Source organism: Pseudomonas sp. 34 E 7 (assembly GCF_900005715.1).
GTDB classification, from domain to species: Bacteria; Pseudomonadota; Gammaproteobacteria; order Pseudomonadales; family Pseudomonadaceae; genus Aquipseudomonas; species Aquipseudomonas orientalis_A.
This window is the reverse complement of the sequence record NZ_CVTX01000169.1, coordinates 30,524-80,469: the sequence shown is the minus strand read 5'-3', so window position 1 is coordinate 80,469 and position 49,946 is coordinate 30,524. Positions and strand designations below refer to the sequence as shown.

General features: G+C 59.9%; 43 protein-coding genes and 1 tRNA gene. 15 read left to right on the top strand and 29 right to left on the bottom strand.

The features are described from left to right. Positions 1-485 precede the first annotated feature (485 nt). The 4 genes from BFP96_RS22835 to BFP96_RS22820 all read left to right on the top strand — a co-directional run bounded on the left by BFP96_RS22835 (position 486) and on the right by BFP96_RS22820 (position 7,706). Complete coding sequence (locus BFP96_RS22835) at positions 486-2,291, top strand: phenylacyl-CoA dehydrogenase (protein ID WP_065885477.1); 1,806 nt, start codon at positions 486-488, stop codon at positions 2,289-2,291. Between the two features lie 341 nt (positions 2,292-2,632). Further along, on the top strand, positions 2,633-3,922 hold the full coding sequence (locus BFP96_RS22830) for a GGDEF domain-containing protein (protein WP_065894135.1): 1,290 nt from the start codon (positions 2,633-2,635) through the stop codon (positions 3,920-3,922). A 90-nt stretch (positions 3,923-4,012) separates the two neighbouring features. Next, positions 4,013-5,782, top strand: coding sequence for an acyl-CoA dehydrogenase C-terminal domain-containing protein (locus BFP96_RS22825; RefSeq protein ID WP_065897233.1), 1,770 nt, complete (start codon positions 4,013-4,015; stop codon positions 5,780-5,782). Positions 5,783-5,927: 145 nt separating this feature from the next. Continuing rightward, positions 5,928-7,706, top strand: a complete 1,779-nt coding sequence (locus tag BFP96_RS22820; RefSeq protein ID WP_065897238.1) for an acyl-CoA dehydrogenase C-terminal domain-containing protein — start codon at positions 5,928-5,930, stop codon at positions 7,704-7,706. 226 nt (positions 7,707-7,932) lie between these two features. Here BFP96_RS22820 and BFP96_RS22815 read toward each other — a convergent pair whose 3' ends face one another. Then, positions 7,933-8,832 (bottom strand): LysR family transcriptional regulator, encoded by a 900-nt coding sequence (locus BFP96_RS22815; protein ID WP_065885481.1) that lies wholly within the window; start codon positions 8,830-8,832, stop codon positions 7,933-7,935. A gap of 209 nt (positions 8,833-9,041) precedes the next feature. Between BFP96_RS22815 and BFP96_RS22810 the strand changes: the two genes are divergently transcribed. The 4 genes from BFP96_RS22810 (at position 9,042) to BFP96_RS22795 (ending at position 11,449) form a co-directional block, all read left to right on the top strand. Beyond that, on the top strand, positions 9,042-10,304 hold the full coding sequence (locus tag BFP96_RS22810; protein ID WP_065937066.1) for an aspartate aminotransferase family protein: 1,263 nt from the start codon (positions 9,042-9,044) through the stop codon (positions 10,302-10,304). A 223-nt stretch (positions 10,305-10,527) separates the two neighbouring features. Continuing rightward, entirely contained in the window at positions 10,528-10,893 is a 366-nt protein-coding gene (locus BFP96_RS22805) for a type II toxin-antitoxin system RelE/ParE family toxin (RefSeq protein WP_065885483.1), read from the top strand. Next, a complete protein-coding gene (locus tag BFP96_RS22800) occupies positions 10,877-11,197 on the top strand; it encodes a helix-turn-helix domain-containing protein (RefSeq protein WP_065885484.1) in 321 nt (106 codons plus the stop codon). The genes BFP96_RS22805 and BFP96_RS22800 overlap by 17 nt, the downstream gene beginning before the upstream one ends. Before the next feature lie 93 nt (positions 11,198-11,290). After that, positions 11,291-11,449 (top strand): YqaE/Pmp3 family membrane protein, encoded by a 159-nt coding sequence (locus tag BFP96_RS22795; protein ID WP_003194776.1) that lies wholly within the window; start codon positions 11,291-11,293, stop codon positions 11,447-11,449. Positions 11,450-11,454: 5 nt separating this feature from the next. Here BFP96_RS22795 and pqqE read toward each other — a convergent pair whose 3' ends face one another. From pqqE to BFP96_RS22750, 9 genes are all read right to left on the bottom strand, one after another. After that, positions 11,455-12,636 carry a pyrroloquinoline quinone biosynthesis protein PqqE gene (pqqE, locus tag BFP96_RS22790; RefSeq protein WP_065894145.1) on the bottom strand — a complete coding sequence of 394 codons (1,182 nt, stop codon included), beginning with the start codon at positions 12,634-12,636 and terminating at the stop codon, positions 11,455-11,457. Further along, positions 12,578-12,853: a pyrroloquinoline quinone biosynthesis peptide chaperone PqqD gene (pqqD, locus tag BFP96_RS22785; RefSeq protein ID WP_065885486.1), complete on the bottom strand. Its 276-nt coding sequence runs from the start codon at positions 12,851-12,853 to the stop codon at positions 12,578-12,580. Before pqqD ends, pqqE begins: the two co-directional genes overlap by 59 nt. Beyond that, on the bottom strand, positions 12,850-13,602 hold the full coding sequence (pqqC, locus tag BFP96_RS22780; RefSeq protein ID WP_065894147.1) for a pyrroloquinoline-quinone synthase PqqC: 753 nt from the start codon (positions 13,600-13,602) through the stop codon (positions 12,850-12,852). Before pqqC ends, pqqD begins: the two co-directional genes overlap by 4 nt. Before the next feature lie 10 nt (positions 13,603-13,612). Beyond that, positions 13,613-14,524 (bottom strand): pyrroloquinoline quinone biosynthesis protein PqqB, encoded by a 912-nt coding sequence (gene pqqB, locus BFP96_RS22775; protein ID WP_065897240.1) that lies wholly within the window; start codon positions 14,522-14,524, stop codon positions 13,613-13,615. Between the two features lie 70 nt (positions 14,525-14,594). After that, the gene (gene pqqA, locus BFP96_RS22770; RefSeq protein WP_003194766.1) at positions 14,595-14,669 is read right to left on the bottom strand and encodes a pyrroloquinoline quinone precursor peptide PqqA; all 75 of its coding nucleotides are present in this window, start codon (positions 14,667-14,669) and stop codon (positions 14,595-14,597) included. A gap of 159 nt (positions 14,670-14,828) precedes the next feature. After that, entirely contained in the window at positions 14,829-17,204 is a 2,376-nt protein-coding gene (gene pqqF / locus BFP96_RS22765; protein WP_065937065.1) for a pyrroloquinoline quinone biosynthesis protein PqqF, read from the bottom strand. A 48-nt stretch (positions 17,205-17,252) separates the two neighbouring features. Continuing rightward, the gene (locus BFP96_RS22760) at positions 17,253-18,047 is read right to left on the bottom strand and encodes a carbon-nitrogen hydrolase family protein (RefSeq protein ID WP_065894153.1); all 795 of its coding nucleotides are present in this window, start codon (positions 18,045-18,047) and stop codon (positions 17,253-17,255) included. Positions 18,048-18,057: 10 nt separating this feature from the next. After that, positions 18,058-19,740 carry a flavin monoamine oxidase family protein gene (locus BFP96_RS22755; RefSeq protein ID WP_065937095.1) on the bottom strand — a complete coding sequence of 561 codons (1,683 nt, stop codon included), beginning with the start codon at positions 19,738-19,740 and terminating at the stop codon, positions 18,058-18,060. Between the two features lie 167 nt (positions 19,741-19,907). Continuing rightward, a complete protein-coding gene (locus BFP96_RS22750) occupies positions 19,908-20,354 on the bottom strand; it encodes an Lrp/AsnC family transcriptional regulator (protein ID WP_065937064.1) in 447 nt (148 codons plus the stop codon). 263 nt (positions 20,355-20,617) lie between these two features. Between BFP96_RS22750 and BFP96_RS22745 the strand changes: the two genes are divergently transcribed. Next, entirely contained in the window at positions 20,618-20,866 is a 249-nt protein-coding gene (locus BFP96_RS22745) for a CsbD family protein (RefSeq protein WP_065885492.1), read from the top strand. Between the two features lie 164 nt (positions 20,867-21,030). Here the strand turns inward: BFP96_RS22745 and BFP96_RS22740 are convergent, their stop codons facing one another. The 7 genes from BFP96_RS22740 to rpsU form a co-directional block, all read right to left on the bottom strand. After that, positions 21,031-21,318, bottom strand: a complete 288-nt coding sequence (locus tag BFP96_RS22740) for a type II toxin-antitoxin system RelE family toxin (protein WP_065894155.1) — start codon at positions 21,316-21,318, stop codon at positions 21,031-21,033. A 9-nt stretch (positions 21,319-21,327) separates the two neighbouring features. Beyond that, positions 21,328-21,618, bottom strand: a complete 291-nt coding sequence (locus BFP96_RS22735; RefSeq protein WP_065894157.1) for a Phd-YefM — start codon at positions 21,616-21,618, stop codon at positions 21,328-21,330. 344 nt (positions 21,619-21,962) lie between these two features. Continuing rightward, positions 21,963-22,039, bottom strand: a tRNA-Ile gene (locus BFP96_RS22730). A gap of 17 nt (positions 22,040-22,056) precedes the next feature. Beyond that, on the bottom strand, positions 22,057-25,428 hold the full coding sequence (locus tag BFP96_RS22725) for a bifunctional diguanylate cyclase/phosphodiesterase (RefSeq protein ID WP_065894159.1): 3,372 nt from the start codon (positions 25,426-25,428) through the stop codon (positions 22,057-22,059). A 135-nt stretch (positions 25,429-25,563) separates the two neighbouring features. Next, positions 25,564-27,414 carry an RNA polymerase sigma factor RpoD gene (rpoD, locus tag BFP96_RS22720; protein ID WP_065937063.1) on the bottom strand — a complete coding sequence of 617 codons (1,851 nt, stop codon included), beginning with the start codon at positions 27,412-27,414 and terminating at the stop codon, positions 25,564-25,566. Positions 27,415-27,481: 67 nt separating this feature from the next. After that, positions 27,482-29,452 carry a DNA primase gene (gene dnaG / locus BFP96_RS22715; protein WP_065885495.1) on the bottom strand — a complete coding sequence of 657 codons (1,971 nt, stop codon included), beginning with the start codon at positions 29,450-29,452 and terminating at the stop codon, positions 27,482-27,484. Between the two features lie 442 nt (positions 29,453-29,894). After that, positions 29,895-30,110: a 30S ribosomal protein S21 gene (rpsU, locus tag BFP96_RS29545; RefSeq protein ID WP_002551877.1), complete on the bottom strand. Its 216-nt coding sequence runs from the start codon at positions 30,108-30,110 to the stop codon at positions 29,895-29,897. 202 nt (positions 30,111-30,312) lie between these two features. On the opposite strand from rpsU, the gene tsaD reads away from it, so the two are divergent. Then, positions 30,313-31,338, top strand: a complete 1,026-nt coding sequence (gene tsaD / locus BFP96_RS22705) for a tRNA (adenosine(37)-N6)-threonylcarbamoyltransferase complex transferase subunit TsaD (RefSeq protein ID WP_065885497.1) — start codon at positions 30,313-30,315, stop codon at positions 31,336-31,338. 18 nt (positions 31,339-31,356) lie between these two features. Here the strand turns inward: tsaD and plsY are convergent, their stop codons facing one another. After that, positions 31,357-31,926: a glycerol-3-phosphate 1-O-acyltransferase PlsY gene (gene plsY, locus BFP96_RS22700; RefSeq protein ID WP_057723660.1), complete on the bottom strand. Its 570-nt coding sequence runs from the start codon at positions 31,924-31,926 to the stop codon at positions 31,357-31,359. A gap of 74 nt (positions 31,927-32,000) precedes the next feature. Between plsY and folB the strand changes: the two genes are divergently transcribed. Continuing rightward, complete coding sequence (gene folB, locus BFP96_RS22695) at positions 32,001-32,354, top strand: dihydroneopterin aldolase (RefSeq protein ID WP_065894165.1); 354 nt, start codon at positions 32,001-32,003, stop codon at positions 32,352-32,354. Beyond that, complete coding sequence (gene folK, locus BFP96_RS22690; RefSeq protein ID WP_065894167.1) at positions 32,345-32,863, top strand: 2-amino-4-hydroxy-6-hydroxymethyldihydropteridine diphosphokinase; 519 nt, start codon at positions 32,345-32,347, stop codon at positions 32,861-32,863. Before folB ends, folK begins: the two co-directional genes overlap by 10 nt. A 72-nt stretch (positions 32,864-32,935) precedes the next feature. Here folK and BFP96_RS22685 read toward each other — a convergent pair whose 3' ends face one another. The 11 genes from BFP96_RS22685 to BFP96_RS22635 form a co-directional block, all read right to left on the bottom strand. Further along, a complete protein-coding gene (locus tag BFP96_RS22685; RefSeq protein WP_065937062.1) occupies positions 32,936-34,168 on the bottom strand; it encodes a multifunctional CCA addition/repair protein in 1,233 nt (410 codons plus the stop codon). Positions 34,169-34,231: 63 nt separating this feature from the next. Continuing rightward, positions 34,232-35,797, bottom strand: a complete 1,566-nt coding sequence (locus tag BFP96_RS22680) for a SpoVR family protein (RefSeq protein WP_065885501.1) — start codon at positions 35,795-35,797, stop codon at positions 34,232-34,234. Beyond that, on the bottom strand, positions 35,794-37,065 hold the full coding sequence (locus tag BFP96_RS22675) for a YeaH/YhbH family protein (protein ID WP_065885502.1): 1,272 nt from the start codon (positions 37,063-37,065) through the stop codon (positions 35,794-35,796). Before BFP96_RS22675 ends, BFP96_RS22680 begins: the two co-directional genes overlap by 4 nt. A 113-nt stretch (positions 37,066-37,178) precedes the next feature. Continuing rightward, positions 37,179-39,101 (bottom strand): PrkA family serine protein kinase, encoded by a 1,923-nt coding sequence (locus BFP96_RS22670; protein ID WP_065885503.1) that lies wholly within the window; start codon positions 39,099-39,101, stop codon positions 37,179-37,181. Between the two features lie 285 nt (positions 39,102-39,386). Further along, positions 39,387-39,716: a thiosulfate sulfurtransferase GlpE gene (gene glpE, locus BFP96_RS22665; RefSeq protein ID WP_065894173.1), complete on the bottom strand. Its 330-nt coding sequence runs from the start codon at positions 39,714-39,716 to the stop codon at positions 39,387-39,389. Positions 39,717-39,725: 9 nt separating this feature from the next. Then, entirely contained in the window at positions 39,726-40,577 is an 852-nt protein-coding gene (locus BFP96_RS22660) for a symmetrical bis(5'-nucleosyl)-tetraphosphatase (RefSeq protein ID WP_065937061.1), read from the bottom strand. Next, positions 40,577-40,957: a Co2+/Mg2+ efflux protein ApaG gene (gene apaG / locus BFP96_RS22655; RefSeq protein WP_065885506.1), complete on the bottom strand. Its 381-nt coding sequence runs from the start codon at positions 40,955-40,957 to the stop codon at positions 40,577-40,579. Before apaG ends, BFP96_RS22660 begins: the two co-directional genes overlap by 1 nt. A 201-nt stretch (positions 40,958-41,158) precedes the next feature. Further along, on the bottom strand, positions 41,159-41,977 hold the full coding sequence (gene rsmA / locus BFP96_RS22650) for a 16S rRNA (adenine(1518)-N(6)/adenine(1519)-N(6))-dimethyltransferase RsmA (protein WP_065885507.1): 819 nt from the start codon (positions 41,975-41,977) through the stop codon (positions 41,159-41,161). Further along, entirely contained in the window at positions 41,974-42,963 is a 990-nt protein-coding gene (gene pdxA, locus BFP96_RS22645) for a 4-hydroxythreonine-4-phosphate dehydrogenase PdxA (RefSeq protein WP_065937060.1), read from the bottom strand. The genes rsmA and pdxA overlap by 4 nt, the downstream gene beginning before the upstream one ends. Beyond that, complete coding sequence (locus BFP96_RS22640) at positions 42,960-44,294, bottom strand: peptidylprolyl isomerase (RefSeq protein ID WP_082632017.1); 1,335 nt, start codon at positions 44,292-44,294, stop codon at positions 42,960-42,962. The genes pdxA and BFP96_RS22640 overlap by 4 nt, the downstream gene beginning before the upstream one ends. Then, complete coding sequence (locus BFP96_RS22635; protein WP_065937059.1) at positions 44,275-47,073, bottom strand: LPS-assembly protein LptD; 2,799 nt, start codon at positions 47,071-47,073, stop codon at positions 44,275-44,277. Before BFP96_RS22635 ends, BFP96_RS22640 begins: the two co-directional genes overlap by 20 nt. 130 nt (positions 47,074-47,203) lie before the next feature. Between BFP96_RS22635 and BFP96_RS22630 the strand changes: the two genes are divergently transcribed. The 3 genes from BFP96_RS22630 to BFP96_RS22620 are packed head-to-tail and all read left to right on the top strand — an operon-like array spanning position 47,204 to position 49,669. Beyond that, entirely contained in the window at positions 47,204-48,229 is a 1,026-nt protein-coding gene (locus BFP96_RS22630) for an aminoglycoside phosphotransferase family protein (RefSeq protein WP_065897256.1), read from the top strand. Beyond that, the gene (murU, locus tag BFP96_RS22625) at positions 48,226-48,900 is read left to right on the top strand and encodes an N-acetylmuramate alpha-1-phosphate uridylyltransferase MurU (protein ID WP_065937058.1); all 675 of its coding nucleotides are present in this window, start codon (positions 48,226-48,228) and stop codon (positions 48,898-48,900) included. The genes BFP96_RS22630 and murU overlap by 4 nt, the downstream gene beginning before the upstream one ends. A 1-nt stretch (position 48,901) precedes the next feature. Continuing rightward, positions 48,902-49,669: a TerB family tellurite resistance protein gene (locus BFP96_RS22620; protein WP_065894185.1), complete on the top strand. Its 768-nt coding sequence runs from the start codon at positions 48,902-48,904 to the stop codon at positions 49,667-49,669. Positions 49,670-49,946: the final 277 nt, after the last annotated feature.

Below are 49,946 nucleotides of genomic sequence, written 5' to 3'. Positions count from 1 at the left end.
AGAGCGTTTTGCTTACTTTTGCGCTTTTCAAAAGTGAGCCGCTGTAAAAGCGGAACCACTAGCAGCCGTTACCGCAGAAACGGATATGTACTCAATCTGATCCAACATCCTGGTCGGCCCAGAGGCCGCCATCGGGGGCAAGCCCCCTCCCACATTTGGACCTCGGAGCGTCAGGTAGATACGCTTTAGCTCCCTCGCCAAAGGTGCGGTGTCGCACCGAAATTGTGTAGATGCCTATGGCCATCGGGGGCAAGCCCCCTACCACATTGTTTTGTGCCCTCTCGCTTAACTCCTACACTTCTTAATCATGTGGCATCACGCCACAGGCTTGGCCGTGCGCGCCATTGACCCGCATCAAGACAAACGGCGTCGGGCCGACGCTTGACAACCCCAGGTCGTAAACGTATGTTTCAAACACCTGTTTGACCGCCATCATCCTTTCACGCGGTTGTTCATCCCAGATACATCAGCAGAGGTTTATCGCTATGCCTGACTACAAGGCCCCCTTGCGTGATATTCGCTTCGTTCGTGACGAACTGCTCGGTTATGAAGCGCACTATCAGAGCCTGCCGGCTTGCCAGGACGCTACCCCGGACATGGTTGACGCCATTCTCGAAGAAGGCGCCAAGTTCTGTGAGCAAGTGCTGGCGCCGCTGAACCGCGTGGGTGACATCGAAGGGTGTACCTGGAGCGAGTCAGGCGTTAAAACCCCTGCCGGTTTCAAAGAAGCCTACAAACAGTTCGTCGAAGGCGGCTGGCCAAGCCTGGCCCATGACGTGGAGCACGGTGGCCAAGGCCTGCCGGAGTCCCTGGGCCTTGCCGTGAGTGAAATGGTCGGCGAAGCCAACTGGTCGTGGGGCATGTACCCAGGCCTGTCCCACGGCGCGATGAACACTATTTCCGAGCACGGCACGCCGGAGCAGCAAGAGGCCTACCTGACCAAGCTGGTGTCGGGCGAGTGGACCGGCACCATGTGCCTGACCGAGCCGCACTGCGGCACCGACCTGGGCATGCTGCGCACCAAGGCCGAACCTCAGGCTGACGGTTCCTACAAAGTCTCCGGCACCAAGATCTTCATCTCGGCCGGTGAGCACGACATGGCCGACAACATCGTCCACATCGTACTGGCGCGCCTGCCGGATGCACCGGCCGGTACCAAGGGTATCTCGCTGTTTATCGTGCCCAAATTCCTGCCCAACGCCGATGGTTCGATCGGTGAGCGCAACGCGGTGACCTGTGGCTCCCTGGAGCACAAGATGGGCATCCACGGCAACGCCACCTGCGTGATGAACTTCGACGCGGCCACCGGTTACCTGATCGGCCCGGCGAACAAAGGCCTGAATTGCATGTTCACCTTCATGAACACCGCTCGCCTGGGGACCGCGCTGCAAGGCCTGGCCCACGCCGAGATCGGTTTCCAGGGTGGCCTGAAATATGCGCGTGACCGCCTGCAAATGCGTTCCCTGACCGGCCCGAAAGCGCCGGAAAAAGCCGCCGACCCGATCATCGTGCACCCTGACGTGCGCCGCATGCTGCTGACCATGAAAGCCTTCGCCGAAGGCAACCGTGCGATGGTGTACTTCACCGCCAAGCAAGTGGACATCGTCAAGTACGGCACCGATGACGAAGCCAAGAAACAGGCCGATGGCCTGCTGGCCTTCATGACCCCGATCGCCAAGGCGTTCATGACCGAAGTCGGTTTCGAGTCCGCCAACCACGGCGTACAGATCTACGGCGGTCACGGCTTCATCGCCGAGTGGGGCATGGAGCAGAACGTTCGCGACAGCCGCATTTCGATGCTGTACGAAGGCACCACCGGTATCCAGGCCCTCGACCTGCTCGGCCGTAAAGTGCTGATGACCCAGGGCGAAGCGCTCAAGGGTTTCACCAAGATCGTGCACAAGTTCTGCCAGGCCAACGAAGGCAACGAAGCCGTCAAGGAATTCGTTGCACCGCTGGCGGCGCTGAACAAAGAGTGGGGCGAGTTGACCATGAAGGTCGGCATGGCTGCGATGAAAGACCGTGAAGAAGTCGGTGCCGCCTCGGTGGACTACCTGATGTACTCCGGCTACGCATGCCTGGCTTATTTCTGGGCCGACATGGCGCGCCTGGCTGCCGAGAAACTGGCCGCCGGCACCAGCGAAGAGGCGTTCTACACCGCCAAGCTGCAGACCGCGCGCTTCTACTTCCAGCGCATCCTGCCGCGTACCCGCACCCATGTAGCGACCATGCTGTCGGGCGCCAAAAACCTGATGGACATGAAAGAAGAAGACTTCGGCCTGGCTTACTAAGCCTTACCGGGTTCAGAAAAACCGCTTCCTTCCGGGGAAGCGGTTTTTTTTGTGTGTGCAAAGGCCGCTGACCAAGCATTGAAATGCGGTGAATGTGGGAGGGGACTTGCTCCCGATTGCGGTATGTCAGCTACACGATTCGGCGGCTGTCACACTGCAATCGGGAGCAAGCCCCCTCCCACATGCGTTCTGTGCCGATCCGAAAAATGCGCGCTGACGCTAAGGCTTTAATGAAGCGTGCCGTTACAGTGATGGCAATGTGATACAGGTCGGACGGGTTGTGTTTAACTGGCTGTGTAGAAGCACCATGCCATTACTTTTTGCGGGTCGGAGTTCTACCCTTGTTACGCGTGTCCGCTGTGCGGTTCAGTCATTTCCTACCCTCGTTGCTGCTGTTGATGGCTGGGCTCTCGGCTGCTTATCTCAAGGACCTCAACGTTTTCTTCACCTCGCTGTTCAACGTGCTGCCGACCCTGGTGCTGTTGCTCGGCGGAGCGTACTGCGCGGTGTATCGGCGCCAGCGTGAGTTGTTCCTGATGGTCACGGTGTACGTCGTCTATTTCCTGCTGGACACCCAGACCGATTTCTACCGCGACAATGGTCGCGTGCGCGAAGACGCCGCCGTCGTGTTTCACCTGTGCTGCCTGCTGCTGCCGTTGCTGTTCAGCGTGTACGCGCTGTGGCAGGAAAAGACTCACCTGTTCCGTGACTTCGTCGCACGTTGCGCGGTGCTGTTGGCCGTCGGCAGCGTGGCGTTTGCGCTGGAGCAACGTTACCCACAGGGCGTGCTGGACTGGTTGGCCGAGATTCGCTGGCCGGCGCTGCATGGCGCGTGGATGAGCTTGATCCAGCTTTCATACCCGATGTTTCTGATTGGCTTTATCACCCTGGCCGCCCAGTACTGGTATCAGCCGCGCCCGCTGCACGCTGCGCAATTGGTGGGGTTGCTGGGGATGTTCTGGATGCTGCCGCAAACCTTCATCCTGCCGTTTACGCTCAACATCATGTGCAGCCAGGTGATGCTGATGATCGCTGCCGGTGTGGCGCATGAGGCGTATCAAATGGCCTTTCGCGATGAGCTGACCGGCTTGCCGGGCCGCCGCGCCCTGAACGAACGCATGCAGCGGCTGGGGCGCAACTATGTGTTGGCGATGAGCGATGTGGACCACTTCAAGCGTTTCAACGATACCCACGGCCATGACGTGGGCGACCAGGTGTTGCGCCTGGTGGCGAGCAAACTGTCCAAGGTCAGCGGCGGCGGGCGCGCCTACCGTTACGGCGGTGAAGAGTTCGCCGTGGTGTTTGCCGGCAAGAGCCTGGATGAATGCCTGCCGCACCTGGAGGCGATCCGCGAAAGCATAGCCACCTATGCGATCAAGTTGCGCAACCCGGACCGCCCCAATGACGACCATCAAGGTCGCCAGCGTCGGGCCGCCAGTGGTGCGTCCAGTGTGTCGGTGACGGTCAGCATCGGCGTGGCCGAACGTCAGGCCGAGCAGCGTAGTCCTGAAGAAGTGCTCAAGTGCGCCGATCAGGCGCTCTATGCCGCCAAGGGCGCCGGGCGCAATTGCGTGATCGCGGCCGGGCAGAACCGTCGCGGCGCCGTGCGCATGGAAAGCGCTGCCGGTTGAGTAATGGCGCTGTATTCAGCAGCGCTACAGTGATTGTTCGCGGCGTTGGCCGGCAGTAGGTTGAGTCCATCTGCCGCCGGAGACATCGCCATGCCTGAGTACAAAGCTCCCCTGCGCGACATGCGCTTTCTGATCGATAACGTGTTCGATTTCCATGGTCACTACGCGGCCCTGGGCGCGACGGACGCCAGCCCCGACATGGTCAGTGCGATTCTCGAAGAAGGCGCGAAGTTCTGCGAAAACGTCCTCGCGCCGCTCAATCGTAGCGGCGACGAGGAAGGCTGCCATTTTGACAATGGCGTCGTGACCACGCCCAAGGGTTTCAAGCAAGCCTTCGCCCAGTACGTCGAAGGCGGCTGGCACGGCGTGGCGGCGGACCCGGCCTACGGCGGCCAGGGGTTGCCGCAGTCCCTCGGGCTGGTGCTGAGCGAGATGATCGGCTCCAGCAATACGTCCTGGGGCATGTACCCGGGCCTGACCCACGGCGCAATGTCGGCGATTCACGCCCACGGCACCGACGAACAGAAAGCCACGTACCTGCACAAACTCACCGCCGGCGAGTGGACCGGCACCATGTGCCTGACCGAAGCCCACTGCGGCACCGACCTGGGTTTGATCAAGACTCGCGCCGTTCCCCAGGCCGATGGCAGTTATGCGCTCACCGGCAGCAAGATCTTCATCTCGGCCGGTGAGCACGACATGAGTGCCAATATCATCCATCTGGTGCTGGCCAAGCTGCCGGATGCACCGGCGGGGACCAAAGGCATCTCGTTGTTCATCGTGCCCAAGTTTCATGCCGATTCCGGCGAACGCAACGCCGTGCAGTGCGGCTCCATCGAACACAAGATGGGCATCAAGGCTTCGGCCACCTGTGTGCTGAACTTCGACGGCGCCAGGGGTTTCCTGATTGGCGAAGCCAACAAAGGCCTCAACTGCATGTTCACCATGATGAACCACGCGCGCCTGGGCACCGGGATGCAGGGGCTGTGCAATGGCGAGGCAAGCTTTCAGGGCGCGATCAAATATGCCGGGGAGCGCCTGCAAATGCGCTCGCTGACCGGCGCCAAGTCCCCGGACAAACCCGCCGACCCGATCATCGTGCATGCTGATGTACGTCGCATGTTGCTGACCATGAAAGCCTTCAACGAGGGCAACCGTGCGCTGACCTACTTCACCGCCCAGTTGCTCGACACCGCGCACTTGAGCCGCGACGCCGCCCAGCGCCAGGAGGCCGAGGACCTGTTGGCCTTCCTCACGCCGATCTGCAAAGCCTTCATGACCGAAACCGGGCTGGAGGTGACCAACCACGGTATGCAAGTGTTCGGCGGCCATGGCTATATTCGCGAGTGGGGCATGGAGCAACTGGCGCGTGATGCGCGGATTGCGCCGATCTACGAAGGCACCAACGGCATCCAGGCGCTCGATCTGCTGGGGCGCAAGGTGCTGGGCAGCCAGGGCAAGTTGCTGCGCGGCTTTACCAGAATCGTGCATAAGTTCTGTGCCGCCAATGCCGAACATCCGCAACTCAAGGCCCATGTCGAACAGCTCAATCAGTTGAACCAGCAATGGGGCGAGCTGACGCTGAAGGTCGGTACGGCGGCGATGAGCAATCCCGACGAAGTGGGAGCGGCGGCCATGGACTACCTGATGTACAGCGGCTACATCATCCTCGCCTACCTGTGGTTGCGCATGGCGATTGCGGCGCAGGCGCACGACGACCCAGGCTTTGCCCAGGCCAAGCAGGCGACGTGTGACTTTTATTTCAAGCGCCTGTTACCGCGCACCACGGTGCACAGGGCTGCCGTGGAGGCGGGCAGCGAATGCCTGATGAGCCTGCCGGCGCAGGCATTTGCATTGTAAACGTGCGGCAACAGCCTGGTTCGTGACTTACAAATACTTGTCGGTCACGAACGGACCCTATGTGTCTTAAAAGTTGTTCGGGTACACTCGGAGCCTGTAAAACCGATCCTATCGAATCACTTTTCACGTTCTCACGAGGTTTGCCATGGCTGATTACAAAGCGCCGTTGCGTGATATGCGCTTCGTCCTCAACGAAGTTTTTGACGTCGCCACCACCTGGGCGCAGTTGCCTGCCCTGGCAGACACGGTTGACGCCGAAACCGTTGAAGCCATCCTCGAAGAGGCCGGCAAGGTCACCGCCAAGTCCATCGCGCCGTTAAGCCGTGGCGGTGATGAGCAAGGCTGCCGCTGGGTGGACGGTGCCGTCAGCACGCCGGACGGTTTCCCACAGGCTTACGCGACCTATGCCGAAGGTGGCTGGGTGGGCGTCGGCGGCGATCCGGTGTATGGCGGTATGGGCATGCCCAAGGCGGTGTCGGCGCAGGTCGAGGAGATGATCAACTCGTCCAGCCTGGCGTTCGGCCTGTACCCGATGTTGACCTCGGGCGCTTGCGTGTCGATCAATACCCACGCCAGCGACGAACTCAAGGCCACCTACCTGCCGAAGATGTATTCCGGCGAATGGGCCGGTTCCATGTGCCTGACCGAAGCCCATGCTGGTACCGACCTGGGCATGATTCGCACCAAGGCCGAGCCGCAGGCGGATGGTTCCTACAAAGTCAGCGGCACCAAGATTTTCATTACCGGCGGTGAACACGACCTGACCGAAAACATCATCCACTTGGTGTTGGCCAAGCTGCCGGATGCGCCGGCGGGGCCCAAGGGCATTTCGCTGTTCCTGGTCCCCAAGTTCATGGTGAACGCCGACGGCAGCCTCGGTGCCCGCAACCCGGTGACCTGCGGCTCGATCGAACACAAGATGGGCATCCAGGCCTCCGCGACGTGCGTGATGAACTTCGACGAAGCCGTCGGCTACCTCGTCGGTGAGCCCAACCGTGGCTTGGCGGCGATGTTCACCATGATGAACTACGAGCGCCTGGGGGTAGGTATCCAGGGCCTGGCTTCCGGCGAGCGCTCCTATCAGAACGCGATTGAATATGCCCGAGATCGGGTGCAGAGCCGTTCGCCATTGGGCGCCCAAGCCAAGGATAAACCGGCCGATCCGATCATCGTGCACCCGGACGTGCGCCGCATGCTGCTGACCATGAAGGCGGCGAACGAGGGCGGTCGTGCGTTCTCCACCTATGTGGCCACGCAGTTGGACATCGCCAAATTCAGCGAAGACGCTGCTGCCCGTGAGCGCGCCGACAACCTGGTGGCGCTGCTGACGCCGGTCGCCAAGGCGTTTCTCAGCGACCTGGGCCTGGAAACCACCGTGCTCGGCCAGCAAGTGTTCGGTGGCCACGGCTACATTCGCGAGTGGGGTCAGGAGCAATTGGTGCGTGACGTGCGCATCACCCAGATCTACGAAGGCACCAACGGTATCCAGGCACTGGATTTGATGGGGCGCAAGATTGTCGGCAGCGGTGGCGCGTTCTACACCTTGTTCGCCGATGAGATCCGCCAGTTCATCGCCAGTGCCGGCGCGCAACTGGGCGAGTTCACCCGCCCGCTCGGCGCGGCGGTGGACAACCTGGATGAATTGACCGCCTGGGTGCTGGACCGTGCCAAAACCAATCCGAATGAAATCGGCGCGGCATCGGTGGAATACCTGCACGCGTTTGGTTACATGGCGTATGCCTATATGTGGGCACGCATGGCCAAGGCCGCGTTGGGCAAAGAGACCGAAGACGATTTCTATGCCAGCAAGCTGGGCACGGCGCGCTTTTACTTTGCGCGCCTGTTGCCGCGTATTCATTCGTTGAGCGCGTCGGTGAAGGCCGGTAGCGAGTCGCTGTTCCTGATGGATGAAGCACTGTTCTAGGGGCGAAGCGTGCGTGTAAGCAATCTCTTACATGACGTGCTGCTAATCGTCCTCTATCGCCAAATTGGATCCACGGATAATCTACTTCACATGGACGTCGCGCAGGAAGCGCAAAGCAACAACACGGACACGTAGGATTCTGCCAGGATGGCGGAGTGAAATGGATGTCAGGGAAACAGTCTGCAAAGCCCCGCTTCGGCGGGGTTTTCTTTTGCCCGCGAAAAAGTCAGGCGCCTGCCTGCGGGGCATTCATCACGTCTTCAAGCAACGTGCGCAGCAACGCCACCGTCGCTTGCTGGCGCTGCACGTCACGGCACACCAAACCGACTTTCAACGGCACCCTGGGTTCGCTCAAGGGTTTCCATAGCAGCGACTGGCTGTTGTGTTCGTCCTGGGAACGCCCCGGCAACACAGTGGCCAACTGCGTATGAGGCAGGCTGTCGAGAATCCCCGCCATGGTATTAAGCTCGGCCTGCACCTGCGGGCGTCGGCCCAGATTGGCCAACTGACCCTGCCAGATCTGCCGTACCTGGAATTCTTCCCCCAGCAGCAACATCGGCAACTCCGCTGCCTGTTTCAGCGAGACCTTCTTGAATTCCCGCAAGGGATGTTGCTCAGGGATGACCACCTTCAATTCGTCCTCGTACAACAACACGCCATGCAGGCCCGGTTGGCGGGGTGGCAGGTAGCTGATGCCGATGTCCAGCGAGCCGTTGAGCAGCCGCCGCTCGATCTCAAGCCCGGTCAATTCGTAGATCTGCACGACCAGGTGCGGTTGAGCCTTGCGCACCCGCTCGAGCATTTGCGGCACCAGGCTGGTGTGCACGGTTTGCAGCACACCGATGGCCAAGGTGCGCATCGCCTGGCCCTTGAAGTTACGCAACGCCTCCACGGCTTGCTGCATGCCGTCGATCAGGGGCAAGGCGTGGTTGTACAGCGTGTGTGCGGCGAGTGTGGGGAGCAGGCGCTTGCTGCTGCGTTCGAACAGGCTCACGTCGAGGTTCTGCTCCAGTTGGCGAACCTGCTGCGATAATGCCGGCTGGGAGATCGACAGACGCTCTGCGGCACGCCCTACGTGGCCTTCCTCATAAACCGCGACGAAATAACGCAGTTGCTTGAAATCCATAAGATTTGCTTATCGAAAAAGCTGGAAAATCGAAATGGCCGTTGGCCTCCGAGCGGCCTAGTCTAGCGCCTATTCGCAGGGCTTACAGGGCCGAATCGGGCAATGACTCACGTTTTTGGTAATGGCGTTTACATAGGCAAGACAAAACACCGCGTCGCGCTGTTGGTACCCGACACCTACCCAGGTGCGGTTGCTATCGGGGCTGAACTGTGAACCTGTTCCGGCGTCCGGCGCCCAGTCTTGACGACCTGGTACTTCATGCTCAGCCTGATGATTTTTCCAACCAATGCCTGATGCCCACTGTCGCGCGTCCCTGCGAGGTGTTCGTCCAGGGTCAAGGCGCCTGGCTTTCGGACAGTAACGGCCGTGCCTACCTGGATTTCAGCCAGGGCGGCGGCGCCAACAGCCTCGGCCATAGCCCACAAGCGGTGCGCGACGCCATCACCGAACAGATGCAAACCGTGATCAACCCGGGCATGGGCTTGTACAACCGGGCGCAGCTCGACCTGGTTGATCGCCTGTGCCATCACACCGGCAGCGATCAGGCCTACCTGCTCAACAGCGGCGCCCAGGCCTGCGAAGCCGCAATCAAACTGGCGCGCAAATGGGGCCAACTGCATCGCGGCGGCGCTTATCACATCATTACGGTGAGCAACGGCTGCCACGGCCAGAGCTTCGCCGCGATGTCGGCTTCGGCCGTTGCCTGGGAAAACCGTTTCGAGCCGCAATTGCCGGGTTTCAGTCACGTACCTTTCAACGATCTGCCGGCTTTGCACGCCGCCGTCGATGCGCATACCGTCGCCATCATGCTGGAGCCGATCCAAAGCGCCGCCGGTGTCATCCCTGCGACCGAACACTACCTCAAGGGCGTCGAACGTCTGTGCCGCGAACTGGGCATCCTGTTGATTCTCGATGATGTGCAAACCGGGATCGGCCGCTGCGGCAGTCTGCTCGCCGAGCAGCAATATGGCATTCGCGCCGACATCATTACCCTCGGCAAAGGCCTGGGTGGTGGCGTGCCGCTGGCGGCGTTGCTGGCACGCGGCACCGCCTGTTGCTTCGAAACGGGCGAGCTGGACGGTACCCATCACGGCAATGCGCTGATGGCCGCAGCGGGGATCGCGGTGCTCGAGGCCGTGTTGACCGACGGCTTTCTCGAACACGTACGCGAATCCGGCCTCTACCTGGCAGAAGGCCTTACCCGCCTGGCCTACCGTTACGAGCATGGGCAACTGCGCGGCAACGGACTGATATGGGGCCTGACGCTGTCGGACGATTGCGCGGCTGCGGTGGTAAAGGCCGCGCTGCACGAAGGTCTGATCCTCACGGCTGCGCAGCCGGATTGTCTGCGTTTCACCCCCGCCCTGAACATCAGCAAGAACCACATTGACGAAATGCTCCTGCGCCTGGCCCGTGCCTTCTCTCGGGTACGCACCGCCCAACTGCAATGCCGCAAGGGCATTGCCGTCTGACCCCATTTTCTGAACCGTCTCGCGGGATACGCGGCGCCTCCAGCCTGATTCTTTTGGCTGGGGGCGTTTTTTTGCGTGCGTAATTTTTGGATTGAAAAGGTTGCTTGTGCGTCGTTGGAAACAATGGCTTTTTAGCGGGCTTCGGCAAGGAATGTCGATGGGGGCGCCCAACGCCCTCTTCTAATCTATACCACCGAGTGGTATGTTTTCGAGAAGGATTTTCATGAAGCTCAGATTGTTCAAAACTCGGAATTTTGCGAAAGCAGCCAGCAAAGCTTGGATAAGCGATTCTGAGCTAAAAGAAGCATTCAGCGATTTGCTGAACGGGCAGGCTGAAAATTTGGGCGGCGGCGTTTGGAAGAAGCGGCTGAACCAAAATCGCCATCGCTCCATTGTCCTGGCTAAAGGCAGGCACTACTGGGTCTACCAATTGCTGTTCGCCAAGCAGAGTCAGAGCAATATCAGTCAGCGTGAACTGGATGGCTTTCGGTTGCTGGCCAAGCTCTACGAAGACTTAAACCATGTCCAGATTCAGCAATTGCTGGATTTAAAAGAGTTTGTGGAGATACATCATGACCAGGAAATATAAAAGTGAGGCGCTTGAGTCTATTCACCAGTCCGCCGAAGCGCTTTATACAATTGGCGCCATCAGCAAAACCACGCTTCGTGAGTTCGACGAAACGTGTCTAGCAACGGTGCCTGCACATATGCCAGCCGAGCAGATCAAACACTTGCGTGAAAGCAGCCACGTCAGCCAGCCCGTGTTCGCGCGCTACCTGAACACCAGCGCATCGACTGTTAAGCAGTGGGAGTCCGGCGAAAAACAACCCAGCGGCATGGCGCTCAAGTTGTTGAGCATTGTTCAAAAGCATGGCCTGCAGATTCTGGCATGAGATGGCCCAATGCCAGAAACCACTGAACCCTCACGAAGCGCCAATGTCGATTAGCTACACGGCTCACACGAGCCGATTTTCTGGAGCTGACCCATGGACATCATTCGTATCATCATCGCCATTCTGCTGCCGCCACTGGGTGTGTTCCTGCAAGTAGGATTTGGCGGCGCATTCTGGCTGAACATCCTGCTGACCCTGTGCGGTTACTTCCCCGGCATCATTCACGCCGTGTACATCATCGCCAAGCGCTGAGGCCCTCAGCCTTTTGCGATGAGGCGTGAATTGCGCTCATTGCGAAACGCCAGCTGTTCAATGGTCTGGGTGGCATGTTCGGCTTCTTCCCGCGCTTGCAGGATGATGCCGTGCTGCTCGGACTTGCTGCACACCGGGTCTGCGTTACTCGCATCCCCGGTGAGCATGAAAGCCTGGCAGCGGCAGCCGCCGAAGTCCTTTTCCTTCTCATCGCATGAACGGCACGGCTCGGGCATCCAGTCGTAGCCGCGAAAGCGGTTGAAACCGAACGAGTCGTACCAGATGTGCTGCATGCTGTGGTCGCGCACATTGGGAAACTGCACCGGCATCTGTCGGGCACCATGACAGGGCAGGGCGGTACCGTCCGGCGTGACTGTCAGGAAAATACTGCCCCAGCCATTCATGCAGGCTTTCGGACGTTCTTCGTAGTAATCCGGCGTGACAAAAATCAACTTGCACGGGTGGCCTTCGGCTTCGAGCCTCGCGCGGTATTCGTTGGTGATGCGTTCGGCGCGCACCAGTTGTTCCCGGGTCGGCAATAACCCCACACGGTTGAGCTGTGCCCAGCCGTAGAACTGGCAAGTGGCAAGCTCGACAAAGTCCGCCTCAAGCGCGATACACAGCTCGATAATGCGGTCGATCTTGTCGATGTTATGCCGGTGGGTGACGAAGTTCAGCACCATCGGGTAACCGTGGGCTTTTACCGCGCGGGCCATTTCGAGTTTTTGCGCGAAGGCTTTCTTCGAACCGGCCAGCAGGTTGTTGACCTGTTCGTCGCTGGCCTGGAAGCTGATCTGGATATGGTCCAGGCCGGCCTTTTTGAAGTCGCTGATCTTCTGTTCGGTCAGGCCGATGCCGGAGGTGATCAGGTTGGTGTAGAAACCGAGCTTGCGCGCCTCGCCGATCAGCTCGGCCAGGTCCTGGCGCACCAGCGGTTCACCGCCGGAAAACCCAAGCTGCGCGGCGCCCATCTCGCGGGCCTCGCGAAATACCTTGATCCACTGTTCGGTGCTCAACTCCTTGCCCTGCTCGGCAAAATCCAGCGGGTTGGAACAGTACGGGCACTGCAGCGGGCAGCGGTAAGTCAGCTCGGCGAGCAGCCAGAGCGGCAGGCCGATAGCGGGTTTTTCAGGCAAGGGTGATCCAGTGCTCGGCACGGGCGACCTCCATGAATTGCTCGATGTCATCACCGAGTTCCGGCACGCCGGGGAATTGCTGGTCCAGCTCGGCGATGATGGCGGCCACGTCGCGCTCGCCGTCAATCAGTCCACCAATCAGCGCGGCGCTGTCGTTGAGTTTGATCATGCCTTCCGGGTAGAGCAGCACATGGCCTTTCTGTGCGGGCTCGTACTGATAGCGATAGCCTGGGCGCCAAGTCGGTTTTTTGCTGCGATCAAAACTCATAGGGTGATCCCTTTATGCCAGACCCGCTCTGCGGTCACGCTGTGGTACGGCGGGCGGTTCAGTTCGTAGGCCATGCTCATGGCGTCGAGCATGCTCCACAGGATGTCCAGTTTGAACTGGAGAATTTCCAGCATGCGCTCCTGGCCTTCACGGGTGGTGTAATGCTGCAGGGTGATCGCCAACCCGTGTTCCACGTCGCGACGGGCCTGGCCCAGCCGGGTGCGGAAGTATTCATAGCCGGTCGGGTCGATCCACGGGTAATGCTGCGGCCAGCTGTCGAGGCGCGACTGGTGGATCTGCGGCGCGAACAGTTCGGTCAACGAGCTGCTGGCGGCCTCTTGCCAGCTGGCGCGGCGGGCGAAGTTGACGTAGGCATCCACCGCAAAGCGTACGCCGGGCAGCACCAGTTCCTGGGAGCGCAGTTGGTCGGGATCGAGGCCAACGGCCTGGCCCAGGCGCAGCCAGGCTTCGATGCCGCCGTCTTCTCCGGGCGCGCCATCGTGATCGAGCAGGCGCTGGATCCATTCACGGCGGATTTCCCGGTCCGGGCAGTTGGCCAGGATCGCGGCGTCCTTCAGGGGAATGTTCACCTGATAGTAGAAGCGGTTGGCGACCCAGCCCTGGATCTGTTCGCGGGTGGCGCGGCCGTCGTACATCGCCACATGGTAGGGGTGGTGGATGTGGTAGAAGGCGCCTTTGGCGCGCAGGGCCTGTTCGAATGCTTCAGGGGTCATCGGTGTATCAGTCATCTGAGGTCTCCTACAACTCAATGCTCATGCCGTCGTAGGCTACTTCGACATTTCGCCGCACCAGCTCGGCTCGCTCGGGGGAGTCTTCATCGAGGATCGGGTTGGTGTTGTTGATGTGGATAAGCACTTTGCGCTGCTTTGGCAACTGTTCCAGCACTTCGAGCATACCGCCAGGACCGTTCTGCGCCAGGTGGCCCATTTCGCGGCCGGTGCGGTTGCCGACGCCACGGCGCTGCATTTCGTCGTCGTCCCACATCGTGCCGTCCACCAGCAGGCAGTCGCTGCCGGCCATGATCTCCAGCAGCGGCGCGTCGACCTTGCCCAGGCCTGGGGCGTAGAACAGTTTGCCGCCGGTGCGCAGGTCTTCGACGATCAGGCCGATGTTGTCGCCCGGGTGCGGGTCGAAGCGATGCGGCGAATAAGGCGGCGCCGCGCTGCGCAGCGGCAGCGGGGTGAAGCGCAGGTTGGGGCACGCCTTGATGGTGAAGCTGGCGTCCAGCTCGATACGGTTCCAGGCCAGGCCGCCGTTCCAGTGAGTGAGCATGGTGAACAGTGGGAAGCCGGTACTCAGGTCTTCATGGACCATATCGGTGCACCACACCTGGTGCGGGCAGCCCTCGCGCAGGCTCAGCAGGCCGGTAGTGTGGTCGATCTGGCTGTCCATCAGGATGATCGCGCCGATGCCCGTGTCACGCAGGGCGCGGCCCGGTTGCATCGGCGCAAACCCCTGCAACTGCGCGCGGATATCCGGCGACGCATTGCACAGCACCCAGTTCACACCATCGTCGGAAATCGCAATGGACGACTGGGTACGCGCCTGGGCCCGCAGGCTGCCATCACGAAAACCTGCGCAGTTCACGCAGTTGCAGTTCCACTGCGGGAAGCCACCGCCGGCGGCGGAACCTAGAATCTGGACAAACATGATCGCTCCATCAGCAAAGCTCAAAACAAAAACGCCCCGGGCGAACCGAGGCGTTGTAGTACCCAGCGAATTAACGGCTGGCGAAGTACATGGTGACTTCGAAACCGATGCGCAGATCGGTGTAGGCAGGTTTGGACCAGGTCATATTCATACTCCTATCAAGGGATGGGGATGTTCACTACCAAGTAGTACATATAGTCCACCTCCCATGGGAGATGTTCAGATATTGCGTGTGAATATTACGCAATTCTTTTCGAGTTAGCGCTGTCTTGAAAGAAAAAGCCTGTTGCAGGGTTGGCAACGATCAATCGGCCGAGTGCCACGCCCGTAGGGGGCACGGCCCGTTGGCGAGGCAACGCCAGCCGCCTGTGGCGTCGTTCAGCTGTTGAGCGGCGCGCTGTACATCTTGCCGCGAGCAGGTTTGTATCAAATCTTGTAATTGCTCCAGGTAGTCCGATGGGCGACCCGCCAGGTGCGCGTGCCACAGCAAATCGGCGGCTTGGGTGATAGGCAGTGACTGGACCCTGAATTGCTGCGCCAGAGCCTCGTTACCCATGTCGGCGCTGCGCTCGATCAATGACGGCAGTTGTGCCAGAAAGGTCTGCACCTGTTCGACGATTTCATCCAGGGAAGCGCTGGGGGACTGCACGCCGAACAGCAGGCCGGTTTGCCCATTGAGCTGTCGGATGCCGCTGAAAACCGCGTAGCCGATTTGTAGTTCAACGCGCAGGCGCTGATAGAACGGCCCTTGCAGCAGATGACCGAGCAAGCGCCAGGCGGCTTCATCGCTCAGGGCCTGGGTGGGTGTCGGGCAGAACAGCAACAGCGCTGCTTCGCCGGAATCGGTGTTTATCTCATGCCAGAGACGCTGGTCCTGGAGATTTTCAGGCGGATACTGAAGCGGTGCAGGTTGCCCAGGCAGTCGTGCCGAGGCGGTTTTGATGGCCGCTTCACAGGCTGCCGGTAAACCTGCGCCCAGCCCATGCCAACGCGCGGTGGCCCATGAGACAGGGGTTGCCTGGGACGTTGGCTGAACACCGGCACAGCAACCGGGCAATGCCTTGAGCAGTTCGCGGATGGCGATCATCGGTGCCGAGGGCGGTGGCGGCAGATGTTCATCGGCAGTGGTCAAGCAGTGCGCCAGCGCTTCGAGCACGGCGGGCATGGGCTCGTGGACGCCAAGCATTTTTACCTGCCAGTCATTGGCGATGGTTTCGAAACACAACTCGACACCCGCCTGAGCGGCACGCTCGCGCAGCGGCTGCAACAGGTTTTCTAGACCGGCAGGCACGCCGCAGTCAAATCGCCAGCGCAGGTACAGCGCGCCTTCGTCAGTGTCATTGGCCATGGCCTGGCTGAATGTCAGCGCCGACAGGTCCCGTCGTCCCCGTGAACGATCCTGGGCGAACGTGCGCAAGCCACGGTGGGCGCTGGTCTGGCCGCGAATCAAGCCGGCCCGTTCTTCCTTGACGGGCGGGCGCAGGAACGGGTTATTCGGTGGAAGCTGCCACCCGCGCGTGGCAGGCGGCAGGTGCAAGGCGTCGAGCATGGCCTTGAGGGCTGCGAGGCTTTGCTCCGATAACTCTTCGGTGTCGTTGCGTGCCAGCGCCAGGGCGCCCTGGACCTGCTGCTGGCGCGCAGTGAGCAAGGCGAACTCTTCGCGTAACGGCGCCCAGTCGCTGTGTGCGAAAAAACTCAGCCAGTCGTACAACAGCGCCTCGATCTGTGTGGTCGAGTCGCTTTGGATGTCGAGGGTAAAGTCGATATCCAGCACGGCCTGTCCGCCAAAGTGATACGGCACCGAGGCGTGCACTGCCGTTGCCAGGCGTCGATCCTTGAGTTCAGCGAGCAAGCCGCCCGGCGCCGCACTGTTGAGCCAGGTACAGAGAAACGCCAGCGCTTCGCGCGGTGCATCACAGGTGATGACCTGGTGCAGATGATGATCGGCAGCGTGCTGATAGCCCCGCGCTTGCCCGGCCATCAGCGCCGGTGGCGCAGCCTGGGGATGCAGCGGGCCAGGGCTCAACTGCGTACTGAATCGCTGCGCCAGCGCTTCCAGGTCTTCCTGGGATTGCGGGCCGGCCAGGCTCAATGTCATCTGCCCGCTCTGATAGAAGCGTTGATGAAATTCGCGCAGCGCCTGCTGAAAGGTCTCACGTTCCACTGGCAGGCTGTCGCGATTGCCCGCATGAAAGCCGCGCAGCGGATGATCAGCGGCCAGGCCCTTCAGCAAGGCTACCTGTTGCTGCGCCTTGGCATCCTGAGACCAGGCCACGAACTCCGCATGCAGCACTTCGCGCTCGCGCAGTTGGTCGTCAATGGCCAGGCGAGGGTGCGTCAGCATGTCGGCCAAGCGCACCAGCCCTTCGTCGAAGGTCGACACCGGCAGCTCGAAAAAGAACTCGGTGACGCGCTCCCGGGTGCTGGCATTCACTTGCCCGCCATGACGCTGTACGTAGGCCATCAGCCCTTCGCCTGTAGGAAAACGCTCAGTTCCCAGAAACAACAAGTGCTCTAGAAAATGCGCCAGCCCCGGCCATGCCAACGGCGCGTCATGACTGCCCGCCGCCACGCGTAAAACGGCGGCGCAGCGCTTCAAGCGCGGCGCATGGCGCAGGCAAAGGTGCAGGCCATTGGCCAAAGTCAGGTGCAGAGGGTGAGGGTGAACCGGCGCAGGCATGGGCACTTCCGAAACGGGGCAAGTGCCTATGCTAGCAAACCCGATGGGTCAGGGCTTGTGCAGTGCGCCGTAAAGCTCGGGGCGACGGTCCTGCAAGTAGTGATTGGCGGCGCGGGCGTCGAGGATCGCTTGCCGCTCAAGCGTGCCGACGATCAACGTTTCATCCAGCCCCGCCTGGGCGATGCGCTGACCATCCGGCGCGGCAATGCTGCTTTGGCCGCAGTAGTGAATATCGCCCTCGTGCCCACAGTAATTGGCGTAGGCCACGAAACACTGGTTCTCGAACGCCCGCGCTCGCACGGTGACGTCGGCGACAAAGTCGAACGGCACCATATTGGCGGTGGGCACCAGGATCAACTCGGCACCGGCCAGGGCCAGGCGACGCGTGTTTTCCGGAAACTCCAGGTCGTAGCAAATCAGCAAACCCAGCTTCCAGCCGTTCAATTCCACCAACGGGAAGTCGTCGTCACCGGCGCTGAACATCGAATGGTCCAGGTCGCCAAACAGATGCGTCTTGCGGTAGTTGCACAGGCGTGTGCCGTGGGCGTCGATCAACTGCACGGCGTTGTAGACCTGGCCATCCTCGGTCCGCTCCGGATAACCGTACAGAATCGCCAACCCGGCACTTTGCGCGATGTCGGCAATGGTTTGGGCAGACTCGCCATTCTGAGCCTCGGCCAAGGCGCCTGCAGCCTCGGCGCCAATGTTGTAGCCCGTCAGGAACATCTCCGGCAACACGAGCACATCGGCTCCCGCTGCTTCGTGCGCCAGTTGCCGCAGGCGTGTGAGATTACCGGCGACATCCAGCGGCAGTGGCGGGCATTGGTACAGGGCGACACGCATGTCAGGCTCCTTATTCGGGCAGGGCGATGGGCCCAATCTCGTCAAACACATCGCCGGGCCCCGGGTTTTCCGGGTGGGTGCTGCCGCCGAAGTGGGTCATGATGCCCCACACCGCGTTCAGCGAGGTCTGCACCGCGCCTTCAACCCAGGCCGGTGTCCAGGAAACGTCGTCGCCGGCGATAAAAATCCCACGTTGCTCGGCGGGCATGTCCTTCTGCATGAAGTGCGCATACATGCGCTGGTTATACCGATAATGGCCGGGCAACGCGCCTTTGAAGGCACCGAGGAAATGCGGATCAGCTTCCCAGGACACAGTAATCGGGTCGCCGATGATGCGTGCCTTGATGTCGACTTTCGGGTAGATCTTGGCCAGCGCGTCGAGTGCCAGCTTGACCCGCTTGTCGATGGGCTGGGGCAACATTTTCAGCGCGTCGCTCATCCACGAGTAGGACAGGCAGATCACGCCCGGCTTGTCGTCGCCGTTATCGAACAGATAGGTGCCACGGGTCAGGCGGTCGGTGAGGGTCATGCTCATCAGGTCGCGGCCGGTTTCCGGGTCTTTGTCTTTCCAGAACGGGCGGTCGACCATGACGAAGGTTTTCGATGACTGCATGTAACGAGTGCGGTCCAGGGCCATCCACATTTTTTGCGAAAACAGGGTTTCGTCGCATTCGATCTGGGTGGTCAGCAGCCAGCTCTGGCAGGTGGTCAACACGGCGGCGTACTCGCGGGTGTCACCGTAGTTGTCGGTGACGGCGAAACGACCGTCGGCGGCGTGGGCGATGCGCTTCACCCCGGCCCGTGGCGCGCCTCTGTGCAATGAGCTGAGGCTGGTACCGGCGGGCCAGTGGGCACAGCGCTCGGGTACGTGACGCCAAATGCCCATGGGCACTTGCGCCACACCGCCGACCACCAGGTGTTGATGGTCGTCACAGTTGGTCATTACCACGCGGAAGATTTCCAGCATCGAGTTGGGGAAGTCCGAGTCCCAGCCGCCGGTGCCGAAACCGACCTGGCCGAAGACTTCGCGATGATGGAACGACAGCTTGGCGAACGCTTTGGAGGTGGCGACGAAATCGTAGAAGGTGCGGTCGTCCCACAGCGGAACCAGTTTATTCCACAGCGCCTTGAGGCGCGGCACGTCGCGGTCGCGGATCGCTTGCTGGATATCGCTGAACTGAGAACCGGCTTCCAGGGCGTCGGCCCAGGCGTCGGCCACTTCCTGGAACAGTGCAGGCAAGTCGGACAGTTTTTGCGCGTAGTGGGTCTGGCCTTCCAGATCGATGACGGTACTGCCGGATGCCGGCGTCAGCGGGTTGGGGAAGGGTTTGGTTTCCAGGCCCAGTTTGTCCACATAGTGATAGAAGGCGGTGGATGACACTGGAAAACGCATCCCCCCCAGCTCGGCGATAATGCCTTCGGCGCCTTCAAAAGCCTGGGAGCGCAGGCGACCGCCCATCTTCGAGGCTTCGTACACCACCGGCTTCAAGCCCAGCTTCATCAGTTCGTAGGCCGCCACCAGCCCCGCAATGCCGGCGCCTACGATCGCCACTTCAGCGCCGTGATTGGCGGCAGGAATACTGCCCAGGCCGGCGGGATGCTCGATCCAGTCATCAAAGGCAAACGGAAAGTCCGGGCCGAAGATCGTGATGGGTTTTTTACCGTCAGTGGGGTGGCGATGGGGCTTGGCGATGCTGCTGGACGGAATGCTCATGGCTGACCTTACTGACGACTCGGCGGGAGAGGGCCCGTTGAGTATAGGAAAAGATGGCAGCCAGTTTAGGGAGCGTTGCGCTCGTTAATAAGACGCAATGTGTCGTCGGATTGCACTTATTTTAGTCATTATGACGAGCTGTTTGGTCAGATAGGTTGTCCACGGTTCAATTTGTTACTGAGAATGATCGAAGTCGTGGTTTTCTCCACACCATCGACACTGCCGATCTGATCGAGCAATTGATCCAGCTGCTCCGGCGACTCAGTGCGCAGCCACGCCACATAATCAAACTCGCCGCTCACCGCGCACAACTGCTGGACCTGAGCCATTGCACTCAACCTGCGCAGCACCTCCTTGCCCGAACGCGGCTGCACGGTAATCCCGACATAAGCCTGCAAACCGCCATCCGCCAAGCGCTGGCCCAGGCGCACGCCATAACCGGTAATCACCTGGGTTTTCTCCAGACGGGCCAGGCGCGACGTCACCGTGGTACGCGCAATGCCGAGTTGCCGGGCAAGCATTGCCACGCTTTCGCGAGCGTTGAGCTGCAAGGCGGCGATCAGTTGGCGGTCGATCTCGTCCAGGGTGGGCAAGGGGAGAAGCTCCAGTGCGGGGGTCGTGGGCATGCATGTTACAGGCTTGGTTCGGCTTACAGAACCGCTACGCCAGACACACGAAAGCCGCGCAATGCGCGGCTTTTTTTGGCTCAAGTGCCACCCTCCAACCGTGGTTTGGCCTCTCTGGCGCCTTATCTACTTTGAACTTATCCCAGACCCCATCCCCCTAAAGATTTGCAGATAACCCTGGCCCAGGCAGACCCTGGGTTTCCCACTTACACGCAAAGGTTTGGTGAGTTATGAAGAGTGAACAAGTCGAAGGCGTTACAGAGAAGCTTGCCGGCAAGGCACAGAGCGCCGTGGGTAAATTGTTTGGTGATTCGAAGCTGGAAGCCGAAGGCGCTGGACGCCAAGCTGCCGGGCAACTGACTCAAACTTATGGCGACGCGCTGGACAGCGTATCGACTTTCGTTAAGGAAAAACCGGTTGCGGCCATCGCGATTGGTGCAGTGGCTCTGTTGGTGCTGGACCGTTTGTTGCGCCGTTGAGGTGAGTGGGGCCTCCCACGCCTGTTAACAGGCTGCCAATGGTGGGCTGCTGCATTCCGTGAACTCGTTTGTTATGGATGCTCGCGGCACGCTGGCGGGAGGCTCAAGTCTCTCAGTAATGGTTGTTACTGCCTCGTAACAAAGGGGAGCCCGCCATTGCGGGCTTAGACTCGTTTTTTAGCCGTGTCGTAAATTTCGCTGTCACGACGAGCTCCGACAGCAACGATTAGAACCTCGATTTTCTTCCCATCGACCCGGTAGACGATTCGAGTGTCGCCCGTCCGGATTCTGCGACACCCAGCCAAGCTGCCGCTTAAAGGTTTTCCGCTTTTGTCAGGCTCGCCGTTTTCAATCCTGTCTTCAATCACGTCAAGGATCCGGTTTGCCGCCGCAGAACCAAGCTTATCGAAATCTTCTTCTGTATCCGGGTGGTATATGACGACCCAAACCATCGCAAATCCTTAGTCTTTTCTGGCGTACCTGGTCCGCATATCTGCGTGGGAAATAGCCTTTTGTGGGTCGAAATTTGCCAATCGATCACGTGCCGTCGCTTCAATACGAAGGTCTTCAAGCTCATCAAGCATCTCTTGGTAAGCCTGGACGTTTACGATGACTGCTGCGGGCTCATTATCTTTGAACACAACCAGATGATCGGTGGTGCGGCTCGATACCTCTTTGAGCTTCGCACTGAATCCTCGAACCATCGCGGTAACCGATACGGCCTGATCAGCTCGCTCAAGCAACGCTGCCATGACTGTTACTCCATACGAAATACACATGAAACACAGATATGCATACGATGATGCGTTAAATACTGTGCGTTTACCTGCGTAAAGTATTGCGCAGCATTTCACGCTATTCAACCATTGGTTGAATATATTTATGTACGAAAAGTGGTGTTTTCGCTTCGTGTACTCGCAATGACTTCGGAGCTCATGGGATTCCCAACAAGGTTGGTAACTGAGCGGAATGAGGGCGTAGCGGAGAAAATGACGGTGGACGCTTTTTGGACACTTTTGGCTTTATGGAGCAATAGACAGAGCAAAAAAGGGGAATTATAAAACGACAAAGGCCACGTAATACGTGGCCTTGAAGGTGGTGGGCCCACACGGACTTGAACCGTGGACCAAAGGATTATGAGTCCTCTGCTCTGACCAACTGAGCTATAGGCCCTTGTAACTGGACGCGGATTATAACGACGGTTTCCTCGCTGTGCCATCCGTAAAATCCCTCATCCGTGTACGAAGGAAGGTTTCGGCAAATAGCTCCGGTGGCAGGGGCAGGCTGACGATGTAGCCTTGCATCTGTTCACAGCCTTCTGCGGCGAGGAATGCTTGCTGGGCGGGGTTCTCCACGCCTTCGGCGATGATGGTGAATTGCATGCTGTGGCCGAGGGCGATGATGGCGCGCACGATGGCGACGTCGTGAGGGTCGTCGGGCAGGCCGCGGACGAAGGATTGGTCGATCTTGAGGAAGTCCAGCGGCAGGCGCTTGAGGTAGCTGAGGGACGAATAGCCGGTGCCGAAATCATCGATTGCCAGTTGTACGCCCAGTCTTTTGAGCTGGTGCAGCACCGCCAGTGCTTCTTCCGCCTGGCTCATGATGAAGTTTTCGGTGATCTCCAGTTGCAGGCAGCCGGGCTCCAGGCGGTAATCGCGCAGCAGTTGTTCGATGCGCGACAACAGATTGGGGTGTCGCAGCTGCGCGCCGGCGAGGTTGACCGACAGCGGCCCGAAGTCCTCGAAAGCGCCTTGCCAGACATGCAGCTGTCGACAGGCCTGTTCCAGTACCCAATCGCCAATTTGCAAAATAGTGCCGTTCTCTTCGGCCAGGGCGATGAAGTGTTCGGGCGGGACGTCGCCGAAGGTGGGGTGGTGCCAGCGAATCAAGGCTTCGGCGCCGATCAGTTCGTGGGTGATCAGGCTGCGTTTGGGTTGGTAGTACAGGCTCAACTCTTCACGTTCGATGGCGCGGCGCAGCTCATGCTCCAGCGCTACGCGTTCATTGGCCTGGGCCGTCAGGTCGCGGGTGTAGCTTTCAACACGGTTGCGGCCCTTGGCTTTGGAGCGGTACATCGCGGCGTCGGCGTTTTTGACCAGGGTGGCGACGTCGGTGCCGTCCTGTGGGTACAGGCTTGTACCGATACTCGCGCTGATAAAGAACTCGTGTTCGCCGGCCTGGAAGGGCGGTGTGAAGCAATCGAGCAGTTTGTTCGCCAGGTATTGCGCGTCGCTGGCCTGTTGCAGGCCGGGCAGCAGGATGATGAATTCATCGCCGCCCAGGCGGGCGACGGTGTCGATATCGCGCAGTTGTTCCTTGAGGCGTACGGCGATGTCTTTGAGCAGCAGGTCACCGACCGGGTGGCCCAAGCTGTCATTGATGTGTTTGAAGCGGTCCAGGTCGAGAAACAGCACGGCGCCTTGATTCCCGCTTTCCTGCTGGCCATTGAGGGCCGCTTGCAGTCGACTTTCAAACAGCGTGCGGTTGGGCAGGCCGGTCAATGGATCGTGATGGGCCTGATAGTCGAGGCGCGCCTGGGCGAGCTTGAGGCTGGAGATGTCGGCAAATACCGCGACGAAGTGGGTGACCACCTGGTCGCTATTGCGCACCGCGCTGATGGTGAGCCAGCTTGGGTAAAGCTCTCCGTTCTTGCGGCGGTTGGAAATCTCGCCCTGCCAGTGTCCCTGGGTCGTCAACTGGTGCCACATTGCGGCATAGAAGGCGCTGTCGTGCAGGCCGGAGGCGAGCAGGCGCGGGGTGTGGCCAAGTGCTTCGGCTTCGCTGTAGCCCGTGATTTCGCTGAACGCGCGATTGACGGCGCTGATGTTCTGCCGCGTATCGGTGATCAAGACGCCTTCGGCAGTGCTCTCGAACACGGTGGCGGCCTGTTGCAGTTTTTCCTGCATTTGCTGGCGTTCGGTGATGTCGCGGGCGATGGTCAGCATGCAGTCTTCTTCGCCTATGGGCAGCGGGCGGCTGGACAGTTCGCAGAGGCGAATCCGACCATCGACATGGCGAATACGGCAGATGAAGTCGCGCACAAAGCCGTCGCGCTTCATCAATTCCAGCATGTGCTTGCGTTCATTGAGGTCGACCCAAATGCCAAGGTCCAGGGTGGATTGATCGAGCGAGGTGGCGCTGGTGTAACCGGTCAGGTGGCTGAAGCCTTCGTTCACTTCTATCAGCAGGCCATCGCTTTGACGGCTCAGCAACAAGCCATCGGGGGAGGCATGAAACGCCTTGGCGAACTTCTGCTCGGACAGCAGAAGTGCCTCTTCCGTACGTTTGGCCTCGCTGATGTCGATCATGAGGCCGCGCAGCACCGGTTCCGGGCCGTATTTGATCAGGCTGACAATGTCGCGCACCCACAGGCAGCGGCCGTCGGCGGTGATGACACGGTAGTCGATGCTGTGATCACGGTTAGCGCGGGTTTCACGGTAGCAATAGGTTTCGGCGCGCACCAGGTCGGCGGGGTGAATGATGTTGCGCCAGAAGCCGGGGATCAGCCAGTGGGCACGGGGGTAGCCAAGCAGTTCCTCAGCATGGGGCGACACGTAGCTGTAGGTGAAATCGCTGATGCTGGCTTCCCAGGCGATGGCGGACAGGCTCTCCACCAGGCCGCGATAGTGGTACTCGCTGCTGCGCAGTTGCTGCTCAAGGGCCACTCGGCGGGAAATTTCCGAGCTGAGCCGGCGATTGATTCGAATGACTATGGCCAGCACTGTACTCAGCAGCAACACCGCAGGCAGGCCGTACATCAACAGATCTGCCCAGAACGTGCGGTGATCGCTGAAACTGCCCACCCAGTGCTGCTGGATCGCATCGGTTTCGGTTGGGCTGAGATCTGCGAGGACCTTGTCCAGGATACCCACCAGTATTTTTTCATCCCGTGGTACGCCCATTGCCAACTGATAGCGGTAGGGCGTTTCACCGCTGACGTATAAACCATCGAGTTTCAGTTGGCGCAGGCTCCAGACGCTGGACGCCAGGTCACTGACTACCGCATCCACTTCATCGATGGCCAGGGCCTGCAGCGTGGAGCTGACGTTAGGCATCGCGACGAGATTGAGGTCCGGGTGGTGGGTGCGCAGTAATTCATGGGGCGCGTAGTTTTCCACCACGGCGATTTTCAGTCCGTACAAGTCCTTGAGGCTGCGTGGTTTCGCACCGCCTTCATGGGCCAGTATCACGATGGGAAAGTCGATATAGGGGCGCGTGAAGGCCAGGAAGCTCTGGCGTTCCGGGGTGGACATGACGCCGGGTAGCAGATCGAGCTGATTGTTGCGCGCTTGTTCGAGCACGGCGGTCCAGTTCGCCGGCTCGATCAACTTGACCCTGATGCCCAGGCGATCCTGGATCAGGCGTACATAATCGGCGGCCAGGCCCTGGTAGCGGCCATTTTCATCACGGTATTCAAAAGGTGGCCATGACGCATCCACCCCAAGGCGCAGCTCCTGATGGTCCGTCAGCCAGCTACGCTCATCATCAGTGAGAGTCATCGCGCCAGCCGTTGCGGTCCAGGTCAGCAGCGACAGCAGTATCACGGTCGGCAATCTGGGCATAACGGTCTCGTTATGGCACGGGGAATGTCTCGAGTGTAGACGGGCATTGCGAGGGCGGGGCGTTGCGGGGCAGTTAATCTTTGGAAAAAAATGCCTGGAAAGCAAAACCCCCGGCCTGGGCCGGGGGTTCTGTTATCACTCGTCGAGGAAGGAGCGCAGATGCTCGCTTCGCGTCGGGTGGCGCAACTTGCGCAGCGCCTTGGCTTCGATCTGACGGATCCGCTCACGGGTCACGTCAAACTGCTTACCGACTTCCTCAAGGGTGTGGTCGGTATTCATGTCGATGCCGAAACGCATGCGCAGTACCTTGGCTTCACGGGCAGTGAGGCCGGAGAGTACGTCGCGAGTCGCTTCCTTGAGGCTCTCAACAGTGGCGACATCGATAGGCGACTGCATGGTCGAGTCTTCGATGAAGTCACCCAGATGGGAGTCTTCGTCATCACCAATCGGCGTCTCCATGGAGATCGGCTCTTTAGCGATCTTCAATACCTTGCGGATTTTATCCTCAGGCATTTCCATGCGTTCGCCCAGCTCTTCCGGGGTCGGTTCGCGACCCATTTCCTGCAACATCTGCCGGGAAATACGGTTGAGCTTGTTGATGGTCTCGATCATGTGCACCGGAATACGGATGGTGCGGGCCTGGTCGGCGATCGAGCGAGTGATCGCCTGACGGATCCACCAGGTGGCATAAGTCGAGAACTTGTAGCCGCGACGGTATTCGAACTTGTCCACAGCCTTCATCAGGCCGATGTTGCCTTCCTGGATCAGGTCGAGGAATTGCAGGCCGCGGTTGGTGTACTTCTTGGCGATGGAGATCACCAGACGCAAGTTGGCTTCAACCATCTCTTTCTTCGCGCGGCGGGCCTTGGCCTCACCGATCGACATGCGACGGTTGATGTCCTTGATCTCGGCGATCGTCAGGCCAGTTTCAGTCTCCAGTGCGCTCAGTTTCTGCTGGCAACGGATGATGTCCGGCTGCAGGCGACCAATGGCTTCGGCGTATTTCGACTTGCCTTTGGCCAGAGCGTCACTCCAGGTTTCGTCAACTTCGTTGCCCGGGAATTGGCGCAGGAAGTCGGTACGCGGCATGCGCGCATCACGGACACAGAGCTGCATGATGGCACGCTCTTGTGCACGCAAACGCTCGAGGGCGCTACGAACCCGTTCAACCAGGCCTTCGAATTGCTTGGGCACCAGCTTGATCGGCATGAACAGCTCAGCCAGGGCCAACAGCTCGGCAATAGCCTGCTTGTTGCCACGACCATGCTTTTTCAGCGCCTTGCGGGTGATTTCCATTTGATCGGAAACCGCACCGAAACGCTGGGCAGCGACGACCGGGTCTGGACCGCTTTCGACTTCTTCTTCGTCGTCGGTGCTGGCTTCAGCCTCGTCGTCGTCGGTATCGTCGTCCGCTTTCGGCGCTTTTGGATCAACCGGCGGCGGTACTTCGGCGGCAGGTGGCGCAATGCCGTCGTCCGGGTCGATATAACCGCTCAGGACGTCGGACAGGCGGCCACCTTCGGTGGTGACGCGAGTGTACTCGGAGAGAATGTGGTCAACCGTGCCAGGGAAGTGCGCGATTGCGCCCATCACTTCACGGATGCCCTCTTCGATACGCTTGGCGATTTCGATTTCGCCTTCACGTGTCAGCAACTCGACGGTACCCATTTCACGCATATACATGCGCACAGGGTCAGTCGTGCGACCGATGTCGGTCTCCACCGCGGCCAACGCGGCAGCGGCTTCTTCAGCGGCTGCCTCGTCGGTATCGGCGTCGGCCAACATAAGGGCGTCCGCATCCGGAGCACTCTCGTGTACGGGGATCCCCATGTCATTAATCATGCGGATGATGTCTTCCACCTGCTCAGGATCTGAAATATCCTCAGGCAGGTGGTCGTTGACCTCTGCGTAAGTCAGATACTTCTGCTCACGACCAAGGGTGATCAACTCTTTGATACGAGACTGCTGTTGCGCTTTTCCGGACATAACACCCTATCCACTGAAGGTCTTGGCGGGCAAAAAACAAGCCGAGGATTATACCCGAGCTATGACCTCACACGCCAGCTGAGGTCGGGTTTGATGTGCAAACGTTCTGTTTTAAAAGGTCGCGCATCTGTTTTGCTATCTGAATTTGCTCTTCAGCCGACAATCCCGGCTGTCTTGCTCTCTTAATGAGCTCATCGAGGGTCTGTGTGTGCTGACCCGCGGATAACCTATTAATGGTGTCTAAAAACTGTTGTTCAAGGTTATCGCCGTCAATTAGCCACTCCTTTTCCGCAAGTGCCTTTAACAAACGGCCCTGTTCCGTGCCATGCCAGCGAGCCATCAGCTGGATTGAGTTTAGCTTAGGATTTTTCTGCACGGCCTCGATCAAGGCGATAAGCACCTGAGCGTAGGTGTTGCTCGCGTTGGCGAAATGGTCGGCGCTTTCAACCTTGCCCGCCAATTGCGGGTGATGGATGAGCGTGCGCAAGGCAATCAGCGTCGGCGCTTCCACGGCAACCGGAGTGCGCGGGGCATGGGCCTCATCGCGGTCGCCGCGTTTGCCATTCTTGCTCCAGGGCTTCTTGTCCCATTTTTTGCCGCCGGCGCCGGGCTTTTTCGGCGTCCATTCCTGCTGGGGCGCATACGCCTCCTGCGGTTGGTGGAAGTCGGAATAGTCCGGCATGGCGTCGTAATCCATGCCAGGGTCGTAGGCCGGTGGTGCATCTTGCGGTGCGTTATGCACCAGCTGGCTGACGGCTTCGCCGCTCAAACCGGTGATTTCCAGCAAGCGCATGCGCATCAGTGATTTCAGGTTGGCGCCGGGGACTTTATCGATCAGCGGCGCTGCGAGGGTGGCCATATGGGCCTTGCCTTCAAGCGAGCGCGGGTCGGCCTCTTCGGTCAGTTGCTGGAAGAAATAGTCCGCCAGCGGCTGTGCGTGTTGATTGATGCGGGCACGGAACGCGTCGGTGCCTTCGGAGCGCACCAGGGTGTCCGGGTCTTCGCCTTCGGGCAGGAACAGAAAGCGTGCGCGGCGCCCATCCTGCAGGCTCGACAGCGTGGCCTCGAGTGCGCGCCAGGCGGCGTTGCGGCCGGCCTGGTCGCCGTCGAAGCAGAACAGCACGCTGGGCACCACGCGAAACAAGCGTTTCATGTGTTCTTCGCTGGTGGCGGTACCGAGCGTCGCCACTGCATTGCGCAGGCCTTGCTGGGCCAGGGCGATAACGTCCATATAGCCTTCAACCACGATGATTTCGTCGAGGTTGCGGTTGTTCTTGCGTGCCTCAAACAGCCCGTAGAGTTCCTGGCCCTTATGGAAAACCGGGGTTTCCGGAGAGTTCAGGTACTTGGGCTTGTCGTCCCCCAGCACGCGGCCACCGAACGCGATGATGCGGCCGCGGCTGTCGCGTATCGGAAACATCACGCGGTCACGGAAGCGGTCGTAGCGCTTGCCGGTCTCGGCGTTTTCCACCAGCAGGCCGGCATCAATCATGGCTTTTTGCTGGAGTGTATCGCTGCTCAGGTGCTTGTACAGATTGTCCCAGCCGGGCGGCGCAAAACCGAGGCCGAAGTCCCGGGCGATTTCACCGGTGAGGCCGCGGCCCTTGAGGTAGTCGACGGCGGCTTTGCGCTGCGGATGGCTTTTAAGTGCCTGTCGATAGAAGTCGGCGGCGGCGGTCAGCAGTGGATACAGCGGCGAGTCAGTGGGCTGTCGCGGTTTGTGCGCGCGGCCACTTTCTTCGCGGGGGATTTCCATGCCGGCGGCTTTTGCCAGGTCCTCGACGGCCTGGGGGAAATCCAGGTTGTCGTGGTCCATCAGGAAGCCGAGGGCGTTGCCGCCTGCACCGCAACCGAAGCAGTAATAGAACTGCTTGTCCGGGCTTACGCTGAACGACGGGGTTTTTTCTTTATGGAACGGGCAGCAGGCGGTGTAGTTCTTGCCGGCTTTTTTCAGTTGCACGCGTGAGCTGACGACATCGACGATGTCGGTGCGGTTCAGAAGGTCGTCAATAAAGCTCTGGGGAATCAGCCCGGCCATGGCGTTCTCGTCATCACTGCGTGTAAATGAGGGCCCGTGAAATGTTCAAGCGCACGTTGGGTGCTTGATCATTATCGTCTGCATGGGATGTCAGAGAGTGTATCTGTCGAACATTCGCTGACGTTAGTTTCTATCAGTGTTCGACGAATAAAAGTTGCCCGTGAGTCCGGTCTTGACCTGTGGGCGGTCTCGGAAGCTCAGCTATGGGCACAGTCGACACAGTATGATCGCCTGCTTGAAGAATTAGGTGTGCTCGTCAGTAGCCTTGTTAGGCTCGTCAGAAGAGACGTGCACCGCTGGCAAAAGAGCCAGTCCTGACGTTTGAAGCGGTGTCTCGGTCGCGTGTGCGGCGTCGACGATGAAGCATCAAGCGATATCCGCAAATGCCAACAGCCCGGCTGAGGGCCGGGCTTGGCAGAAGCTTGCTACGAACGTCTGTGTATTAGTACAGACGAACGGCGCGGCGCTGCTCGCGCTGAACTTTCTTGGCGTGACGCTTAACAGCGGCTGCTGCTTTACGCTTACGCTCAGAAGTTGGCTTCTCGTAAAATTCGCGGCTACGAACTTCAGCCAGAACACCGGCTTTTTCGCAGGAGCGCTTGAAACGACGCAGAGCTACGTCGAAGGGTTCGTTCTCTTTTACTTTGACGGCTGGCATCCAGAGCTACCTTCTTTCATTACCGGGATCAACGTTCTCGTCGCAAAAAATTCGCGGCTGAGGTCGTCGGTTTTTAAGGGTTGCGGATGTTAACCCCTCATTGGCAGGAATGCAAAGCCTCTGATCGAAAACCGCTAGGCGGGAGGGGGAGTGGCGACTATTATGCGCGCCTTCGAATTCAGCCTCTACAAGGCGCAAACCCATGCTAGTACTGGGACTTGAAACCTCCTGCGACGAAACCGGTGTCGCACTTTACGACAGTGAACGCGGGCTCCTGGCCGATGCACTGTTCAGTCAGATCGACCTGCATCGCGCCTATGGCGGCGTGGTGCCGGAGCTTGCCAGCCGTGATCACGTCAAACGTATGCTGCCATTGATCCGCCAGGTGCTGGATGAAGCCGGCTGCGTGCCGACCGAGATCGATGCCATTGCCTATACCGCAGGCCCCGGATTGGTCGGAGCCCTGCTGGTTGGGGCTTCCTGTGCTCAGGCGCTGGCATTTGCCTGGGGCATTCCGGCCCTCGGTGTGCACCACATGGAAGGTCATTTACTGGCCCCGATGCTGGAAAAAACACCGCCGGCGTTCCCGTTCGTCGCTTTGTTGGTTTCGGGGGGGCATACGCAGCTGGTTCAGGTCGACGGCATCGGTCAATACACGTTGTTGGGCGAGTCGCTGGACGACGCCGCCGGCGAAGCATTCGACAAGACCGCGAAGATGATGGGGCTCAATTATCCCGGCGGTCCGGAAATCGCCCGGCTCGCCGAAAAAGGCGTGGCCGGTCGTTACACATTCCCACGGCCGATGTGTGATCGCCCTGGTTTGATGTTCAGCTTCAGCGGCCTGAAAACCTCGGCGTTGAATACCTGGCAGCAGAGCGTCAGCGCCGGGGACGACGGCGAGCAAGCCCGTTGCGACATCGCGCTGGCGTTCCAGCAGGCCGTGGTAGAGACTTTAACCATCAAGTGCAAGCGTGCCCTGAAGCAGGCCGGCATGAAGCGGCTGGTGATTGCCGGCGGCGTCAGCGCCAACAAGGCCTTGCGCAGTTCGCTGGAGAAGATGCTCGGGGAGATGAAGGGCGATGTGTTTTACGCGCGTCCTGAGTTTTGCACCGACAATGGCGCAATGATCGCCTACGCCGGCTGCCAGCGCCTGCAGGCCGGGCAGCATGAAAGCCTGGCGATCAGCGTGCAGGCGCGTTGGCCGATGGAGCAGTTGTCGCCGTTGTAGGGGGTAACGTGGACCCTGTTAAAAATGCCGTTCGCGCCCGGCAAACAGGTCGCGTAGATTGCCGCGGTGGCGCCAGACGATCAGCAGTGTCAGTACGCTCATCGGCAGCAGCGCCGCCGGTTCCTGCCAGGCCAGCAAGGGCAGGGTGAGCGGTGTGGCGATCAGTGCCGCCAGTGAGCTGGTACGGGTCAGGTAGAACGTCAGCAGCCAGGCAAGTACCGCCAGTAAGGCTGCCGGAGGGTAGATGCCCAGCAGCATGCCGGCCGCCGTGGCAACACCTTTGCCGCCGCGAAAGCGGAAGTACAGGGGGAACAGGTGGCCGAGGACGGCGCAGATGCCCACCCAGGCCTGCTGTTGCAGGGTAAGGCCCGCGAGGCTGGCGATCAGTACGGGCAGCAGGCCCTTGCAGAGGTCGCCCAGCAGCGTCAGTACGGCAAGTTTTTTGCCGGCCAGGCGCAACATATTGGTGGCGCCGGCATTGCCTGAGCCACTCATTCGCGGATCGGGATTTCCCGTCAGGCGGCTGAGCAAAATGGCAAAGGACAGCGAGCCGAGCAGGTAGGCGAGAATCGCCAGTGACCAAAACATGCTAACTATTCCGGGCGAGGACGCCCTGATTCTAACGGGGCATCGCGCCCTTGTCGTGCTGCGGAGAAGAGTGCTTGGACAGAGTGTTTATCGAAGGCCTGGAAGTCGACACCGTGATCGGCGCCTACGACTGGGAGCGCGGCATCCGTCAATGCCTGCGCCTGGACCTGAGCTTTGCCTGGGACAACCGTCCGGCCGCCGCCGGTGACGACCTGAGCCTGGCCCTGGATTACGCCAGCGTGTCCGCGCGTATCCAGGCCTTTGCCGAACAGTCCCAATACCAACTGGTGGAAACCTTCGCCGAGCGCCTTGCCCAAGTGCTGATGAGTGAATTCCAGATTCCCTGGCTGCACCTCAAATTGACCAAGCCAGGAGCCGTCCCGGCCGCCAAGGGCGTGGGCGTGGAGATCGAGCGCGGATGTCGCTGACTCAGGTTTACCTTGGCCTTGGCAGTAATATCGAGCGCGAGCTCAATTTACGTGCGGGCCTTGATGCGCTGGCGAGCTTTTTGACGGACATGCGCTGTTCGGCGGTGTTCGAAAGCCAGCCGGTGGGTATCAAAAGCGGGCCGTTCTTCAATCTGGTGGTGTCGGGCTGCACCGACCTGCCGTTGATGGAGCTGGACCGCCGGTTGAAATCCATCGAGGCCGACAATGGTCGTTATGCGCCCGATCGCAAAGGCTTGCCGTTGGACATCGACGTGCTGCTGTATGGCGATCTGGTGGGTAATTTCGACGGTTTGATCCTGCCGCGCGCAGAAATCCTGAAAAACGCTTTTGTGCTGTGGCCGCTGTCGATGATGGCGCCGGATCGTGTTCACCCGGAGGCGGGCAAGACCATGGCCGAGCTGTGGCGAGATGCGCAAATTGAACAGGTGCTGGCGCCCGTGGCGTTTGAATGGCAGGGCCGGCAACTCACGGCAGACGTGCTTCTGTAGGAGCCGAGCTTGCTCGCGAAGAACGTGAACGATAACGCGGCGCTCTCAGGTTTTTCGCGAGCAAGCTCGCTCCTACAATGGGCTTTGTTGTTCCTTGTAGGCTTTGAGTGCGTTAAGCCGTTCGCGCTTGAGCGCCTCACCCAGCGCGGGGCCTTTGAAGCCTTTTTCCAGCAACGGTGCTACCTGCACCTCGCGCGCAACCTTCGCTGCGCCACGCAAATAATCGGCCTGTGGATAAGTTCGCTGTTCAAAGCCCTTGCGACCCCGCGCATCCATCTCGCAGGCGAGCACAAACTCCTCAAAGCGTTGCGGGCGACGGTAGACGTCAAAACTCTGCAGCAACTCCAGTAGTGTCGAGGCCTTCAGTTCCAAGGCTCGATGGCCGTGGGTGTGATATTGGCCCACCAGCAGCGCCAGTTCCTGGCAATCCCTTGGCACTTTGAAGCGTTCATTGACGGTCTTGATCAGCTTCAAGCCCCGATGTTCGTGGGCAATATGCTGCGGCAACTTATCCACAGGCGTCAGGCCCTTGCCTAAGTCGTGCAGCAGGCAGGCCCAGCGTACGGTCAGCGGTTGCTTGTACAAGGCCGCCTGCTCCAACACGCTCAATGTGTGCAGGCCCGTGTCGATCTCGGGATGATGGGCTGCGGGCTGCGGCACGCCGAACAGCGCATCCACCTCCGGCATCAAGGTTTTCAGCGCATTGCAGTCGCGCAGCACCTGGATAAACACCTGAGGCTGATCTTCCATCAGTGCCCGGGAAATTTCTTTCCAGCTGCGCTCCGGGGTCAGCGCCTCCAGTTCGCCGGATTCGCTGAGCTGACGCATCAGCGCAAGCGTTGGCGCAGCCACGGTGAATCCGAGGTGCGCATAACGCGCGGCGAAGCGCGCAACGCGCAGCACTCGCAAGGGATCTTCGGCGAAAGCGGGCGATACGTGACGTAAAATACGCGCGTCCAGATCGCGCTGGCCGTGGTAAGGGTCGGTCAGATTACCCTCATCGTCTTCAGCCATGGCATTGATGGTCAGGTCGCGACGAATCAGGTCTTCTTCCAGCGTGACTTCGGGGCTGGCGTGAAATACGAAGCCGCCGTAACCCCGGCCACTTTTGCGTTCGGTGCGGGCCAGGGCGTATTCATCGCCGTTTTTCGGGTCCAGGAACACGGGGAAATCAGCACCGACCGGCTTGAAGCCTTTGGCCAGCATCTCTTCGGTGGTGGCGCCGACAACGACGCGGTCGATGTCGGTGACCTTGATGCCCAGCAGGCGATCACGCACCGCACCGCCGACTTTGTAGATTTTCATGAAAAAGCCTCCATTAGCGGCACAGGATACCGCCTGTGCCTGGCCAATGGAGGCTTTGCCGTTTCAGAGATGCACGACGGCCAGGTCCAGGCGGCCGTAGTCGTTGTCGTTGTGATCGCTGCGCGGTGGGACATGGTGGGTTTTCATCACTTGGTCGCCCTGCAGGGTTTCCAGGTGGATATCGAAGCCCCATAGCCGGTGCAGGTGCTTGAGCACTTCTTCGGTAGATTCGCCCAGGGGTTTGCGGTCGTGCTGCTGGTGACGCAAGGTCAGCGAGCGATCCCCGCGCACATCGATGCTGTAGATCTGCACGTTGGGCTCGCGGTTGCCCAGGTTGTACTGCGCCGCCAGGGTTTCGCGGATAGTCCGATAGCCCGGCTCGTCATGGATAGCCGGCACCACCAGGTCCTCCTTGAGGTCGTCGTCCATGATGCTGAATAGCTTCAGATCGCGAATCACCTGCGGGGACAGGTACTGCAAGATGAAACTCTCGTCCTTGAAACTGCTCATGGCGAACTTGATGGTGGACAGCCAGTCGCTGCCGGCGATTTCCGGGAACCAGCGGCGATCCTCTTCGGTTGGGTGCTCGCACATGCGACGGATGTCGCGGTACATCGCAAAGCCCAGTGCGTAGGGGTTGATGCCGTTGTAATAGGGGCTATCGAACCCGGGCTGGAACACCACGCTGGTGTGGGACGTGAGGAACTCCATCATGAAGCCGTCGGTGACCAGGCCTTCGTCGTACAGGTCGTTCATCAGGGTGTAATGCCAGAACGTCGCCCAGCCCTCGTTCATCACCTGAGTCTGGCGCTGCGGATAAAAGTATTGGGCGATCTTGCGCACGATGCGCACGATTTCCCGCTGCCAGGGTTCCAGCAAAGGGGCGTGCTTTTCCAGGAAATACAGGATGTTTTCCTGAGGTTCGGCGGGGAAGCGTGCATTGTCCTTGTCGCTGTTTTTGCCGGCACGCTTTGGAATGGTGCGCCACAGATCGTTGATCTGCTTCTGCAGGTGTTCCTCACGCTCCTGCTGGCGCAGACGTTCTTCTTCTGCCGAAATCGGATAGGGGCGTTTGTAACGGTCGACGCCGTAGTTCATCAGGGCGTGGCAGGAGTCGAGCAAATCCTCTACCGCGTCGATGCCGTGGCGCTCCTCGCATTGCATGATGTACTGCTTGGCGAACACCAGGTAATCGATGATCGAACTGGCATCGGTCCAGGTGCGGAACAGGTAGTTGCCCTTGAAAAAGCTGTTATGCCCGTAGCATGCGTGGGCCACCACCAGCGCCTGCATGCAGATGGTGTTTTCTTCCATCAGGTAGGCGATGCACGGGTCGGAGTTGATCACGATCTCGTAGGCCAGGCCCATCTGGCCGCGGGTGTAGGACTTTTCGGTGCTGAGGAAGTGTTTGCCATAGGACCAATGGTGATAACCCAGCGGCATGCCGACGGAGGCGTAGGCGTCCATCATCTGTTCGGCGGTGATCACTTCGATCTGGTTGGGGTAGGTGTCCAGCGCATAACCGGCCGCGATGCGGCTGATTTCCCGGTCATAGGCCTGGATCAGTTCAAAGGTCCACTCGGACCCGGTGGAGATAGGTTGGCGCTTATGCTCTTTTTTGGCGGTCATGTCACTAACCTGCGCTGGAAGAGTTCACGGAAGACCGGGTAGATATCGCCGGCCGAGACCAGTTGCTGCTGGGCGAACGTGTCGGCAAAGGCTTCGCCGATACGCTCGTATTCGAACCACAGCGCCTGGTGCTCACGGGGGGTAATTTCGACGTAGGTGTAGTACTGCACGAAAGGCATGATCTGGTTGATCAGGATATCCCGGCAGATCGGCGAGTCGTCGTTCCAGTTGTCACCGTCGGAAGCCTGGGCCGCATAGATGTTCCACTCATTGGCCGGGTAGCGTTCGGCCATGATTTCCTGCATCAGTTTCAGTGCGCTGGAGACGATGGTGCCGCCGGTTTCGCGCGAGTAGAAGAATTCCTCTTCGTCGACTTCCCGGGCGCTGGTGTGATGGCGGATAAACACCACGTCGATCTTGTCGTAGTTCCGTTTCAGGAACAGGTACAGCAGGATAAAGAAACGCTTGGCGATGTCCTTGGTGGCCTGGGTCATGGAGCCGGACACGTCCATCAGGCAGAACATCACGGCCTTGGAGCTGGGGTTGGGTTGCTTGACCAGCAGGTTGTATTTCAAATCGAAGGTGTCAAGAAACGGCACACGGTGAATACGCGCGCTGAGTTTCTCGATTTCGATTTCTATTTCCTGGATATCGCCGAAATTATCCGGTTCTTCGCGCTTCAAACGCGCCAACTCTTCCTTGGCGTGCTTGAGCTTTGCACGGCTGCTGCCTGACAGGGCGATCCGACGGGCGTGGGCTGAGCGCAAAGTGCGGATGATGTTGATACGGGACGGGTTGCCCTCGTTGCTGATACCGGCGCGTACGGTTTTGAAGGTGTCGGTGCCGGTCAGGTTGCGTTTGACCAGGTTGGGCAGCTCCAGGTCCTCGAACATGAATTCGAGGAACTCCTCCTGCGTGATCTGGAACACGAATTCGTCCATGCCCTCGCCGGAGTTGCCGGCCTTGCCCGCGCCCTTGCCTCCACCGCCTCCTTGAGGGCGCGCAATGTGTTCACCCGTGGTGAACTCCTTGTTGCCGGGATGCACAACGGTCTGCTTGCCGCCCCGGCCGTGGTGCAGCACGGGTTCGTCGATGTCGCGTCCCGGAATGCTGATTTGTTCGCCATGCTCCATGTCGGTGATGGAGCGGCGGCTGACGGCCTCTTCAACCGCCTTTTTGATATGGTCACGGTAACGCCGCAGGAAACGCTGGCGGTTTACCGTGCTCTTGTTCTTGCCATTGAGGCGTCGGTCGATCACATAGCTCATGGGGAGCCCTCCGGGCAGCTTCACGTTACAAGCTTCAAGCCGCGAGCTGGAAGCTTAAGGACAAGCGGTCGACTGCCAGGCGTAACGCCTGGCAGTGAGCACCTGTCGCTGCCTTATTGCGATTTGCGCACCCGCAGGTACCACTCGGAGAGCAGTCGTACCTGTTTGTCGGTGTAGCCGCGCTCGACCATTCGTGTGACGAAGTCGTTGTGTTTTTGCTGGTCCTCCTTGCTCGCCTTGGCGTTGAAGCTGATAACCGGCAGCAGATCCTCGGTGTTGGAGAACATTTTCTTCTCGATCACCACCCGCAGTTTCTCGTAGCTGAGCCAGGTTGGGTTCTTGCCGTTGTTGTTGGCGCGGGCGCGCAGCACGAAGTTGACGATTTCGTTGCGGAAATCCTTCGGATTGCTGATGCCGGCGGGTTTCTCGATCTTCTCCAGCTCTTCGTTGAGCGCCACGCGGTTGAGGATTTCGCCGGTTTCGGGATCGCGGTATTCCTGGTCCTGAATCCAGAAGTCGGCGTACAGCACGTAGCGGTCGAAGATGTTCTGGCCGTACTCGCTGTAGGACTCCAGGTAGGCGGTCTGGATTTCCTTGCCGATGAATTCGATATAGCGCGGCGCCAGGTATTCCTTGAGGAAACGCAGATAGCGCTCGCGGGTTTCGGCCTGGAATTGTTCCTGTTCGATCTGCTGCTCCAGCACGTAGAGCAGGTGCACCGGGTTGGCGGCGATCTCGTGGGGGTCGAAGTTGAAGACCTTGGAGAGGATCTTGAACGCGAAGCGTGTCGACAGGCCGTTCATGCCTTCATCGACGCCCGCCGTGTCACGGTATTCCTGGATCGATTTGGCCTTGGGATCAGTGTCCTTGAGGTTTTCACCGTCGTACACGCGCATTTTCGAGTAGATATTCGAGTTCTCCGGCTCCTTGAGGCGCGACAGCACGGTGAACTGGGCGAGCATCTTCAGGGTGTCGGGGGCGCAATGGGCCTTGGCCAGCGAGCTGTTGAACAGCAGTTTGTCGTAGATCTTGATTTCATCGCTGACCCGCAGGCAGTACGGCACCTTGACGATGTAGATACGGTCGATGAAGGCTTCGTTGTTCTTGTTGTTGCGGAAGGTGTGCCATTCCGATTCGTTGGAGTGCGCCAGCAGGATCCCGGTGAACGGAATCGCGCCCAGGCCTTCGGTACTGTTGTAGTTACCTTCCTGGGTGGCCGTGAGCAGTGGGTGCAGCACCTTGATCGGCGCCTTGAACATCTCCACGAACTCCATCAGGCCCTGGTTGGCCCGGCACAGTGCGCCCGAGTAGCTATAGGCGTCGGCGTCGTTCTGCGGGAATTCTTCGAGTTTGCGGATATCGACCTTGCCCACCAGCGCCGAGATGTCCTGGTTGTTCTCGTCGCCCGGCTCGGTCTTGGCGACGCCGATCTGGTTGAGGATCGATGGGTAGAGCTTGACCACCCGGAACTGGCTGATATCGCCGCCGAACTCGGACAGGCGCTTGGTGGCCCAGGGCGACATGATGGTATTGAGGTAGCGCCGGGGGATGCCGAAGTCTTCTTCGAGGATCGCACCGTCTTCGGTGGCGTTGAACAGCCCCAAAGGCGACTCGAACACCGGTGAGCCCTTGATGGCGTAGAAGGGCACCTTCTCGATCAGTTGTTTGAGTTTTTCCGCCAGGGACGACTTGCCGCCACCAACGGGACCGAGCAGGTAGAGGATCTGTTTCTTCTCTTCCAGGCCCTGGGCCGCATGGCGGAAGTAGGAGACGATCTGGTCGATGCATTCCTCCATGCCGTGGAAGTCTTCAAAGGCCGGGTAACGCCGGATCACCTTGTTGGAGAATATTCGCGACAGGCGCGAATTGTTCGAGGTGTCTACCAGCTGCGGCTCGCCAATCGCCAGCAGCAGGCGTTCGGCGGCAGACGCATAGGTGCTGCGGTCCCGTTTGCACAGCTCAAGATACTCTTGAAGCGTGAGTTCTTCCTGCTGTGTGGACTCGAAACGTTGTTGGAAGTGGCTAAAGATACTCATGACGTCGTCACCTCGCTCGATACGTGGAGCCGACGCCGGATCAATCAGTCGATGCTGGCAGCCATTGGCGTTCCCCAATGGCTGTTTTCCCCCCAGAACACCCTGAAACGCTACCGATGACCCGCGCGCCGGTGTACCGGCTCTCCCCTGATTTGGATGGCCTGCACTTAAGGATAGTTGGTAATCGGGGAGTTCAAGGCGCGATACGTAATTAGTTTGGCTGCGCCGTTCGTCAGAAACGGCGCAAGCCCAAGCGTCACGCGGGGTAGCGGGGTGTGAAAAAAATTATTGCGAATCGCTTGAAGAAATTTCCGCAGGATAGGTCGCGCGCCACAGCTCAAAGCCGCCATCGAGGCTATAAACGTCGGAGAAGCCCTGGCTGACCAGATATGCTGCGGCGCTTTGGCTGGAGTTACCGTGATAGCACGCCACGATCACCGGCGCGTCGAGGTCGGCGGCGCGGATGAAGTCGGCGATGTTGACGTTGTCCAGATGCTGGGCGCCGGCAATGTGGGCTGCAGCGTAAGTCGGCTGGTCACGGATATCGACGACCACGGCGCCTTGCTCGCGCAGGGCCTGGGCTTGTTCGGGAGGGATACGTTTGAATTCGCTCATGGCGGGCTCCTAGGGCTTGGCGGCGGCCGTCTGTAGGGTGGGTGCAGGGGATTCACACTGGCAACTGATACGCTCGCCGGTGTCGATGTTCATCAGGGTCATGGCGCCGCCCCACACGCAGCCGGTGTCGAGGGCGAACACGCCGGGTTCTTCGCATTTGCCTTCAAGGGCGGCCCAGTGGCCGAAGATGATTTTCGTGTCCCGGGTCTTGCGTTCCTTGTGGGCGAACCAGGGCTGGTAGCCGGGCAGGGCGGTGTCGGCGCCTTCCTTGCTCTTGAGGTCCAGCTTGCCCTGCGCCGTGCAGAAACGCATGCGCGTGAAATAGTTGGTGATCACTCTCAGGCGGGCAACGCCGGTGAGCTCGTTGTCCCACTTCACTGGCTCGTTGCCATACATGCCGTCGAGGTAGGCGGTGTACAGATTGTCATCGGCCAGGGCGCTTTCGACTTCGGCGGCGCACTTGAGGGCTTTCTTCAAGGTCCATTGCGGTGGGATGCCGGCGTGGACAAGGGCGATGTTACGGGCCTCGTCGTAGTGCATGAGCTTTTGTCGGCGCAACCATTCCAGCAACTCGGCGCGGTCCGGTGCTTCGAGGATCTCGCGCAGGGTGTCGCCTTTTTTCAGGCGCTCGATGTTCTGGCCGGCCGCGAGCAGGTGCAGGTCATGGTTGCCCAGTACGCAGACCAGCGAATCGCGCAGGTTATAGAGGTAGCGCAGGGTTTCCAGCGACTGCGGGCCACGGTTGACCAAGTCGCCGACCAGCCACAGGCGATCATTCACGGGGTCGAAGGCGACCTGTTCAAGCAGGCACTTGAGGGGCTCCAGGCACCCTTGCAGGTCACCGACCGCGTACGTCGCCATCAGTGCAGGGCTCCGGGCACCGCGAGGCGGAAGGGCTTGATGGTCGCGTCGAACAAGTGGCCGTCGGTGGCTTTCATCTGATACGAGCCCTGCATGGTGCCGACCCTGGAGGTCATCACCGTGCCGCTGCTGTAGGTATGGCTGGCGCCGATGTCGATCAACGGTTGCTGGCCGACAACGCCCGCGCCGCGTACTTCTTCAACCTGACCGTCACCGTCGGTGATCACCCAATGGCGTGACAGCAACTTGGCCGGCACCAGCCCGTTGTTTTTCACCGTGATGGTGTAGGCAAAGGCAAAGCGGTTGAGTTCGGGTTGCGATTGGTCCGCCAGGAAGCGGGTGACGACGCTGACGTCGATCTGGTAGCGAGGATCGGACATGCAAGAGGCCTTAAAAGCAAAAGCGGAGGACAGCAGATGCGGGTCAGTCTAGGCCAAGAGGTGGGCACTAGGCCAGACATGCAGTCGGGTATGACAGGGTTCAAGTGTGGGAGGGGGCTTGCCCCCGATAGCGGTGGTTCAGTTAAACCTTCCTGTACTGACACAACCTCATCGGGGGCAAGCCCCCTCCCACATTTGTCCTTACACCTGCTCTGCTGCTGGCGCAGGCTGGATAGCCAACTGGTCGGCCAGGCGCACGAATGCGGCCAGGTCCAGTTGCTCGGGACGCAGGCTGCCATCGACGCCGGCAGCTTCGATCTCGGCATTGCTCAACAGCGCCTTGAGCGTGTTGCGCAGGGTCTTGCGGCGCTGGTTGAACGCTTCGCGTACGACACGCTCGAGCAGTTTGTGGTCCTTGGCCGGGTGCGGCAGGACGGCATGGGGCACCAGGCGCACGATGGCCGAGTCGACCTTCGGCGGCGGGTTGAACGCGCCCGGGCCGACGTTGAACAGGTGTTCGACGCGGCAGTGGTACTGGACCATGATCGACAGCCGGCCCCAATCACCGCCACCTGGGCCAGCGGCCAGGCGCTCCACCACTTCTTTTTGCAGCATGAAGTGCATGTCGCGGATGATCCCGGCGTTGTTCAGCAGGTGGAAAATCAGCGGGGTGGAGATGTTGTACGGCAGGTTACCGACAACGCGCAGGCTGTTGGGCGCGGCGTTGAGGGTGTTGAAGTCGAACTTCAGCGCATCGCCCTGATGCAGGTTGAAGTTGGGCTTGCCGGCAAATTGCTGATTGAGGATCGGGATCAGGTCCTTGTCCAGCTCCACCACATCCAGTTGACCGCCACTGGCCAGCAGGCCTTGGGTCAGTGCGCCCTGGCCCGGGCCGATTTCCAGCAGGCGGTCTTCTGGCTTGGCATGGATGGAGCGCAGGATGCGGTCGATCACGCCAGCGTCGTGCAGGAAGTTTTGCCCGAAGCGCTTGCGCGCCCGGTGTTGGTAATGCTCGGTCATATACGGGTCTCGGCCATCTGATAGGCGGTTTCCAGGGCCACGTGCAGGCTGCCGGTATCGATCTTGCCGCTGCCCGCCAGGTCCAGGGCAGTGCCATGGTCGACGGAGGTGCGGATGATCGGCAGGCCCAGTGTCACGTTGACTGCGGCGCCGAAGCCTTTGTATTTCAGCACGGGCAGCCCCTGGTCATGGTACATCGCCAGCACTGCGTCGCAGTGCTCCAGATATTTGGGGGTAAACAGAGTGTCTGCGGGCAATGGGCCGCGCAGGTCCATGCCTTCCTGGCGCAGACGCTCTAATGTCGGTTCAATGATGTCGATTTCTTCATGGCCCAAATGGCCGCCTTCACCGGCGTGGGGGTTGAGCCCACAGACCAGGATGCGCGGTTGGGCAATGCCGAATTTGTGTTGCAGGTCGGCGTGCAGGATGCGCGTGACGCGTTCTATGCGCTCGGCGGTGATGGCGTCGGCGATATCGCGCAGCGGCAGATGGGTGGTGACCAGCGCGACGCGAAGGCCACGGGTGGCCAGCATCATCACGACTTGTTCGGTGTGGGTGAGTTCGGCCAGGAATTCGGTATGGCCGGAGAAGGCGATACCGGATTCGTTGATCACGCCTTTATGAACGGGCGCGGTGATCATGCCGGCGAAGTCGCCGTCGATGCAGCCTTGGCCGGCGCGGGTCAGGGTTTCCAGCACAAAGGCCGCATTGGCCTTGTCCAGTTGCCCGGCGACGACCTTGGCATGCAGCGGGGTGTCCCACACATACAGGCTGCCCGCCGGCGCCGGCAGGTCGGGCCAGTTGCCCGGTGCAACGCTCAGCAGGTTGACAGCCACACCCAGTTGCGCGGCCCGCTCAAGGAGCAGGTCGCGGCTGGTAATGGCAATCAGGGGGTGTGGCTGGGGTTGCGAGGCGAGCAGCAGGCACAGGTCTGGACCAATGCCGGCCGGCTCGCCGGGTGTTACCGCGAAACGCTGGGGTTTCACTGCGCTGCCTGGTCGGTGCCTGTTTGCTCAGCGGCCGGCAGTTTGTTTTCTACGTAGGCTTCGTCACGGATCTGACGCAACCAGGTTTGCAGCTCTTCGTCGTACTTGCGGTTGCGCAGTACGGTCAGGGCTTGCTGCTCACGGGCCTGGTTGGTGTTGTCAGTGGCGCGACGGCCAAGGACTTCCAGCACATGCCAGCCGTATTGGGTCTTGAACGGCTTGGACAGCACGCCTTGCGGCGTATCGGCCATCACCTGCTGGAACTCCGGCACCAGGGCTTTCGGGTCGATCCAGTTCAGGTCGCCGCCGTTGAGGGCCGAGCCTGGGTCTTCCGAGAAACTCTTGGCCAGGGTGGCGAAGTCTTCACCGCTTTCGATGCGGTCATAGATCTTCTGGGCCAGTTCCTTGGTTTGTGCTTCGGTGCGGATTTCGCTGGGTTTGACCAGGATATGACGAACGTGTACTTCGTCCTTCAGCGAGGTCTCGCCGCCGCGCTTGCCGAGCAGCTTGAGGATGATAAAGCCGCCTGGAGTACGTGCCGGCTGGGTAATGTCACCCACGTTCATGGCACTGAGCTCACGGTCGAACGGCGGCGGCAGTTGAGCGGCTTTACGCCAGCCCATGTCACCACCGTCGAGCGCGTTGTCGCTGCCGGACTGGGCAATCGCCATTTGAGCGAAATCAGCACCCGCCTTGAGGCGGTCGTAGATCGCCTGGGTCTTGGCCGCGGCGGCATTGAGCTGCTCGGCGTTGGCGCTGTCTGGCGTCGGGATCAGGATATTGGCCAGGTGCAGCTCTTCGGAGAGTTGCATCTTGCCCAGGTCCGAGGCCAGGAAGTTCTTCACTTCCTGCTCCGACACCTGCACCCGCTCCGCTACTCGACGTTGACGTACACGGCTGATGATCATTTCACGCTTGATCTGGTCACGCGCGTCCTCATAGGACAGGCCATCGTGCGCCAGGGCTGCGCGGAACTGATCGATGCTCATGTTGTTGCGTTGAGCGATGGTGCCGACGGCCTGGTTCAGCTCTTCGTCCGAAATACGGATGCCGGAGCGCTCGCCGATCTGCAGTTGCAGGTTTTCGACGATCAGGCGTTCCAGCACCTGGGGCTCCAGGACGCTGGTCGGCGGCACACCACCGCCACGCTTGGCGATGGTCTGCTGAACTTCCTTGACCCGCTGGTCCAGCTGGCTCTGCATGATCACGTCGTTATCGACGATGGCTGCGACTTTATCCAGCTGTTGCACCGCGGCATGCGCCGAGGCGGCACCCAGGAACAGCGCGCCCAGCACTAGCGGGCGCAAACACTCAGAAAGCTTTGTCTTCACGTTCACGATAACCTTCAATGCCTTTGTCGAGGAAGCTCTCTACCTTGGCGCCGGTCAGGCCGCCGAGTCCTTTGAGGACGATCTGGAAGAAGAGCCCGTGGTCACCCTTTTCGTTAAGCGGGGCGATCTGGCTGTATTCGTCGTTGGAAACCCAGTAACGGTTGATGACGCGCAGTTTCCAGCAGCAGTTGTCGTACTCGAAACCACCAAAGGCTTCCAGGGTACGGTTACGTGCATAGTCATACTGCCAGCGGGTGATCAGGTTCCACTGTGGAATGATCGGCCACATCATCGAGAAGTCGTGTTGCTGGATTTTGTAGTAATCCTTGATGAAATTAGGATTACCTTCAGAGCCGTAGTCACCCCCGAATTGCCATTTGCCGGTCAGCTGGTTGTATACCACTTGGTCATTGCGATAGCGGTAGCCGACGTTAATAACCTTGTTCGGGTTGTCTTCCGGCTGGTAGTGAAACATTGCGCTGCCGGAGCGAGGACTGTGGCTTGTAGGGTCCCAATTGTAGTCGGCTGTAGCACGCCAATCGCGGTTGAAACGGAATGAGTAGTCCAGAGCGATCGGAGAAACATCCTCGTGGGCGTCGTCACGCGTTTTTGCATCGACACCAGGCAGTTGCACTTCGCGGTCTTTGAAGTACACAGCTTGGCCAATACTAATACGTTGGCGTTCGAGGCCGTCGTCTCGTATCCAGCGGCTGGTTAGGCCCAGCGACAGTTTGTTTTCATCGCCTATACGGTCACCGCCAGTGAAGCGGTTGTCGCGGAACAGCGAGTCAAAGCTGAACGGAGTTTCGCTGGTGTCGAATACTGGAATGTTTTTCTGATCTTTCTCGGGGACATAGAGATAGAACAAGCGTGGTTCCAGAGTTTGCCTGTAATTACTACCAAAATATTGAGTGTTGCGGTCGAAGTAGAGGCCGCTGTCGATACTGGCAATGGGTAAGGCACGGTCTTGGGAGCTATTGAAGGTCTCACCCAGGGACGAGGCCCCTAATCTGTTGACTAGCAGGTCGTTCTTGCCGGTGTTGTCCAAATCGAGGTCATATTTGGTATAGACATATTTGAGTTTTGGCGTAATGAATCCGTAGGTCCAGTTCAGCGGCAGAGAGACGCTAGGAGCGGCGCTCAGACGAGTACCATTGGCACGGCTCAGCCCCAAGACGTTGTTGTCGAGGCGGGAGGAGACCGCTCCGTCTTTGTCGGTGTAGGAGCCCTTCTGGAGATCTCGATCGAACCGCACTGCTTCAGTTTCGTAGGCAAAGTCCAGGCCGCCGGGATGATACGGCAGTGCACCATTAAAGGTGATCTGCGGTAGGCGGTCGTACGGAGTGAACTCCGAAACCGTTGCCAGCTGGTACGCCTGAGCGTTCACGCGGGCCTGATATGTATCACCGCGATAGGTCAGGGTGCCCTGTTGGTTGACGAAGTTGCGATTCTCCACGCCTTCTTCATAGGACTTCAGATCCTGAAAGTAGTAGGGGTCGCTGATCTTGGTGTAATCAACCATCGACGTCAGACGTGAATCCAACCCGCCCTTATGCTGCCAATTGAGCATATAGCGAGTTTTTTCGCTATCAGTCTGGTTCTTGCGCTCGTCGTTGTCGTCGTTCAGGTACGCCCCGCCGAACTGGCCTTCGCTGGACTTGGTGAGGTAGCGGAATTCGCCTTCCATCAGCATGCCGCGCTTGGTCATGTATTGCGGATACAACGTGGCGTCGTAGTTCGGTGCCAGGTTGAAGTAGTACGGCGTCACGAGGGTAAAGCCGGTTTCACTACCGGTGCTGAAGCTCGGCGGCAGGAAGCCGGACTGACGGCGGTCGTCAATCGGGAAGTAGATGTAAGGGGTGTACAGGATCGGGATGTTCTTGACCCGCAACGTCGCGTTGGTGGCCGTACCGAAACCGGTGGCCGGGTTCAACGTGATGTTGTTGCCCTTGAGCTGCCAGGCGTTGCTGTCCGGCTCGCAGGTGGTGTACGTACCGTCCTTGAGACGGATGATCGCGTTCTCGGCGCGCTTGGCGTACAGCGCATTACCGCGGATACGCGACTTGTGCATCACGTACTCGGCGTTGTCGATCTGGGCCGCGCCGGTGTCGAGCTGGACCTGGGCACGGTCGCCCACGATCAGCGCGCCGTTGTCGCGCAGGCGCACGTTGCCGTTCAGCTCGCCACGGTTCTCGGCCTGGTACAGGCTGGCTTCGTCGGACTCCAGCTGCATGCTGCCCTGGCGCATGACGACGTCACCGGCCAGTGTGGCGACCTGCTGTTCCTGCTCGTAACGGGAAGCCTTGGCACCGATGAAGGTCGGCGCATCGCTCTTGTTCGTCTTGTCATTCATGCCAGGACGCGTCGGCTCGATGTAGGCACCGCCGCAGTAAGGGCCGGTTTCGGCCAACTGTGCTGCGGTCAGTTTCTCGCGAGGCACCCAGTCCAGGTGGCTGTAGTCTTTGCTGCGCGAACGCAGCCCACGGCCCTTGGCTTCGGTGACCAGCATGGTCTTGGGCTCGGCGTCGACGCTGCCGCCAGCCTCGCCCTGCGGCGTGCTGTTGGCCGAGCTGACGGCAGAACCGTCATGCACCGGGCGCGGTGGCAATGGGGCGGCGGCCGTTTTCGGCGCGCAATCCCAGGCACCCGAAGCAGAGACTGAGCAGTCATACTGTTCCGCGGCGACCACGAATGAGGTGGCGAAAGGTTGCAAGGCCAGCAGACTGCCGGTTACCAGCAACGGAAATTTTCTACGAAACGCGGGGGATTTCAATGCCATCTTATTAGTCCGGGCTTCCTGCGTGCCATCTGCCCGCGGTTTGGGCCGCACGCCTCTCGATGGTCTGAAAAAGATGCGTGATAATAAAGCATGCCCCGCTTGACGGCTAGCGCCGTCGGAGACCCTTGTAATGCCCGAGCACGATCTACGTTTACAACAGCTGGAAGTCTGGCTGGATGAGCAGTTACCGATTCTCTTCAACGCTCAGGACTGGGGCCCCGTACCCCCGGCCACATTGACCGCGGCCAGCAGCGACGCGAGTTTCAGGCGTTACTTCCGGTGGGAGGGTGGGGCGCATACATTCGTCGTAATGGACGCGCCACCGCCCCAGGAAAACTGCAAACCTTTCGTCGATATCGCACATTTGCTCGCGAAATCGGGAATTAATGTGCCAAAAATTTATGCAGAAGATTTGCCCCGAGGCTTTCTTTTGCTCAATGACCTGGGCCGAAAAACCTATCTGGACGTGATTGACGAGCAAAACGCCGATCAATTGTTCGCCGACGCCATCGATGCGCTGCTGGCGTTCCAGCAGTTGCCGATGGACGCGCCGTTGCCCAGCTATGACGTCGCCCTGCTGCGTCGCGAGCTTGAGTTGTTCCCTGAATGGTACGTACGCCGGCACCTGGGTATCGAGCTTGATACCTGCCAGCAGGCCCTCTGGCAACGCGTCAGTGACCGCTTGATCGACAGCGCCCTGGCCCAGCCCAATGTGCTGGTGCACCGCGACTATATGCCGCGCAACCTGATGATCAGCGAGCCTAACCCTGGGGTGCTGGATTTCCAGGATGCGGTCTATGGCCCGGTGACCTATGACATTACCTGTCTGTTCAAAGACGCCTTCCTCAGCTGGCCCCAGGCCCGCGTGCGCGCGTGGCAGCGCGGCTACTGGGAACGCGCCAGTGAGTTGGGCATCCCTGTGCAGGATGATTTTGAAGAGTTCCTGCGTGCCAGCGACCTGATGGGCGTGCAGCGTCACCTCAAGGTCATCGGCATCTTCGCGCGGATCTGCCACCGCGATGGCAAACCACGCTATCTGGCGGACGTGCCGCGCTTCTTTGCTTATATAGAAGCGGTGCTGGCCGACCGGCCGGAGTTAAGTGACCTGGGTGAGCTGCTCAGCAGCCTGCGCCAACCGGCCGAGGCTTGCGTATGAAAGCGATGATCCTGGCGGCCGGCAAGGGCGAGCGCATGCGCCCGCTGACGCTGCATACGCCCAAACCGCTGGTGCAGGCGGGCGGCAAACGGCTGATCGAGTATCACCTTGAAGCGCTGGCCAAGGCCGGCTTCACCGAGATCGTGATCAACCACGCCTGGCTCGGTCAGCAGATCGAAAGCTACCTGGGTGACGGTGCCCAGTTCGGCGTGCGTATCCGTTATTCAGCTGAAGGCGAGCCGCTGGAAACCGGCGGCGGGATTTTCCAGGCGCTGCCGTTGCTGGGTGACGAGCCGTTCCTGGTGGTAAACGGCGATATCTGGACCGATTACGACTTCAGCCAATTGACGCGACCGCTCCAGGGCCTGGCCCATCTGGTGATGGTCGACAACCCGGCACATCATCCGTCCGGCGGGGATTTCTACCTGGACGACGGCGTGCTTCATGATGCGGCGCCCGGTGCCGATAACCTGACCTTCAGTGGCATTTCCGTGCTCGACCCTCAATTGTTCGCGGGTTGCAGTGCGGGTGCCTTCAAGCTGGCGCCGTTACTGCGCGCGGCGATGGCCAACGGTCGGGTGACGGGTGAACACATGAAGGGACGCTGGGTGGATGTCGGAACGCTTGAACGTCTGGCGCAGGTCGAAACCTTGCTGACAGCGGGACGATAGGATGCTGTGGCCAGGGACGCTGATCGGCGCCGGGGCTGGCTTTGCGATTGCCAGCATTCCGGGGGCTTTGTTGGGTGCATTGCTGGGGCAGGCGCTGGACCGGCGCCTGCAATTGCACAGCTGGGCGCAGTTGCGCGAACGCCTTGGCGGCCGCCCCGCGTTGCGCAACGACGAATTGTTGTTCGTGCTGCTGGGGCGCCTGGCCAAAAGCAACGGTCGCATTGTGGACGGGCATATCCAGCAGGCGCGCCAGGAAATGCGCGCACTGGACATGACCGAGCCGGCCCAGCGCCGAGCCATCATGGCGTTTAATCGTGGCAAGTCCGGCACTGACCGTGTGCGCAGTTATCTGCGCGTGCTCAAGGCGCAACCCCATGCCGCCGAGGGTGTTCTACGTGCGTGCTGGCGGATGGCCTGGGCGGATGGCCGGGCGGATGATGCCGAGCGTGACCTGATCGAACGGTGGGGCAAATGGCTGGGCTGGACGCCGCAACAAATCCGCGCGTTGGCCTCCGATTACGCGCCGGCGCGCAAGCCGTTGGTGAACCGTGTCGGGGCTTATCAGGAGGCGTTGCGGATTCTGGGGGTGACGGCGACCGCTGAGCCGTCGGTAATCAAGCGCGCCTATCGCCGCCTGCTCAGTCGCCATCACCCGGACAAGATCGCCGGCAGTGGCGCCAGCCCCGCGCAAGTGCGCGAGGCGACCGAGCGTACCCGTGAGTTGCATAACGCTTATGCGTTGATTCGCGAGCGGCGGGACTTTCGCTGACATCGCCGATCAAATGTGGGAGGGGGCTTGCCCCCGATGGCCATAGGTATCTACACAGTTTTGGTGCTACACCGCACCTGTGGCGAGGGAGCTAACGCGTATCTACCTGACGCTCCGAGGTCAAAATGTGGGAGGGGGCTTGCCCCCGATGGCGGCCTCTGGGCTAGCCAGGATGTTGGATTGGACCGAGTACATATCCGTTTCTGCGGTAACGGCTGCTTAGGGTTCCGCCCTGACGGCGGCTCACTTTTGAAAAGCGCAAAAGTAAGCAAAACGC

Coding starts and splice junctions, on each gene's coding strand:
- BFP96_RS22760 (WP_065894153.1), bottom strand. CDS start 18,047: ATGCGTGTCGCCCTGTACCAATGCCCGCCACTGCCGCTGGATGTCGCC.
- BFP96_RS22635 (WP_065937059.1), bottom strand. CDS start 47,073: ATGGCATTGAAATCCCCCGCGTTTCGTAGAAAATTTCCGTTGCTGGTA.
- BFP96_RS22825 (WP_065897233.1), top strand. CDS start 4,013: ATGCCTGAGTACAAAGCTCCCCTGCGCGACATGCGCTTTCTGATCGAT.
- BFP96_RS22800 (WP_065885484.1), top strand. CDS start 10,877: ATGACCAGGAAATATAAAAGTGAGGCGCTTGAGTCTATTCACCAGTCC.
- BFP96_RS22620 (WP_065894185.1), top strand. CDS start 48,902: ATGCTGTGGCCAGGGACGCTGATCGGCGCCGGGGCTGGCTTTGCGATT.
- pqqC (WP_065894147.1), bottom strand. CDS start 13,602: ATGACTGATACACCGATGACCCCTGAAGCATTCGAACAGGCCCTGCGC.
- murU (WP_065937058.1), top strand. CDS start 48,226: ATGAAAGCGATGATCCTGGCGGCCGGCAAGGGCGAGCGCATGCGCCCG.
- BFP96_RS22670 (WP_065885503.1), bottom strand. CDS start 39,101: ATGAGTATCTTTAGCCACTTCCAACAACGTTTCGAGTCCACACAGCAG.
- BFP96_RS22680 (WP_065885501.1), bottom strand. CDS start 35,797: ATGACCGCCAAAAAAGAGCATAAGCGCCAACCTATCTCCACCGGGTCC.
- folK (WP_065894167.1), top strand. CDS start 32,345: ATGTCGCTGACTCAGGTTTACCTTGGCCTTGGCAGTAATATCGAGCGC.
- rpsU (WP_002551877.1), bottom strand. CDS start 30,110: ATGCCAGCCGTCAAAGTAAAAGAGAACGAACCCTTCGACGTAGCTCTG.
- rsmA (WP_065885507.1), bottom strand. CDS start 41,977: ATGACCGAGCATTACCAACACCGGGCGCGCAAGCGCTTCGGGCAAAAC.
- BFP96_RS22685 (WP_065937062.1), bottom strand. CDS start 34,168: ATGAAAATCTACAAAGTCGGCGGTGCGGTGCGTGATCGCCTGCTGGGC.
- BFP96_RS22815 (WP_065885481.1), bottom strand. CDS start 8,832: ATGGATTTCAAGCAACTGCGTTATTTCGTCGCGGTTTATGAGGAAGGC.
- glpE (WP_065894173.1), bottom strand. CDS start 39,716: ATGAGCGAATTCAAACGTATCCCTCCCGAACAAGCCCAGGCCCTGCGC.
- plsY (WP_057723660.1), bottom strand. CDS start 31,926: ATGTTTTGGTCACTGGCGATTCTCGCCTACCTGCTCGGCTCGCTGTCC.
- BFP96_RS22795 (WP_003194776.1), top strand. CDS start 11,291: ATGGACATCATTCGTATCATCATCGCCATTCTGCTGCCGCCACTGGGT.
- apaG (WP_065885506.1), bottom strand. CDS start 40,957: ATGTCCGATCCTCGCTACCAGATCGACGTCAGCGTCGTCACCCGCTTC.
- BFP96_RS22740 (WP_065894155.1), bottom strand. CDS start 21,318: ATGGTTTGGGTCGTCATATACCACCCGGATACAGAAGAAGATTTCGAT.
- BFP96_RS22630 (WP_065897256.1), top strand. CDS start 47,204: ATGCCCGAGCACGATCTACGTTTACAACAGCTGGAAGTCTGGCTGGAT.
- BFP96_RS22725 (WP_065894159.1), bottom strand. CDS start 25,428: ATGCCCAGATTGCCGACCGTGATACTGCTGTCGCTGCTGACCTGGACC.
- BFP96_RS22820 (WP_065897238.1), top strand. CDS start 5,928: ATGGCTGATTACAAAGCGCCGTTGCGTGATATGCGCTTCGTCCTCAAC.
- pqqE (WP_065894145.1), bottom strand. CDS start 12,636: ATGACATCGAGCAATTCATGGAGGTCGCCCGTGCCGAGCACTGGATCA.
- BFP96_RS22835 (WP_065885477.1), top strand. CDS start 486: ATGCCTGACTACAAGGCCCCCTTGCGTGATATTCGCTTCGTTCGTGAC.
- BFP96_RS22745 (WP_065885492.1), top strand. CDS start 20,618: ATGAAGAGTGAACAAGTCGAAGGCGTTACAGAGAAGCTTGCCGGCAAG.
- BFP96_RS22805 (WP_065885483.1), top strand. CDS start 10,528: ATGAAGCTCAGATTGTTCAAAACTCGGAATTTTGCGAAAGCAGCCAGC.
- dnaG (WP_065885495.1), bottom strand. CDS start 29,452: ATGGCCGGGCTGATTCCCCAGAGCTTTATTGACGACCTTCTGAACCGC.
- BFP96_RS22735 (WP_065894157.1), bottom strand. CDS start 21,618: ATGGCAGCGTTGCTTGAGCGAGCTGATCAGGCCGTATCGGTTACCGCG.
- pqqF (WP_065937065.1), bottom strand. CDS start 17,204: ATGCCTGCGCCGGTTCACCCTCACCCTCTGCACCTGACTTTGGCCAAT.
- pqqD (WP_065885486.1), bottom strand. CDS start 12,853: ATGAGTTTTGATCGCAGCAAAAAACCGACTTGGCGCCCAGGCTATCGC.
- pqqB (WP_065897240.1), bottom strand. CDS start 14,524: ATGTTTGTCCAGATTCTAGGTTCCGCCGCCGGCGGTGGCTTCCCGCAG.
- rpoD (WP_065937063.1), bottom strand. CDS start 27,414: ATGTCCGGAAAAGCGCAACAGCAGTCTCGTATCAAAGAGTTGATCACC.
- BFP96_RS22660 (WP_065937061.1), bottom strand. CDS start 40,577: ATGGCGACGTACGCGGTCGGTGACCTGCAAGGGTGCCTGGAGCCCCTC.
- tsaD (WP_065885497.1), top strand. CDS start 30,313: ATGCTAGTACTGGGACTTGAAACCTCCTGCGACGAAACCGGTGTCGCA.
- BFP96_RS22675 (WP_065885502.1), bottom strand. CDS start 37,065: ATGAGCTATGTGATCGACCGACGCCTCAATGGCAAGAACAAGAGCACG.